The following is a 56060-nucleotide window of genomic DNA, read 5'->3' as shown; positions in this document are numbered from 1 at the left end:
GGGGACGCGAGGAGACAGAGGTGCCCCTCTCAGCACGTCCGCTCCGCCGGATCGATGGCGATCAGCACCTGATGGTCGCTGCGCAGGAGGTGATCGCGTATCTCCAGTGGATTGCCGAGAACTGCCAAGTGGTGCAAGGTCGGTACAACGAGCGGTAGACCATCGGACTCCAGTAGCGAACCCAGGAGGTCGAACACCGCATCCGGCGGGCCGGGGCTCTGGACATACACCTTTCCAAGCCGATATCCGCTGGCAGAGGCACAAGCGATCAGCCTTCGGTGTGTTGCCAAGAGCTCGCCGGTGTTTCTCACGAAGAGCATCGACATGAATCCGAGAGCCGACATCTCTGACCCCTCCTGGAGCCGTTCGAACCGTGAGGTCGTCTGCCGACGACGCTCGCGAGACCGTTCGATTCCAGACGTTCGGCAAGTCCCGCTGCGTCCGCACCCGACCTCGAAATGATCGATGGCGGACGCGACGATCATCGGCTGGTCGTCACCGCTCACGGCGGCCAGCAGGCGTGAAGTGCCTCCGGGGACTCGATCTCTTCGACCTGGATGAAGCCCAGCTGGACACTTCGCAGTCAGGCCCTGGTCGTCACTGGTCCCCGCCACCGAGCTCTCGCAGCACTCGCTCGCCATCGGAATCGTCAGACCTGTGGTGATACACCGGGCGATGAACAAGGCTGCCGTCACAGTTCGTCCTTCCTTCTCCAACGGCATGCCCTGGGCTCTGCCGCTCGCGGGGTCTGCGCCATGCCAGGCGCTCCGGCCGATGGGTCCTAGACTCCGTCAGAGCGACGGTTACGGAGAGGTATTAGCCGCGTCAAAAGCGTCAACTTCTGCGAGAATGTGCAAGGCGAGGTTGGGGAGATGGTGCGCTTGTGAACGAGGTTCTGGACGAGCTTCTGCGGCAGCTGAGCTGGTCACCTCGTATGTTGGCGCGCCGTCTCAACCGAGATTTCGGCGCGGGAACGGTCGCGGAGACAGCGCCCTACCACTGGCGAGACTCGGGCGGCGTGCCTCGGCCGCCTCTGCCCGCTCTCGTAGCGCATCTCTTGTCCTCCGAGCTTGGCCGATTGGTGACGGTCAATGAGCTCTGGCAAAGGCGCGCAGTGGACTCGCCGTTGGTGATCGCAGCAGACGCGGGTATGCGCCAGCCTTGGACTCGAGCTGGCACTCTCAGGGCTATCGACGACTGGGTGGTGACAGGGTTGTTGGACAGACGAACCTTTCTGGCGATTTCCGGCGCTGGCCTTACATCGATTCCAGGCGACTACTTGGGGGCAGGGAAGGCTGCACACGAGTTCGCCCGTGCCGCCACAGATAGTCCGCTGATTGAGCAGATCGAGCAGACAATCCCGTTGCTCCAACGGTTGGACGACGCCAGCGGAGGTGGTGGTCATCTCGAGTACGTGGGCGCACAGTTCCGCTCCGTCGCATTGCTGGTGCGCCAAGGTGGACAGCCACGTTCGATCGAGACTCGCCTGCTTTCCGCACTCAGCGAGATCGGCCAGTTGGCTGGTTGGATGGCCTTCGACGCCGGCCTTCACGGCCCGGCGCAGCGCTACTTCCTCACTGCCCTTCGGGCTGCTCACGAGTGCGGGTACAAGACGATGGCCGCTCACATCGTGGCCGATCTGGCTTTCCAGGCCGCTACCCGCGAGCAGTCGTCAGATGCGGTGGCACTGGGCGAATCTGCAACCAAGATAGCGCGGCGCGCCCCGGCGAGCGTTCAGGCATCAGTCCACACCCGCCTCGCCTACGGATATGCCATCGCGGGTGACATGCCCGCGTTCGAACAAGCCCACAAGAGCGCTCTTGATGTGCTTGCTGAAGCTGACCGGGCCGAGGATCCTGCCTGGATGTACTTCCTGACCCCGAGCCACCTCGATACGCAGGCCGGCTACGCGCTGACGCACGCCGGGATGCTCGCCGCCGACAGCGGCAACGTATCAACGGGCCGTGCTCTGCTGCGCGAGGGTGAGAAGCTCCTCCGCGACGGCGCTTACGACAGTCCGCTCACCACACCTGCGCAACGCCGCGCGCTCTTCCAGGGGGCCTGGCTGGCTACCGCGGCCGCCGGCCGGGGCAACCTGGAGGAGGCCTGCGCTCTTGGACGGACAGCCGTGGCGCGGACCGCGACAGTTCGCTCCGGTCGGAGTATCGAGGTCCTCGGCAGGCTCGCGGCGCGGCTGCGGCGATCCAAGCGCAACGAGTACGTCAGGGACTTTCTGCCTTCGCTCGAAGCTTGTCTCGCTAGGACGTCGGCGTCATGATCCAGCATGTTGTCGTCGTGGGTGCTGGTGTGATTGGGCTGACCACCGCTGTCGGGCTTGCTGAGACAGGTCACCGAGTGGATGTAGTCGCGGCCGAGCCACCACGGGCGACCACCTCGGCCGTGGCCGGTGCACTTTGGGGACCCTGGCTGGTCGAGCCGCGTGAGCGCGTCCTTCCTTGGGCCGCCCACACTCTGAAGATCCTGCGCGAACTCGCCGAACACCCGAATTCAGGCGTCCGGATAGCAACTGGCATCGAGGTGTCCCGAACGAGCTACGCGCCACCTGACTGGGCCGGCCTGCTGCCTGACCGGACGCCGTGCGCGTCAGGGGCCCTTCCGCCTGGCTACCGCCACGGCTTCCGGTACAGCGCGCCGCTGGTTGACATGCCCGTTCACCTGGACTACCTACTGGCCAGACTGCGAGCTGCAGGTGGGACGGTGACCATCCAGCGGTTGACAGCGCTGAACCAGGCAAGCGCGGATCCGCACGCCGTAATCGTGAACTGTTCGGGTATCGGCGCCAGGCGGCTCGTTCCCGACTCGGACCTTTTTCCGATCCGTGGCTACCACGTCGTGGCCACGAATCCCGGTCTGACGGAATTCCTCGAAGCCGACACCGAAGATCCGGTGGACCTGCTCGCCATCTACCCGCACCGCGATCATGTCGTACTTGGCGGAACCGCCGAGCCTGAGGTCTGGGACCGCCGGTCAGATGATGCAATCGCAGCTGCCATCGTCGACAGATGCGCGAGACTCGAACCCCGCCTCGCTGCGGCCACGATCATCGAGCATCGAGTCGGCCTACGCCCGACCAGAGCTGCGATCCGTGTCGAAGCCGAGCGATCAGCGGTCGGACGCCTGATTATCCACAACTATGGGCACGGCGGCGCCGGCGTGAGTCTCAGCTGGGGGTGCGCGCAGGAGGTCGCCTCGCTTCTCGCCAACGTCGCTCGAGCCACAGATGATGGTCGTCCGGCGTAGCACCCCAGGCCGAGCGTGGGGTTGCACTTAATATGACGGGATGTCGATGAGTCTGTCGCCAGGACCCGTTCTACCGGCTCCCGGGCTGCGAATGCCTGGTGACACGCGCGCTGATCTGTCCGAGTTTCGCCTAGGAGGCCGCTGAGTGACTTCAGTTCGTCCTGTTACCGCCGACGCTCTGTACGCCGAGATCGCCGCTGCGCAGAGCGAATGGAAGTTGCCCTCGGTCAACGCGGGGGTGGTGCGTGACGGTTCGCTGGTGTGGACCGGGTCGCGCGGGAAGTTCGCGACGGCGGACGGTGGTGCGCCCGGTCCGGATGTGCAGTATCGGATCGGGTCGATCACGAAGACGCTGACCGCGATGCTGGTGATGCAGTGCCGCGATGACGGGCTGCTCGCGCTGAACGACGCCGTGAGCAAGCATCTGCCGGGGATCGCGTTCGGCGACCGGACCGTGCGGCACCTGCTCGCGCATTCCGGCGGCATGAACGCCGAGCCCGAGGGCCCTTGGTGGGAACGCAATCCGGGCGTCTCGTTCGACGAACTGACGGCGGCGATGGACGAGTCCCAGGCAGCCGGCCCGGCCGACCGCCGGCACCACTACTCGAACCTCGGCTACGCGCTGCTCGGTGAGATCGTGGCCCGGCTGCGGGGCGAGTCCTGGCTTCAGCTGGTGCAGTCCCGCATTCTCGATCCGCTGGAGATGCGGCATACGTCGTACTTCCCGCCGGGCCCCGCCGCCCAGGGTTTCTCCGTGCATCCGTTCAGTGGGCGGCTGTTGGAGGAACCCGCTCACGACTCCGGAGCGATGGCGCCGGCGGGGCAGTTGTGGAGCACGATCGAGGATCTGGCGAAGTACGCGATGTTCTGGATCGACCCCGTGCACGAGATCCTCAGCCGCGACACGGTAGAGGAGATGGCGTCGCCCGCGGCCTCGGACCCACGCGAGAAGCTGAGCGCTTCCTATGGCTTGGGTCTCCGGCTGATCGCCGACGATCCGCAGCTGTTCATCGGGCACACCGGCTCGATGCCCGGCTTCCTCGCCGGGCTGTTCGTCGACCGGACCCGCCGCGTGGGTGCGGTGACGTTGGGCAACGCGACGTACGGCCGGGTCGCATCCCTGCCACCGGACCTCGTGCGCATCCTCGTCACCCACGAACCGTTCCTGCCGCAGGAATGGGTGCCCGAGCCGTCGCTCACCCAGGGCGATGACCTGCTGGGGCACTGGTACTGGGGCAACACCCCACTCACGATCTCCGTCTCGGCAGGCATCCTCACCATGGCCGGAGGCCTGACCACCCGGCTGTCCCCTCTGGGCCGCGACCTCTACCAAGGCCGCGACGGCTACCTGGCCGGCGAAACCCTCCGCGTCCATCGCGACGGCTCCCGCATCACCCACCTCACCGTCGCCACCTTCACCCTCACCCGCAACCCTTACGGCGCCTGAGTTGTCCACAGGCCACGACAAACAGGTCGTCGTACGCCCTGCGCTCTGAGTATTCTGTGCGGCACTGCATGGAGTAGATCAGGGGTAGATCACCCGGCTGCTTACCGGGAAGGCGCAGGTTCGAGTCCTGCCTCCATGTCGAAGGCCGGCCGGCCCTGGTCGGGGCCGGCCGGTACCACCTTGGAGTAGCTCAGTGGTAGAGCACCCGGCTCTGAACCGGGAAGGCGCGAGTTCGAGCCTCGCCTCCAGGTCTGTCAAGACAACGGGGAGGCCTCGTGCCGGAGGAACCACAGGTGACGGCGTCGTCCGCCTACGCGGTCGGCCAGTTGCGGCAGGCTGTCGAGCGTGCGCTGGCAGCCGACGACGCGCGGGTCCGCCGGCGTGCGATCGCCCGGGCCGAGACCTGGCGCTCGGTACTCGACGGGATCGCGACCGGGCGGCTCGAGGTCGGCTCCCGGACTCCGGTGGCGGACACTCCGGCCTGGGTGACGCTGGAAGTCGCGCACGGTGGCTTCGCGACGGGTCGCTTCCTGGCCGAGGCGCCGCTGACCGACGACGAGCTGGAGCGGCTGCGGAACCTCCCGGACGATGCGCCGGGAGAGACCGATCGGGAGCGGCTCAACTTGTGGTACCTCGGCGACGACGGGCTGGCCGAATCGCGTCACGCGCTGCGCACCGGCCGGTACCGGGTCGACGTACCCGAGGAGTCGGCGCTGCTGGTCGTCGGCTGGCTTCTCGATCACGACCACGTGGCACCGGCGCTCGACCTGGTGGCCGAGCTCCGTCCGTTGATGCACCGGCTCCGGTTCACCCCGCGCTTCGAACCGGTCTCGGCCCCGTCCGGTGCGGTGGTCCGGCTGCAGCCGGTCTCCGAGGTCCGAGACTCGTTGCGGCAGGCAACAGTCCGGCCGCCGATCGCCGCCATGCTCGAGACCCTGCGCGTCTGGAACCCGCTGTACGACCGGCTGGTCGAGCTGTGGTGCGACACCGTCGAGGGCGCATTGCCCGCGGTGCACAACAACACAGCCGGTACGTCGATCGCCGGGGACTGGCCGTGCCGGGTCTGGCCCGCGGACTGGGCAGAACGCCGCCTGCAGTGGCTGTCGGACTACCGAGCTGCGGCCGAGGTCCACCGGTTGTCGGACAGCCATCGTCATCCGAAGAGCAACTTCGCCCGGCTCCGGGGTGCGCTCGAGCGATGCCCCGAAGACAGCTCTGCGCTGTCCGGTCGCGACGTCGGCTGGATCCGGCGGGCGCTGGCCAACACCATCTCCGCACACGGTGCGCCTGGATCGGAGGTCCGCGCCGCGCTGCGCACCACGCAGGCCGCGGTCGCCGCGCGGCCGACCCATGCCGCGCTCGCCCAGGTGCTGAGCGCCCGACTGGACAGGTACCCCGGCGACGGCGGACTGCCGTCCCTCGCTCCGATCGAGGCCGATGTCGCGGAGGACGAGGCATCGCTCGCGCCGCCGGGATGGCCGATTCCGACGCAGCTGGTGGCGAAGACGGAGCGCGCACTGGAGGCGCCGGTCGGCGAGCTGGTCGAGCGCGGAGTGATCGGTTCTGGCGAGGTACTGGCCCGCGTGCTGCCGCAGGTCACGTCGCAGTTGCTGGCCGCGAACATCGCCGATGCCGCGCTGGCCTCGGCGTACGCCCGGACCTATGGTGCCTTCCGGCGGCGGCGCAGTCTGCTGCTGCTCAACCTCGAGCATCAGGTGCGGTTCGAGGAACTGCCGTGGATCGCTGCGGTGTCGCCGTTCCGCGAGCGGCGTGCAGAAGCCGCCCGGGCCGCTGAGCAGTCGCTCCGGGAGACGACCGTGCTCGCGCTCGGGTCGTTCCCGCAGGCGATCCTGCCGAATCCGTTGACCCGCGAGCTGGGTGCTCTGGCGACCCAGGCCGGGCTCCGGCTGCCGCTGGTCGAAGAGGTCGCGGCGGACATCTTCATGGGCACGTTCACGACGAAGTGGCGGGATGCCGCGACGATCGCGAGCCGACTGCTCGACGGGACTCTGTACGCCCGGTACTACGACCTGCCGAGAGACTGGCCGGACGTGGAAAGACGATGGAGGAAGCGCTGGGGGAAGGGCACCGCAGACGACTTCGCAGAGCTGTGCGTGCGTCGTTCCCAGGAGGCCACGAGTGAGCAGGCATCGGGCAGCCGCGTCGCCGCGAACGGCGCGGTTCTGGAGCAGAGCCAGATCCTCACGACGCACAACCTCGCCGTCCTGGTCGACGCGCTGGGACTGACGGACCGGGTTCGGGAGGCCGGGCCCGAGCTCGCCGAGCGCGCCCTCGCGTGGTCCGTACGCCGGTTGACCCAGCCCGCACCGACCTGGGTCAGCGGCCTTCAGGCGATCAAGAACGCGGCGTACTGCTGGCGGCAGGGGATCTTCTTCCTGAGTTTCTGCGACCAGGCTGCCCAGCTCGAAGCAGTCGGTCGACTGCGCGATCGTGCGGCCGTCCTCGGTCCGCGCTTCGTTCCGGCGGTCGAGGGCTTGGCCGCGATCGTCGCCGGGGAGCGCTTCGATCAGGCCGGTCGTGTCGCCGTGAACGGGCGCCGCCTGCTCGGCTGGAGTGTCGGCCCACACTGGGCCCAGCGCGACTGACTCCTACCTCGCCTGAGGGATTGTCAGGGTGTAGAGGCCTGGCTTCGGTCGGGTTTGTAGTTCGTCTTCCAGGGGGCGGGCTTCGTCGGGGCGGCCTAGTGCGCGGAGGGTTTGGATCACTGTCTGGAGTGCGGGTGTTGTTCGTCGGACGGTCAGGGCCTCCTGGTACGCCGCCAGTGCGTCCTCGAGTCGGTGGGCCGCTCGGAGGTCGTCACCCAGCAGACCGAGTGCCAGGACGAGCTTCTCGTTGTCGTCGCCGTTGCGCAGGTTGGCTCGCAGGATCGCGACGGCGGCCTCGTCGTTCGGCACGGCTTCCTCGTAGCGCTGGAGCTCGCGGAGACTGCCGGCCAGATTGACCAGGTGGCGGATCTGGGCGGTCGGCGTCGTCTCGTCGAGCGTGCGGGAGACGTCGAGCGCCTCCGCGTACGCCGCCTGCGCGCGCTCGTGCTCGTCCAGATCCGACAGGCAGTGGCCGAGGTCGGTCAAGGCGCCCACGAGTGACGAGCGTCGATCCGGGTGCTCGGCTGCGAGCGGCCGGAGGATGTCGGCCGCCTGTATGAGCAGTGGCAGAGCCGCGTCGTACTCACGCAGCTTCACGTGCCGATCCGCGACGAGACCGAGCGCCCGGGCGTGCTTGCGGTTCGCTTCGTAGGCGAGCTCGGCGCGGGCCATCAGCAGCTCGTCGGCCTCGGCGCCGACCCGGTCGGCCGGGAGCTCGCTGACGCTGGTCTCGAGCCGTTCCATCGAGTCGGCGAGGTAGAAGCGTTCCCAGTAGTTCTCGCCGACGGTCCGGTAGACGGCGACCAGTTCCTCCGCGACGAGGGCGGCATCCGCGTGCCGGTCGAGGTTCTCCAGCGCTGCCCACTGCAGGCTAAGCGCCGGGGCGAGCCGTTTGAGCTCGGCCGGTCGGGCGAAGCCGAGTTTGCGCAAGTTGACGGCCGCTTGGGCCGCCTCGTCGGCAGCGTCCTCGTGCTTCCCGGATCGGAAGCTCTTCGAGGCGTATCTGTACTGGGCGATGGCTTGCCCGAGGTACAACGACCGGACGCTGTCGCCGAACAGCAGGACGACGAACGCACCGATGACCGTGATCGTCTTGCCGGGTCCGATTCCGGCGATCCACAGGACCAGACCGGTAACGGCTGCCAGGCCTCCCAGGACGCGGATCGGGTACCGCCGCAGTTTGTCCATCATCCCCACCCCCTTGGTGGGATCCGACGCGTGGGGAGCCGGTTCGGTTGCCGGTGACCGTGACGATTCCCACTCCTCGGGTGGTGGAGTTGACACGGTGCGTGAGGCGGGAGAAAAGTTAGGCCTGCCTTAGTAAGGCTTGCCTTACTCGACAACTTTCCCGGGAGATCTGGTGCCGCATCCTGCGCGTCTGACCGCGCTGCCCTCGCCTGTGCGCAACCCGTTCGATTCCGCGTGGCCGTTCGCCTCGACTGTGTCCGATCGTGACCGAGGGCCGCTCCCGCACGGATCGCCGGCGGAGGTACTGCGCCGGACCGCCGAGGTGCTGGGCGAGCCGCGGGTGCCGTCGACCGGGGTGGGTGAGTCGGCCGCGTTGGACCTGATCGCGGGGCTGCTCGACGAGCACGGGATCGACCTGAGCCACCCGCACGCGGCCGCGCACCTGCAGCCGCCGGTCCTGCAGGTGGCGGTCGACGCCGACGCGCTGGCGTCCGCGAGCAACGCGTCCATGGACACCTACGACTCGGGTCCGGCGACGCTCGCGATCGAGCAGTGGGTGGTGAAGGCGCTGGCCGGGCTGGCCGGCTTCGGTCCGGAGGCGGACGGTGTACTGACGCCCGGCGGCTCGATCTCGAACCTTCTGGCCGTGCTGATCGCCCGCGACAGCGCTGCCGCCGCAGTCGGGATCGACGTACGGCGGAACGGCGTACATGGGCTCGATCACCCGGTCGTGTTCTGCTCGGAGCTCGCCCACTTCTCGGTCCAGCGAGCCTGCGCCGCCCTCGGGCTCGGTGAGGAGGCGGCGATCACGATCGCCTCCGACGAGGAGTTCCGGATGCGTACCGACGTACTGGCTGACGAGTTGGCCAAGCCGGGTCGTACGCCGGTCGCCGTGATCGCCACGGCCGGTACGACGGACTTCGGCTCGATCGACCCGATCGCGCCGATCGCCGAGCTCGCCCGGCAGTACGGCGCCTGGGTGCACGTGGACGCGGCGTACGGGTTCGGGGCGCTGTTCTCCGACCGGCTCGCCCCACTGCTGGCTGACCTGACCCATGCCGACTCGGTCACGCTCGACCTGCACAAGCTCGGCTGGCAGCCGGCCGCGACCAGCGTGCTGCTGGTGGCCGACCGGAACCGGTTCGCCGCGTTCGGTCGCTCGGTCGACTACCTGAACCCGGCCGACGACATCGACTCCGGACTGGACGGGCTGCTCGGCCGCAGTCTGCAGACCACCCGCCGCCCGGACGCGGTGAAAGTCGCCACCACGCTGACGGCGTACGGGCGGGCCGGACTGGGCACGATGCTCGACACCTGCCACGAGCTCGCGCACGCCGCCGCGGCCCGGGTCGTTGCCGACAGCAACCTCGAGTTGCTGGCGCCGGTGACCCTGACCACGGTCCTGTTCCGGGTCGCCGGGCAGGGCCTGGAGGCGGCCGCGGCGGACGCTCTCCAGGGTGAGGTCCGGCGCCGGTTGCTGACGTCCGGGCGGGTGCTGATCGGCCGGACCAAGCTGCCGGCCCGCGGCGGCCGCCCGGCGGTGGTCGCGTTGAAGCTGACGCTGCTGAACCCGAATGCCACCGCGACGGACATCGAGGACCTCCTCGATCAGGTCGTGGCCACCGGCTACGACGTCCTGGCGGAGAGCGGCGAAGGAGCAGCGTGACCTCATCGAACTCATCCGACCCATCGACCTCGGCGACGTCGTCGCTCGCGACGGCTGTTGCGGCCCATCTGAACGCGATCCTGCGGTGCTACACGCGGGAGACGGCGGTGCCGGTCGTCGTCGGTCCGCTGACCCTGGCGGTCGGCGACTCGACTATGACCGCGCGGGTGGAGCACGCGTCCCGGACCGGGCTGCACCAGTTCACCGACGTGCTGCTCGACGGCGTACCGCCGGCTCCGGAGGACCTGGTCCGGGTGCTGTCGGCCGACGCCGACCCGGCCGAGATCGACCCGGCCGAGATCGACGACCTGGCGGCGCGTACGGCGGAATCGGTCCGCACCGTCGCGCGGTTCGTCGGTGAGGCCGGCGGTGAGCGCGGACCGGGTCGTTTCCTGGAAGTCGAGCAGGCGCTGCTGCTCGGTCACCTGAATCATCCGGCGCCGAAGAGCCGGGACGGATTGAGCGGCGACGAGCTGGCGGCGTACTCGCCGGAGCTCGGCGGCCGCTTCGCGGTGCACTGGTTCGAGGCCGACGCCGAACTGGTGTCGTCGGACCAGGTGGCCGGCGCGCCCTCGCTGCAGGGACTGGACGCTGTGCAGCTGATGGGCGCGCTGGCCGGTATCACTCCGTCGGCCGGCCGAGTGCTGATCCCGGCCCACCCGTGGCAGGCGGCGTCCGTTATGCAGCGGCCGCGGGTGGCTGAGCTGATCGCTGCCGGTCGTGTGAAGGCTCTGGGAGCTCAGGGGGCGGAGTGGTACCCGACCTCGAGCCTGCGGACTGTGTTTCATCCGGACATGTCCGTGATGCTGAAGCTGTCGCTCGGTCTGCGCATCACGAACTCTCGACGCGAATCGACGCCTACTGAGTTGCGCCGCGGGCTGGAGATCAACCGGTTGCTGGATGCGGCCTACAACGCCGGTACGGCGACCGCACACCCGCGGTTCTCCATCGTCCGCGACCCCGCGTGGGTTGCTCTTGACGAGGGTGGACCGACATTGACTGGACTTGACGTTGCTGTACGAGAAGTGCCAAGAGACGTCAATAGTTATCAATGTTTGGCGGGTCTAGTCGCGCCACGGCCAGGCGGAGTGGCGCGGCTGAGCGAGTACGCCGCGGACGATCCACTCGGCTGGACGGCGTCGTACATCGACAACGTGTTGATCCCGATGCTGCACCTGTACGCCGAGACAGGTATCGGCCTGGAGGCGCATCAGCAGAACACTCTGGTGCGCACAGACGGTGCGGGCCGGATCAAGGGTGGTGCGTACCGCGACAACCAGGGTTACTACTTGGCTTCGTCGTACCTGCGTGGACTGCTCGGTGTGACCGGGCTGCGGGACTCCACGCTGGCTGTGATCGAGGACGCCATCGTGGATGACAGGCTGACGTACTACCTGCTGCACAACCAGGCGCTGGCCGTTGTCGGCTGTCTGGCTGTCGATGGAGTCGCGGACGAGAGGGGGCTGCTCGGTGTGGTGCGTGAGCGGCTGACGCTGGCCTTGCCGTTGCTGAGGGCTGCCGGTCCGGATGGCGACCGGCTGGCCCGCCGCTGGCTGGAGGCTGACACGTTGCCGTGCAAGGCCAACATGATGACCAGGCTGCGCGGCATCGACGAAGTGGTCGCGCCGCTGGATGCTCAGTCGGTCTACCTCGACATCCCGAACCCGCTCCGATGAGGAGTGACGTTCGGCCGATGCTCCACCTGGACAACGGCTTCGACCTCCGCCCGGCCGAAGCCACCGACGCCGCCAGGATCGCGCTGTGGATGGCCCAGCCACACATCCAGCAGTGGTGGCAGCAGGACTGGTCGGTGGAGCACTGGGCGCAGGAGCTCAGCCGGCAGACGGCGGGGGAGCACTCCGTCCCGTGCGTGGTCGCGGTCGACGCGGAGGACTTCGGGTACGTCGAGCTCTATCGGGTCCGGCACGACCGCCTGGCCGAGTACTACTCGAGTGACGAGCACGACTGGGGCATCCACGTCGCCATCGGCGACCTGACGCGGGTCGGCCGCGGTCTCGGGCGCCGCCTGCTGCGCGCGCTGGCCGACGCTCTCCTGCACTCAGACCCTGCCTGTCAGCGTGTCGTCGCCGAACCCGACATCGCCAACACTCCCTCCGTCCGCGCGTTCGTCGCGGCCGGCTTCGTCCAGCGTGGCGAGCTACAGCTGCCCGAGAAGACCGCACTACTGATGGTCCGCACCAGGACCATGGAGGTACTGACATGAAGACCGCCCCGGATTTGACGCCGTACGACGTGATCGCGATCGGCTGTGGACCCTTCAACCTCGGGCTGGCCGCGTTGGCCGACGGACTGGACGACGTACGGCTGGCAGTGCTCGACAGCCGGCCGGAGTTCACCTGGCACCGCGGACTGATGTTCGGCGACGCGATGCTGCAGGTGTCGTTCCTGGCCGATCTGGTCAGCCTGGTCGAGCCGGCGCACCGGTTGTCGTTCCTGTCCTTCCTGCGCGACAACGATCGGCTGTACCAGTTCTACGTGCGGGAGAAGTTCCACCCGACCCGCCGCCAGTACGAGACGTACCTGCGGTGGTGTGCGGCGCAGTTGGACTCGCTGCACTTCGGTCACCACGTCAGCGAGGTCTCCTGGACGGGTGAGGTGTTCGAGCTCACGGTGGAGCGTGGTGAGTCCACCGAGACGTTCGCTGCGCGGCATCTGGTGGTTGGCGTGGGTACTGAGCCCGCGGCGCCTGCTGCACTGGCCGGACTGCCCGAGGAGCGGTTCCTGCACTCGGCGGACTACCTCTTCCGCCGCGACGACCTCCTGCGGACAGGGCGGGTGACCGTTGTCGGGTCCGGTCAGTCCGGCGCGGAGTGTGCGCTCGACCTGCTGCGTGCCAATGCCGACGGTGGCCCTGACGTGTCGTGGCTGACCCGGACTCCGTCGTTCGCGCCACTGGACTACTCGAAGCTCGTGCTGGAGATGACCACGCCGTCGTACGTCGACTACTTCCACGCACTGGACGAGACGACCCGCGACAAGCTGGTCAAGGAGCAGTGGCGGCACTACAAGGGCATCTCGTCGGAGACCCTCGACGACATCCACGATGTGCTCTACGCGCGCGACCTAACTGCCGCGCCGGTCGAGCTGCAGTGCGGTGTGGCAGTCGTGTCCGCCGTGGTCCGTGCCGACGGCATCGAGATGACGCTGCAGCACGCGGACAGTGGCAAGACCTTCCAGCACCACTGCGACGCCGTGGTGGCGGCCACCGGCTATCGCAACCGCCCGCTGCCGTTCATGGCCACTCTCGAGGACCAGGTACGCCGCGACACTGCCGGGCGTTGGATGATCAACCGGGACCACAGCGTGGCGACCGACAGCGCACTGGCCGGCCGACTCTTCGTGGCGAACGCGGACCTGCACAGCCATGGTGTCGCGGCGCCGGATCTCGGGATCGGTGCCATCCGCAACGCCACCATCCTCAACAGCGTCGCCGGGCGCGAGGTGTTCCGGCTGCCGAAGTCCACCGCCTTCACGACGTTCGCCATCCCCGGATGAGTGACTGGAATCGCTGTTCGGCAGAGCTGCTGGCGAAGCTGATCTCGCAGTTCTGCACCGAGAACCTGCTCCAACCGGTCGACAACCGGCTGGACCTCGGCGACGTCTCCTACATGTTCACCGCGACGCGAGGCGCCTTCGGAAGCTGGCGGGTCGCGTCGGACTCCATCAGGCGTACGACCGCGGGCATCCTGGGCAACGACGAGAGCGAGGTCGCCATTGACCCGGTTCAGTTCCTCGTCGACGCGGCCGACCTACTCGGACTCGACGGGCCGACGGTGGCCGGGTACGTCGCGGAGTTGGCCAGCACGCTGGCTGCCGACGTATGGATGGCATCGACTGCGGTAGCGCCTGCTGAACTGCTGGAGTTGCACCACAGCCGGAAGGAGGGGCATCTGACCGGGCACCCGTTGCTGGTGGCCAACAAGGGCCGTCTGGGGTTCTCCGCCGAGGACAGCCTGCGGTACGCGCCTGAGGCACGTACTCCGCTGCGTCTGACCTGGCTCGCCGTACGCCGAGGGCTCGCGGAGTTCCGTGGTACGCCGGACCTGTCGGAGCACTCGGTGGTAGGGCGTGAGCTGGGTCCTGACGCGCTGGAGGCGTTCCGCGGCCAGTTGGTCGACCCGGACTCGTACGTGTGGCTCCCGTGCCATCCATGGCAGCTGGACCACGTCGTACGGACGCAGTGGGCGCGTGAGCTGGCCGCCGGGGAGATCGTCGTCCTGGGGGAGGGGCCGGACGAGTACCTGCCGACCCAGTCGATCCGGACGATGGTGAACATCACCCAGCCGCTGCGCTACCAGGTGAAGCTGCCGCTGAAGATCCTGAACACCTCGGTGTATCGCGGCATCCCGGAGCACTGCACGCTGGCCGCGCCGATGGTCACCCAGTGGCTGCGCGGACTCTGGTACCGCGATGAGGTGCTGGGCCGTCTCGGCACCGAACTGCTCGGTGAGGTCGCGTCTGTGACCGTGCGCCATCCGCAACTGTCCAGTGCTCCCGGCATCCCGTACCAGTGGACCGAGACCCTCGGCTGCATCTGGCGAGACCCGGTGGACCCGCGTCTCCAGCCGGGCGAGACTGTCTGGCCGCTGGCCGCAGTACTGCATCCCGGTCTGGTCGAGGAGATGATCGCCCGCTCCGGCACCGACGCCCGCACCTGGATCAGTCACCTCATCGGTACGCTCCTCCGCCCACTGCTCCATCTGATGCACCACTACGGCATCACCGTGAACCCCCATGGCGAGAACCTGGCCATCATCTGCAGCCCCGAAGGCCTCCCCGCTCGCCTGGTGATCAAGGACCTGGTCGACGACATCAACGTCTCCACCGAGCAGGTATTTGCCCGAGGCACCGAGCCGGACTCGCACGACCGCGTCCTGCCCCGCAAACCCTGGCACATCCTCCGCCAGTACCTCATCGACGCCCTACTCCTCGGCGTCCTCAACCCCCTCGCCGACCTCGGGCTCATCCCACCAGAAGAGTTCTGGGGCCTGACCCGCGGCGAGGTCGACCTCTACACCACCACCCATCCCGAGTACGCCGACCGCCTGGCTGCCACCGCCCTCACCGCCGAAACCTTCGCCCGCTACCCCCTCAACGGCTACCGCCTGACCCTCGGCTACACCGACCTCGACACCCGCCCCCCAATCCCCACCACCGGCCGCATCCCCAACCCACTGCACACTGCCGAGCCGCTCCACTAGAAGCGCGTCGGCGGGCCGTGGCGCCAGAGTTGTAGTTCTTCGTCTATTACCAGGGCGAGGCCGAGGAGGTCGGCCTCGCGTTCGGGGAGGGCGGCTAGGGAGAGGCCTACTGGTAGGCCTCGTTTGTCGAAGCCGGCGGGGACGCTGAGGGCAGGGAAGCCGGCGACGGACCAGGGAGTGGAGAGACGGATCTTCGGGCCCTTCGGGGGGCAGTTGGGGTCGATCAGGGGTGGGGCGGCGTCGATGGTGGGGTGGGCGATCGCGTCGAGTCCGTGGGCGGCCATGATGCCTCGCCAGTCGTTGGCCCAGCCGGCTCGGAGGCGGAGGGCTTCGGCGTACCGCTCTGGGCTGACGCGTTCGCCTTTGCGGACTCGTTCGCGGACCTGGGGTGTGTAGAGATGGCTGTGGGGTTCGAGGGCGTCGTGGATCTGGTGCGCCTCGCTCTCGGTGATCGTGTCGAAGACGCCGATGGACTTCTCCAGGACGACCTTGGTGTTCGGCGGGTTCTCGACCTCGACCAATTGGGCGCCGCGGGCTGCCAACAGCCCCAGAGCCTCATGGCAGACGACGGCGATGCGGTCGTCGACCTGCTGCCAGGACATCTCGGTCGGAAGCCCGATGCGGACGCCGCTGAGGTCGTGCGGGGATTCCAAGGGGTACGGCGGGCAGGGTTCGTTGCGAGTCGCGGGGTCGCGGGGGTCGTGGCCGGCCAGGACTGACATCAGGATCGAGATGTCGAGCATGCGGCGGGCCATCGGGCCGGCGACGTCGAAGGACGGGCTGAGCGGGATCACGCCGTACCGGGAGATGCGGCCTGGGGTGCTGCGCAGGGTGCAGACGCCGCAGGCTGCGGCGGGGATGCGGAGCGAGCCGCCAGTGTCGGTGCCGGTGGCGATCGGGGCCATGCGACCGGCGAGCGCGGCCGCCGATCCGCCGGAGGATCCACCCGGCGTACGACGTACGTCCCACGGGTTGGCCGTCGGCGTTGATGCGGTCCCGTAGGCGAACTCGTGGGTCGTGGTCTTCCCGAGCAGGCCTGCACCGGCCGCGGACAGCCGCTCCCACACGGCGGCGTCCTCGGCCGGGACGTAGGTCGCCAGCACCTGGCTGCCCGCGGTGGTGAGGACTCCTTTGGTGAGGAAGACGTCCTTCACCGCCACCGGTACGCCGCCCAGCGGTCCGACCCGATCGCCGGATGCGCGGGCTTCGTCGGCGCGAAATGCGGCGTCGAGGGCGAGATCGGGAGTAAGGGTGACGAATGCCCGGACCGCGGGTTCGGCCAGGTCGATGCGGCGCAGACAATCCTCGACGAGTTCGCGCGCCGAGAGCTTCCGTTGCCCCAGTAATTGGAGCACCTCGGTCAGGCTGAGGTCCGCGGCGGAGTCACTCACGTCTGCGAGCCTACGAAAAAATACCCGCCCGGGGATCCCGGGCGGGTGTCGAGAGGTGCGCGGCAGCGCTGCCGGTCAGCGCCCCATGGCGGTGGCGACGTTGTAGAGGCCGAAGCAGAAGACCATCACGACGCCGAAGAGCAGAATGAACAGGATCTGCTTCCAGAAGGAGATCAGGAGCACCGCACTGGCCAGCACGACGACGGTTGCGACGAATTCGTTGGGAGGCATGGCGTTTCCTCTTTTCCTTCGATTCACTTCCTTTGATGACTTGTCATTTGCCGCTCACCGGTTAGAGTGAGTCGGCGGTTCGGCGTAACTGATTACGCTTTCAGTGAACGTCATGACAAACGGTTGTCAATCCAGATAATTTGGCACGGAATTCTTTGTCCGGACATGATTTTGGCAGCGTCGCGGCGGCGCCCCTGCGGGGTTGGCTGCCAGCAGGCGTACGCTGACGGCGGTTGGCGTATCGATATCGCCAGTTGGCAAACATCGGCTGCCAATTGGCAGCCCGCCTGCCAACACGCCGCCAAAACTTCTCAGGTTGGGAGTTGCGGCGACGCGCCAACCGTCGGATAGCATTCCGGTGTGGTGATCAGCGCCGCCGGCCCGGCGGTCCCCGCGGTCGTCCCACCGCCTCCCGTTCCAGCAGGTCCAGCGTCTCCGGTCGACAGGCTTTCGCTCGATGATTGCCGAAGGCACGCTCCGGTGTTCGCCGACCTGCTGGCCGACGCTGTGCGCAGGCACGACGTTTCGGGCCGCGCGCTGGGTGTCCGCGCCCTGCTCCACCTGCCGCGGCTGGCCAGGTGGGACGGCACGGTCGGGCGGTCGCAGGTCATCGCCGAACTGAACCGGAACGCCGGCCGGCTGCAGCGGGATCAACGCGATATCAGCACGCTCATTCCGAAGGACAAGTATTTGTTGTCCGACCTGCGTTTCGTCCGGCTCCGGAACGCCGAAGCGGATCAAGTCTTCAGTCGGCTGCATTACCTGCGCAGCGCCCGGCCGGGGTCACTGAACTTCGCTTTGATTGATCCCGTGAGTAGTCTTCCGGTAACCCTGTGCAGCCTATCTCCGCTGGAGTGGACGCGGGTCGGACGGCAACTCGAGACCCAATTCGAGGTGCCGCAGGGAGCGACCTGGGACGTGTCCCGGGTGTATTCCTTCGACGTCGCCCCGGCGAATGCCATCTCGTATCTGCTGGCGCGGGTCCGGCAGGTGATCCGGACCGAGATTCCCGGCGCACAACTGCTGACCACGGCGGTCGATCCGAATCTGGGATTCACCGGTGCGAGCTACCGGGCGGCCAACTGGCAGCAATGGATGTCGATCGAGGCGCGGCCCTATTTGTACATCGACGGCGTCTACGTGAGTCCACGTCAGCTCCGCGCCCGCTTCGGTGGGGCGAACCTGGCCGAGCTCAGCCGGGCTTATCCGGACGGCAAGTTCGAGCGGAGCCGGGCCAGACTCCTCGACTCGATGATCTTCTGCTGCCGGCTGCGCGGGGAGACCATCGCGGTCGAGCCCGCCGAGCGGCGCCGCCTGCGCCGATGACTGCTCCCTGAGTCAGTCAGCGGTTGCCGCGGAGCGCTATCTCCCGCTCGACCCGCTCCCGGGTCGGTGTGGTCGGTGCCAACTGCGAACGGTAGTCGTCGGCGAAACAGGTCATCGCCATGCTGGCCCACTCGATCACCTCGTCGGTCAGTGGGCGCCCGTCGGACAGGTTGAGGGCGAGCGCGGCGCAGAACACGTCACGCGTGATCGACCCCTCCTTGAGGCTGACGATCGGCGGCGTGGAAATCGGCCGTACTGATCCGTGCGGATAGATCGCCCCACCGTGATTGTCCAGGATGCACAGTGTCTTCACGCGTTGTTCGAGCAGTTCCTGGCTGAGCAACTGCGCGTCGTAGCGCGCTTCCGGGGACCTGGGGAACTTCTCCAACTCCCACAGGTGCGCGACGAGGTAGTCGATCTCGCTCAAGTGCTCGATCGAGACGGTGCCGTCCGGGTAGGGCTGGCCAGGAGTGACGATGATGAGCGGGGATCGGCCGGCGGATCTCGCGATGTCCAGGGTGCGGTAGAGCACGGGCTTGGGGATCTCGAAGGTGACCATCAGAACGTCGCAGGCCGCGATCGCCTGGGCATGCTTTTCCATGTGGTCGAGGGTGAGGTGCGCGGAGCCTCGCCATGCTGCCGCATTGCTCTCGCCCCGAGGCCGTTCGTGGATGCCGGTCTGCCCGGTTCGCGACCCTGGAATCCGCTGCAGCAATGCGAGGTCGACACCGGCGGTGGTGAGACGGTCGGTGATCTCGCCGGCGTCGGGATCGTCCGTGACGGCCGCGATCAAGGCGACGTCGAGTCCCATCCGGGCTGTCGCGATCGCCTGGGTGAGGCCCTTGCCTCCGGGGGTCCGGACGTAGGTCGACGCGAGCGTCGAGGTTTCGACCTCAGGGATCTGGTCGACCCGCCAGATGTGATCGATGGCGATTCCGCCGACGACGACCACCTTCCTCTGGTGCGGCGGTCGATGACTGTCAGGTTGGCTCGTTGGTGAAGGTTCGGGGGCCGCAGGAGCGATGACGAGTCCCGCGAGCTTCTCGAAGACCTCCGGCTCCAGTTGACCGCGCAGGTAGCGGTCGCTCGGCGCCGCGGACGCGATGGCTCCCAGCGCCAGATGCAAGCTTGACCAGTGTTCCCGCAGCGCCGTACGACGCGTCGTCACCGACGTACTGCGAAGGTTGTCAAGGATCTGCGCGGACACATTGGCGTTCGCATACGCATCAAGGTGGATCCCCAGCCCCAACGCGACAGCGGCGACGACTTGGTCGGTGACGTCAAGACTGCGCACGGCATCCACGACGAGACGGAAGGCTGTGGCGCCCATAGCCTCCTTGTTCGGCGCATCGCGCTGGACTGCCGGCAGGCGGAGCAGTGGGGCTGCCCTCCTGTCACCCACCAGACGGCCGGCGCTCAGCCCCGCACCCTTCCTGAAGTATTCGAAGACCGCCACGAGCAGGGAGGGGTCAGGAACGGTCGGCGGGAACTGTTCGGGCATCGGTCTAGCGGCTCCTGTCGGGCGGTGAGATGCGGGCCACGAGGGCGTCGATGCGTTGGCGGGTGGGCATGGAGTTGGAGAGCGGGAAGTCGGCCGCGGCGCACGACATCGCGGCCGCGGCCCAGACGGCCGTGTCCTGGGAGAACTTGCGGTCGTAATCGATGAGCCACGCGGCCAGAGCGGCGCAGAAGGCGTCGCGTGCGGCGGACGACTCCTTGTAGATGGACGGGATCATCGGCACGCTCATCACATCGTGGGCGGTGCTCGAGTAGACGGTGCAGCCTCCGTTGACCAGCATGCAGAGGGTGTCCACACCGACGGCGAGCAGGTTTCGCGCTACCGGGTCCGGATCGATCGGTCCATAGCCCTGCGGCGCGAAATGACCCAGCTCCCAGGGGTGTGCCACCAGATAGTCGATGCGCGCGAAGGTGTCCCGGGAGATGCGTTCGTCGGCGTACGGCTGGCCCGGAGTGACGATCACCACCGGCCGGTGGCTGGGGTCGCGATGAGCCAGCTCCAGCGTGCGCTGCATCGTCTCGCGGGGCACCTCGAAGGTTGTCAGCAGGGCGTCGCAGCCGGCCAGGCCGTCGTACCGGTCGTCCATATCTTCCGGCGAGAGGAAGACATCCTTTTCGTTCCGCCAGTTCACCGCGATGCTGTCGCCGAGATCTCGCTCGAACACCCCGGTGAACGGCGTCCGGGCTTTCTGCACCCTCTTCACCAGCGAGATGTCGACGCGTTCGTCTTCCAGGGCCTGCAGTATCTCGTCGCCGAACCGGTCATCGGTGACCGCGGCGATCAGTGACGTCTCGAGCCCCAGCCGCGCTGCTGCGACAGCTTGCGTGAAGCCCTTGCCGCCGGGGGACAGGTCGAAGCTGAACGCCTCACTCGAGGTCTCCGGTCCGGGGAGGACCTTCGTGCGGAAGGTGGCGTCCATGACTGCGCCGCCGACGACGATGACGCGGCCGGTGGGGGCGGTGTCCGGTGCCGGGACAGCATCGAGCATGACGACGGTCTTGGATCCGACCGAGTAGATGTCTCGGCGGATGAGCTGGTTTGCGAGTTCGCGCAGTACGGCGGACTCGGTCGTACCGCGGAGGTAGCGGTCGCTCGGGGCCTCGCCGGGCTCGTGACCCAAGGCCCTGTGCAGGGCGTGCCAGTTGTTCAGCAGGGTCTCGCGGCGGGGGCCGACCGACGGGGCGTAGAGCGAGCGGATGACGCGCTCGTTGAGGCCGGCCTCGGTGTACGTCGTGGCATGCACGCCGAGTGCGAGGATCGCGTCGGCGACGATCTGCTGCGTGCCCTTGAGGTCGTCACCGACACAGTTCACGACCAGATCGAAGGCTGCCGACGGCAGGTCGAGGTCGTGGACGGACGCGAACCTGCGGGTTGCCGCGAGTTGCAGCAGAGGCTGGGTGGCGCTCACCTGGCCGGCCTTGAGCCGGGCAACGGTCAGGCCGTCATGGGTTCGGAGTTTCTCGAGCACGCTGGCGATCAGCAGCACGGCGGCTGTCTGCTTGTCGCTGCTGTTCGTCATCCGGCCCCCGGGTCGTGGTCTTCGCTCCAAGTATGCGGACCGGGGGGCCACTGCGGAACCCGGGCCGCGCGTCGGCGGGCCTGGTCGGCACCCGGCACCGGACGGGTGGTCACGAAGAGTGGCCGGGCACCGGCGTCGCCCCAGGTCGACCGAAAGTTGTTGCTGTAAGCAAGTAACGGCGGTCGCTTCGCCGCGGGACTGGGGGCCGGACCTGGTTGTGACGTAGGCTGCTGCGGTCTGCCGGTTGTCCAGACCGGCGAGACGACCACGGGGAGCAAGATGAAGACTGGGCATGTCGAGCTCGCGAGAGCTCAGCAGGAGCGTTGGCAGCGGGCCTACGTGGATCATCCGCAGCTGCACGGTTCGGAGCCGTCTGCGGCGGCGCAGTGGGCCGCGGAGGTGTTCGGTGCCGCAGGCATCGATGACGTGCTGGAGCTCGGCGCCGGGCACGGCCGGGACGCGTTCTTCCTGGCCAGACAGGGATTCAGTGTGCACGCGACGGACTTCAGCGAGTCCGCGCTGGACCAGCTGCGGCTGGAAGCCCAGCGTGAGGGCCTCGACGACCGCGTCACCGCCGCGCTGCACGACGTCCGCGATCCGTTGCCGCCCGCCGACGCCACCGTCAACGCGGTGTTCGCGAACCTGCTGCTGAACATGGCCTTCTCCCGCGCCGAACTGCGCTCCCTGGTGTCCGAGATCTACCGTGTCCTCTGCCCCGGCGGACTCTTCGTGTACGCCGTGTGGTCGGCCGATGACCCGTGTGCGGGCCACTGGCAAGAACTCGAGGAGGGCCTGGCCGTGCACGACGGGTTCGTCGGCCGGTTCTTCGACCAGCCGCTGATCCAGGAACTGGCCGACCGCTGGCGGCTCGACGACGAGACGCCGTACGACGAAGGCCCGCGGCCGCTGCGGATGTGGCGGGTCACGCTGGCCAAGCCCGCAACCTGAAGCCGGCTCTAACTGTTCCGGTTCCGAAAAGGTGAAGTTCGCTCAAGCAGCGGCGTGCCAGGTTGCGGTGTGGTCACCAATCCGAAAAGTTGCATTGACGCAGCAGATCAGTATCCGACAGGCTCTGTCGGCGTCTTACCTTCGACCATCGGAGATCAGCAATGCAGTGGTATATCGACGTCCTCAAGAAGTACGCCGTGTTCAGCGGCCGGGCGCGGCGCAAAGAGTACTGGATGTTCGTCCTGTTCAACGTGATCGCCTCGATCATCCTGGGCATCGTGGACCGGATCATCGGTACGGACTACGGCAACGGTGGCAGTGGAATCCTCTCCTCGATCTACAGCCTCGCGGTGCTGCTGCCCTCGATCGGTGTCGCCATCCGGCGCATGCACGACACGAACCGCAGCGGTTGGTGGATCCTGATCAACCTGATCCCCTGCATCGGCTGGATCTGGTTCATCGTGCTGGCGGCGCAGGAGGGCACGGTGGGTGACAACCAGCATGGTCCGGACCCCAAGGCGGCCGAGCGGTTCGGTCAGCCGGGCGCCGGTCCGGCCGAGCCTGGCTACCCCACGGCCTGACCCGTAGACACGCAGAACGCCCCGTGAACCCGAGAGGGTTCGCGGGGCGTTCCGTGTCCGGAATGGACGTCAGCTGGCCTGGCTGACGCTCGACATGTTGAAGTCGGGCACCAGCAGCGGCGGGGTCGCGGTCCGCGAGAAGTAGTCGCCCCACTCGCGCGAGAACGACGGAACCGTTGCCCCCGCGGCGCTGAACCGGGCGAGCAGGTCGACCGGGCTCTCGTTGAAGCGGAAGTTGTTCACGGCACCGGTCACCTCGCCATTCTCGACCAGGTAGACGCCGTCGCGGGTCAGACCGGTGAGCAGCGACGTCTGCGGATCGACCATCCGGATGTACCACAGGCAGGTGAGCAGCAGGCCGTGCTCGAGCCCGGCGACCAGGTCGTCGGTCGACCCGGATGCTCCGTCTACGGACAGCACATAGTTGTCGACGCCAGGTGTCGCGGCCGGAGCACCGATCAGGTCGGCCGTGTGGCGGCTGGTCATCAAGTGCTCGAGCTTGCCCCCGCGAATCCAGTCGGTCGCGGACAGCGTGAGGCCGTTGTCGAACACGCTGGACGCCCCGCCGGACGAGCGGGCCACCGCGAACGGGAAGGTCTCGAGCCCAGGCAGGTGCGGATCCGACAGCAGGTTGACCGGCTGCGACGACAGCGCGTCGCCGATCCGCGTCCCGCCGGACGGTGTGGAGAAGACGCTGCGGCCCTCGAACGCCTCCCGTCCGTCGAGTTGCCAGAACAGGTACGTCATCAGGTCGGAGACTGCGGCCGGGGGCAGGATCGTCGGGTGCCGGCCGGCGTCGACCGACACGGTCCGCGATGCCCAGCCGAGCCGGCGGTTCAGCTCGGTGTCGAGCGCGAACGGGTCGATGTCGGCGAAGTCGCGGGTGGCCGCACCGACCCAGGCGGACTGGCTGAGGTCGCCGGACTTGCCAGTCTCGGAGACGAACCCGCGGGGCAGTGCCTGCCGCAACCGCAGCCCGGCGGACGAGCCGAGGTAGAGGGTGGTGACCTCGTGGTCGGCGAAGCCGTAGAGCCAGCGGCTTTCCTTGCCGGCCCTCTTCAACGTCTCGCCGAGCGCCGGGGCGAACTTCTCGTAGACGCTGACCGTCGTCTCCTCCGGCTCCGCGGCCCAGTCCGCGCCGATGGTGCCGTCGACGAGCGGTCGGGCATCCTCGGCCGGGCTGGACGCACGCGCAGTGGCGACCGCCGCGGACACGAGGTCGCCGATCGAGGCATCCGTGACCGACGACCGGCCGACGATGCCGGCCGCCGTACCCTCGCCGGCGCCGACCGTCGCGATCACGGTCACGCTGGAGCCGCGCATCGCGCCGTTGGTGGTCAGGGTGTTGTTGGCCCAACGCAGGTTGGCGCTGGAGGTCTCGGTGACGATGACGACACAGCCGTCGGCGCCCTCGGCCGCGGCCAGGTCGAGTCCGCGCTCGATCGTGTCCTGCGGAGTGAGCTGAATGGCGGTCGTCACCGGCCGGCCTCCTGCGTGGTGTTGAGAATGCGGACGCTGCGGAACAGGGCTGAGGGGCACCCGTGGCTGACGGCGCCGCTCTGCCCGGGCTGAGCCTTGCCGCAGTTGAGCGCGCCGCCGAGGACGTACGACTGCGGGCCGCCGACCGCCTCCATCGAGCCCCAGAAGTCGGTGGTGGTCGCCTGGTAGGCGACGTCGCGGAGCTGGCCGTCCAGCTTGCCGTCGGTGATCTTGTAGAACCGCTGACCGGTGAACTGGAAGTTGTACCGCTGCATGTCGATCGACCAGGACTTGTCACCGACGATGTAGATGCCGTTCTTCACCCGGCTGATCAGCTCCTCGGTCGAGGGACCGTCAGGGGCCGGCTGCAACGACACGTTGGCCATCCGCTGGATGGGGATGTGCCCGGACGAGTCGGCGTACGCGCAGCCGTTGGAGCGCGGCGTACCGAGCAGATCCTCGTTGACCTTGGCCATCCGGCGGTCGACCTGGTAGCCGACCAGAGTGCCGTCCTTGACCAGGTCCCACTGCTGGCCGGCCACACCCTCGTCGTCGTACCCGACCGTGGACAGGCCGTGCTCGGCGGTGCGGTCGCCGGTGACCTGCATGACGGGTGAGCCGTACCTCAGCGTGTTCAGCTTGTCGGTGGTGGCGAAGCTGGTGCCCGCGTAGTTCGCCTCGTAGCCGAGGGCGCGGTCCAGCTCGGTGGCGTGGCCGATCGACTCGTGGATGGTGAGCCACAGGTTGGTCGGGTCGATCACCAGGTCGTAGCTGCCCGCCTCGACGGCCGGCGCGGTCATCTTCTCGGCCAGCCAGCCGGGGATCTGGGCGAGCTCCTCGTCCCAGTTCCAGCCGGTGCCGGTCAGGTACTCCCAGCCACGGCCGGCCGGCGGCACGCAGCTCGACATCGAGTCGAACCGGCCGGTCTCGCTGTCCACCGCGTAGGCAGTGATGTCCGGGCCGATCCGGACCCGTTGCTGGGTGTACGACGTTCCCTCGGTGTTGGCGTAGAACTTGCACTCGTGGACCGAGGCGACGTGGACGCTGACGTGAGCGACGCCGTCGGCCTTCATCAGCCGGTCGCTGTAGTCGGTGAGCAGCGCGACCTTCTCGGCCCGCGGCACGCTGAACGGGTCGATCTCGTACGACGACACCCAGCTGACGTCGTCGTACACGGGCTCGTCGGCGAGCTCGATCGGCTCGGCGTTGATCGGCCGGGCGACCTGGGCCATGTTGACGGCCTGCTCGGCGACCTGGACCGCCTCGTCGGTGGTCAGCGCGACGCCGGCGGCGAAGCCCCAGGTGCCGTCGTGGATGACGCGGACCGCGAGGCCGAGGTCCTCGTCGTCGCCGGCGCTCTCCAGCAGGCTGTCGCGTAACGCGATGGACTCGGACCGGATCCGCTCCAGCCGGAACTCGGCGAAGGTGGCGCCGAGGTCTCGGGCGCGCTGCAGCGCGGCCTCGGCGAGCTCGTGACGGGGAAGGGCGAGGAAGGACGCATCGACTTCTGGCACGTTCCGACCTTATACACGGGAACCGCGGAAGGTCCGGTGGTGTAGTCACAATGTCTGAAAACTGACTGGAGGCGTGATCAGCCAGGGCGACGAGGCGGAGCTTCTGGCTCGGGTGCGTGGTGGTGAGTCGGCCGCGTACGGCGAGCTGGTACTGCGGCATGCCCAGGTGGCCCAACGTACGGCGGTCTTCCTCGGCGCCGGTGCGGACGCGGACGACGTGGTCCAGGAGGCGTTCGTGAAGGCGTACCGGGCGCTTGGTGGGTTCCGGGAGGGGTCGGCGTTCCGGCCGTGGCTGCTGCGCATCGTAGCGAACGAGACGCGCAACGTCGTCCGGTCCCGCAGCCGCCGGTCCCGCCGTGAGGAGCTGGCCGCGCCGTTGGACGTCGTACTGGATCCAGCCGAGCACGCGGTCACCCTGGAGCGGCGGCAGGAGCTGCTGACTGCTGTCCGTGCGCTGCCCGACAACATGCGGCAGGTGGTGACCTGTCGCTATCTGTTGGACCTGGACGAGCAGGAGACGGCAGTGGTGCTCGGTTGGCCGCGTGGGACGGTCAAGTCCCGCCTGCACCGCGCACTGAGCCGGCTACGGACCTCACTCCCCGACAAGGAGGTGCAGCGATGAACTTGGACGACGAGCTACGGGTCCTCGGACGTTCTGCCGTCGTACCTCCGGTGGACGAGGGGCTGGCAACCGCAGTGCTGTCCCGGGTGGCCGACGTACCTGTGCGGAGGCGGTTGCGGGACCGGTGGCGTGCGTTCGTGGCCGGCTTCCTCGTGCTGATCGCGGGTGCAGCGCTGACGCCGCCGGTCCGTGCGACGGTGGCGGAGTGGCTGAACATCGGGGGAGTGCAGGCTCGTCCGGTCGGCACCGGCCCGACCAGTGCGCCGCCAGCGCCTGGAGTCAACGGTCAGCTGTCGTTGGAGGAGGCGGAGCGGATCGCCGGGTTCAAGCCGGCGCTGCCGCAACCGCTGGGTGCTCCCAAGGGTGTTGAGGCATCAAAGGGCTTCGTGGCGATCAGCTGGGAGAGTGGGATCCGGCTGGAGCAGTTCCGGGCCGAGGTGTCGCCGCTGTACCTGAAGAAGTACTACGACAGCCTGGAGTACGTGCAGGACATCAACGGCTACTGGTTCAAGACCCCGCATGAGCTCGTGCTGGAGGACGAGCACGGCGTGGAGCAGCGTGTCCGCGTGGCCGGCCCCACTCTGGTCTGGGTCAGCAACGGGGTGACGTTCCGGCTCGAGGGGGCGCCCGACAAGACCAGAGCGGTCGAGTTGGCTCGCGGAACCTCCTAGCGACCGGTGGTGTATCAGCGGTGAGTCCTCGTCTTTCCAGGGAGAGCCGCCATGGTCCGCCGTACGCTCGCACTGCTTGCCGCCGTGATCGCCGTCGCCGCTGTCGGAGCCGCACCCGCGGACGCAGGCGGTCCGACCAGCGTCCTGCTCAGCGCCCCACCACGGGTGGCGGCAGTCGGCTACGACGACCGTGCCTACGAAGAGCTCCAGCGACTGACGCAGGTCGCCGGATCGAAGCCGGCGGTCGGGGATGAGCGGCACGACGCCGGTGCGTTCGTCCGCGCTGCCTGGATGATCCACGACATGTCCGTCTGGCGGCTCGACATCATCTACCCGAACGTCGAGGGCGGCCCGTGGATCGCCACGACCGAGACGCTCGACGGTAAGACGATGCCGGCCCAACCCACGTGGCACACCTCAACCGACCCGGCCGCTCTGCTGAAGCTGCTCGGCTCCCTCAGACTGCTGCCCGGCCAGCAGGAGCAACCAGGGTCGTTCGGCGGCCCGACCAGCATGGACTGGAATCTCGAACCGGCCCCCGCTCCGGCGACCGAGCCCATTCCGACCGCCGCGCCGGCGGCACCCCCACAGGCTCAGACCGCGTCGATGGGCGTCCTCACCGGCTGGCGCTGGATCATCCCCGGCGTCCTGATCGGCGCACTGGTCGCAGTACTCGCTATCCGCCTGCTCCCGAAGCGCCGCGACTGGCAGCTCGTCGACGCCGAGTAGAACTAGTCGACCGGAGTCCCAGCCAGCTCGAAGCCGCTGAACAGCCGCCCGCCATAGGGCTGCAGGATCCGGTCGACCTCCTCGACGAGCCGGTCGTCCTCCGCCCGGACCCCGTCCATCAGCGCAGCCGCGTGGTCAGTGCCCTGCGACTCGTCGTACGCCATCACCTCGCGCAGCAGGCCCTTGCCGGTGCCGGACCACTGACCGGCTCCGGTGAGGAGGAGGCGGGCGGCGTCCTGCCAGAGCATCGAGCAGATGGCAGTGCGGACGTTGCCGGTGGAATCGGCGAGGTCGTCCAGGAGGCCGGTGATCATGTAGCGCAGCAGAGCGAGTTCGTCAGTGCTGAGTGGGGCCGGACCGCCGGCCACCTCGGCGAGGCAGGCTTGCTGCAACCGCGGGCCCGAGCCATCGCTGTCGAGCAGTACGACGGACTCACCGACAAGCCGCGCCATGGTCGGCTGTCTGCGCTGCTGGTCCTTGCCGGAGAAGAACGCGATCGACTTCTCGGTGTGCACGAACAGCTCTACCGGCCAGCCGCCGTACTGCAGGGACTTCCGCAGCGGTGCGGGCGGTCCGTCGAGCAGCACGGTGATGTCCAGGTCGGACGTAGGGGACGCGTCGCCACGTGCCACGCTCCCGCCCAGCCATGCCGCGCGGGCTTCCGGGAACTGCTCCGCCACCAACTGTCGTGCCAGGTCGATCGGTTCCATCAGGACAGTTTCAGCCAGTGCAGCAGGTCGCGGTACGCATTTTCCGGCTGGATGTGGCCACCGGTGTACGGGACGAGCTCCGCGTTCGGGATCTCCGCGACGAGCAGATCGGCGTACCTGCGAGCGCGATCGTCACCGGAGCCGAACCAGATGCTCGTCGGCACGTGGACGTCGGCGAGGCGGAACCCCCAGTCGGCGGCGAACGCGAGGTTGTCGTCGACCCAGCCGTCGTGGCTGGTGACGAAGGTCGCCGTGAGACGAGCCATCGCCTCCGGATCGTCCTTGGCAGGTGGCGCCGGCGGTGCGGGGGAGTGCGGGTCCGGCGGGAACTCCGGGCCGCCGGCCTCGACCGCGGCCATGATGCTCAGTGCGGCCTCCTCGATGGACGGCCGGATGTACTCCTCACCGCGGGCCGCCAGCCACGACGTCCGGTTCCGCCGCGGGTCTTCCTCGTCCCCGGTCGGCTCAGGACCGTCCACGATCGGCGGTGTGATGCCTCCGGACACAGCACACCGGGCGATGCGCTCGGGGAGGAGGGCTGCACAGGCAAGAGCGTGCGGGCCCCCGCCTGATCCGCCAGTGACCGCGAATCGCTCCCACCCGAGTACGTCGGCCAAGGCGGCCACGTCCTCCACCACCTCGGCAACCGTCCGCCCCGGCTTGCGGGTCGACCCGCCGTACCCCGGCCGATCGGGAACGATCAGATGTACGCCGCACTCCTCGGCAGCCCGTACGACGTCCGGCCGCTTCCACCGCGTGCTCGGTGAACCGCCCTGCGACAGCACCGGCACCCCGTCGGTATCGCCGTACACGCTGTACCTGAGTACTCGCCCGCCGACTGTCAGTTCCTTGTCCACGGTGCGGAGAGTAGCCGGTCGGGTGTCGCGCACAGACGTCGAGTAGATCGAGTGGGATTCTCGGGATTCGGGATGGAACTGCGATGGTGGAAGACTTCGGCCTACCGTCTCCCGGCTGGGATTGTTCGACGTTGTCAGGAGTGCTTGTGAGTTCCTCGGTTGCCGCGGCCGTCTCGCCGACCCGGCAAGCCCTGCGCCGCGCCCGGACGGACCGGAGTGCGCGGCTCGGTGCGGTGCTGGTTGTGCTGCTGGTGCTGATCGCAGCCGCGGCGCCGCTGCTGGTGAAGCTGTCCGGGCAGGATCCGTACACCTACCACCTCGATCTGCTCGACCCGGCCCGCGGCAACGCGCCGAAAGGTGCGCTCGGCGGGGTGAGCAGCGAGCACTGGTTCGGCGTCGAACCACTGACCGGCCGGGATCTGTTCTCGATCGTGGTGCTCGGCCTGCGGACCTCGCTGACGATCGCGATCGTGGTCACCCTCGTCACCTCGGTCGTCGGTACCTTGATCGGCATCAGCGCCGCCTATTTCGGCGGCTGGTACGACGGGGTCGCGTCCCGGGTGTTCGACTTCTTGTTCGGCTTCCCACAGCTCGTCTTCATGATTGCCCTGGGCATCATCGTGCCCCCGGGCTTCCCGCGCTGGCTGCTGCTGATCCTGGTGCTCAGCGTGTTCGGCTGGGCCAGCCTGGCCCGGCTGATCCGCAACCAGGCGAGGTCCCTGGTCACCCGAGAGTTCGTCGAGGCGGCCCGCAGCGTCGGCTCGTCCGGCTGGCACGTGATCACGCGCGAACTGCTGCCGAACCTGCTCGGCCCGGTCCTGGTGATCGCGACCCTGGCCATCCCCGGCTACATCGGGGCCGAGGCGGCGCTGTCGTTCCTGGGCGTCGGCGTACCACCGCCGACACCCAGCCTCGGCCGCTCCATCTCCGACTCGATCGCCTGGGTCTACACCGGCGCGGATCCCTGGTTCCTGTTCTTCCCCGGCGTCGCGCTGTTCGTCGCGGTGCTCGGCTTCACGCTGCTCGGCGACGGCGTCCGCGACGCGTTCGACGTCCGCCTGCGGAGGACGAGCTGAGATGCCCGACCTCGTCTGGTTCGTGATCCGCCGCCTGTTCGGGGCCGTGCTGGTCATGCTCGCGCTGAGCCTCGCCGTCTACCTGGTCTTCTACGCGATCCCGGCCGATCCGGCCCATCTCGCCTGTGGCAAGCCGTGTACGCCGGACCGCCTCGAGCAGGCCCGGCACTTCATGCAGCTGGATCAGAGCGCCATCCAGCAGTACGTGAGCTTCCTCAAGGGCATCTTCGCCGGCCGCACCTTCGGCGACGGTGCGGCGGCGGTGCACTGCAACGCCCCGTGCTTCGGCTACTCGTTCCCGCTGGCCCGCCCGGTGACCACGCTGATCCTCGACCGGCTGCCGATCACGGCGTCGATCGCGATCGGCGCGGCCATCCTCTGGCTGCTGTTCGGGGTGTCGCTCGGCGTGGTCGCCGCGCTCAACCGGGGACGCCTGCTCGACCGGTTGTCCATCGGGGTCGCGCTGGTCGGAGTGTCGACGCCGGCGTTCCTGCTCGGACTGCTGGCGATCCTGGTGTTCGGGTTCTGGCTGAACATGGTCCCGGTGAACGGCTACGTCCCGCTGACCGAGAGCCCGGTCGACTGGGCCTGGCACCTGGTCACGCCGTGGCTCGTGCTCGCGGTCGTGCAGGCGGCGGCGTACATCCGCCTGACCCGTTCGCAGATGCTCGAGGAGCTGAACCTCGACTACGTCACCACGGCCCGCGCCAAGGGCGCCGGCGAGACTCGCGTGGTCGTCACCCACGGGCTGCGCGGCGTACTGGTGCCGATCATCACGCTCTTCGGCCTGGACCTCGGTGCTCTGCTCGGTGGCGCGATCCTGACCGAGAAGGTGTTCAGCATGCAGGGGCTGGGCGACCTCCTGATCAGCGCGGTCGCCCAGCTGGACGTGGCCGTGGTCGTCGGCGTGACGCTGTTCTCGGCCTTCCTGATCATCCTGGCGAATCTGGTGGTGGACATAGTGCACGGTGTGCTCGACCCGAGGGTGAGCCATGGCTGAGCCGGTACTGGAAGTGCACGACCTGCACGTGACGTTCACCACCGAGGGCGGTCTCGTCCCGGCCGTCGACGGCATCGACTTCGCGGTCGCGCCCGGCGAAACGCTCGCGATCGTCGGCGAGTCCGGGTCCGGCAAGAGCGTCAGCTCCGCCGCCGTGATGGGTCTGCTGCCGCCGAACGCCGCCATCACCGGTGAGGTGCTGCTGGACGGGCGGGAGCTGATCGGCCTCCCGAACGACGAGCTGCGCAAGATCCGCGGCAACGACATCGCTCTGGTGTTCCAGGACGCGCTGTCCGCGCTGAACCCGTACTACAGCGTCGGCTGGCAGGTCGCCGAGGCGTACCGGCTGCACCACGACGTGTCGAAGAAGGTGGCCCACCGGCGAGCGGTCGAGATGCTGGACAAGGTCGGCATCCCGGACGCGGCGCGGCGGGCGGACAGTTACCCGCACGAGTTCTCCGGGGGAATGCGGCAGCGGGTCGTCATTGCTATGGCTCTGGTGAACGACCCGAGGGTGCTGATCGCGGACGAGCCGACGACCGCACTCGACGTGACCGTGCAGGCACAGATCATGCGCCTCCTGGACGATGTCCAGGAGGAGTTCGGTACTGCGCTCGTCCTGATCTCGCACGACCTCGGTGTGGTCGCGGAGGTCGCCGACGACGTTCTGGTCATGTACGCCGGTCGCGCGGCCGAGCGGGGCACGGTCCGCGATCTGTTCTACCGGGCGGCGCATCCGTACAGCCTGGGTCTGCTCGGTGCGATGCCGCGGGTCGACGTACCCCCGCAGCCGCGGTTGACCACGATCCCCGGCACTCCGCCGTCGCCCGGCTCGATCAAGACCGGGTGCCCGTTCCAGCCGCGGTGCGCGTACACCCACCTGGTCGGCGAACGCTGCATCACCGAGCGCCCCGAGCTCACGCCCCGGCCCGGCGAGGGCGACCACGAGGCCGCCTGCCATCTCGGCCGCCGGCCCGAGGTGATCACATGAGTGACGAACTGCTCCATCTCAAGAACGTCAAGAAGTACTTCGGTCTGCGCGGCGTTCCGTGGCGCGAGGCCCAGGCGGTCAAGGCCGTCGACGGCGTGAACTTCGTCGTCCGCAAGGGTGAGACGGTCGGCCTGGTCGGCGAGTCCGGCTCCGGCAAGTCCACGCTGGCCCGAGTGGCGACCCGGCTCCTGGACCCGACCCAGGGCAGTGTCGAGATCGGCGGTGTGGACGTCACCAGGCTCCGGGGCCGCAGGCTCCGGCCGGTCCGCCGCAAGATCCAGATGGTGTTCCAGGACCCCCAGGCGTCGCTGAACCCGCGGCAGTCGGTCGGCACCATTCTGAGTACACCGTTCCGCGCCCAGGGGATCCGGCCGACCAGAGCCCAGCTTGTCGAGTTGCTGCACCAGGTCGGGCTGTCCGAGGAGCACCTCGAGCGCTACCCGCACGAGTTCTCCGGCGGTCAGCGGCAGCGGATCGGGATCGCGCGGGCGCTGTCGGTGAAGCCCGATCTGCTGGTCTGCGACGAGCCGGTGTCCGCCCTCGACGTGTCGGTGCAGGCCCAGGTGCTGAACCTGCTCGCCGACCTTCGCGACGAGCTCGGCCTGTCCTATGTGCTCGTCGCCCACGACCTGGCCGTCGTACGTCAGGTGGCGAGCCGGCTGGCGGTCATGTACCTCGGCACGATCGTCGAGGAGGGTCCGGCCGACCAGGTGTACGCGGCGCCGGCCCATCCCTACACGAAGGCATTGCTGTCCGCGGTCCCGGTGCCCGAGCCGGGTGTCGAGCGGGACCGGATCGTGCTGACCGGCGACGTCCCGACGCCGATCGCGCCTCCGTCGGGCTGCCCGTTCCGGACCCGTTGCTACAAGGTCCAGGACGTGTGCGCCACCGAACGGCCCGTGCTCGAACCCGTCCAGGGGAGCACGGAACACCGGGCCGCCTGCTACTTCCCTGAGCCCCCCACCTCCTGAGAGGACATGATGAAACACCTAACCCGAGCGGTCGCGGTAGCGGCCGCATTGGCGCTGGCGGCGGCCGCCTGCAACGCCAACGACAAGACCGCCAGTGGCGGCAGCACCGCGGCCGCGGAGCAGGGCGGCACCTGGCACGTGCTCACCACGAGCAAGGAGATCAACCTCGACCCGGCCAAGAGCCAGAACCTGGGGATCAGCACGATCCACCTGGTGTTGCGTGGCCTGACCTCGTGGAAGACCGAGCAGGGCAAGGCAGCGCAGCTGGTTCCCGACCTGGCCACCGACACCGGTCAGGTCTCCGACGGCGGCAAGACCTGGACCTACAAGCTGAAGCCGGGCCTGAAGTACGCCGATGGGTCGCCGATCGTTGCCGCCGACATCAAGTACGGCATCGAGCGGTCGTTCGCCCCGGAGCTGTCCGGTGGCCTCGGCTACCACAAGTCGCTGCTGGTCGGCGGGGACAAGTACACCGGCCCGTACAAGGGTGGCGACCTGGCCTCGGTCCAGACCCCGGACGACACCACGCTCGTCTTCAAGCTGAACAAGCCGTTCGGCGACTGGCCCTGGATCGTGAGCATGCCGGCGTTCTCGCCGGTACCGAAGAAGGCCGACACCGACCCGGCGCACTACGGTGAGAAGCCGGTCGCCAGCGGCCCGTACCAGGTGAAGTCGTTGGCACCGGGCTCGAAGCTCGAGCTGGAGCGCAACCCGGGCTGGGACAAGTCGACCGATCAGGCCCGCACCGGCCTGCCGGACTCCATCGTGTTCGACATGGGCCTGCAGCCCGACGTGGTGAACCAGCGCCTGATCGCCGACGCCGGCGACGACAAGTTCGCGGCCACCACCGGCACCTCGGTTCCGGCCGCGCTGATCCCGACGGTGACCGGCAATCCGGCCGTCAAGGCTCGCGTCGCAACCTCGCCGTCGGGCGCCCTGGAGTACCTGGCGATGAACACCAAGCGTCCCGCGCTCTCGAACCCCGAGGTCCGCAAGGCGATCCAGTTCGCCGTCGACAAGCAGGCCGTCCAGGTCGCCGAGGGTGGTCCGGAGTACGGCGGCGAGCTCGCCACCACCCTGATCACGCCGGGCATCGACGGCTTCACCAAGTTCGACCTGTACCCGGCGCCACCGCAGGGCGACCCGGAAAAGGCCAAGCAGATGCTCGCGGCCGCGGGCGTCAGCAACCTGACCCTGACGATGGTCGCCGACAACACGACCGCGACCGGCCTCCCGGTGGCGCAGGCGATCCAGCAGGGCCTGAAGCGGGCCGGGATCACGGTCAAGCTCCTGCCGCCGCTCGACAGCGAGTCGCTGACCGACCTGATCACCGGGAACAAGCCGGACTTCGACCTGACCGTGTCCAGCTGGCTGCCGGACTTCCCGAGCGCGCTCGGCAACATCCAGCCGCTGTTCGCGTCGTCGGAGATCGGCAACGGCGGGTACAACATCTCCCGCTACTCCAACCCGGCGGTGGACTCCGCGATCGCGGCGGCGACGGCCGAGTCGGACCTGGGCAAGGCCGCCGGAATGTGGGGCGCGGTGGACAAGCAGATCATGCAGGACTCGCCGGTCGTGCCGCTGATCTACGCGCGCAACGCGTTCCTGCACGGGTCGAAGGTGCAGAACTTCTACCTGTCCGCCTACCCGCCGTACCCAAACCAGCTGATCGTTGGTTTGAGCAAGTAGGGCCTCAGGTCCGTCCTTCGGACTCCTGAGCGTCGAAGAGGGTCGGCTGGGTCTCGGCATCGAGTCCCCAGTCGGCCCTCATCACCGTGTAGCCGGCCTTCTCCGCAGCCGCGCACACCTTGACGTCGTCGTCCACCAGGACGGCGACCGGGCGGTCCTCGGCCAGTCGTTGGAGCCGGCCGAGCTTCATCAGCACCGACGGCCGGCGGTCGGTGTTCCCGCGCATGTAGACCTTGCCGTCGGGGAAGCCGTTGTCCTTGAGCCACTTCAGCGTGTCCCGCCGCAGCCGCTCGGGCCGGCCGGTCAGGTAGACGATCTCGTGGTCGGCGGCCAGCGTCGTGGCGACCGCGAGCCCTTCGTCCAGGACCGCGTCCTCCTTCGCATGCGCGAAGAACGAGTCCCAGTCCTTCGGCCGCTTCGCGAGGAAATGGATCCGCTCGCTGGTGTCGGACAGCGTCGCGTCGATGTCGAGTACGGCGTACGGCCGTGGATCGTCAGGCACGTCGTCCAGCTTCCCAGGTACGCCGGTCGACGGCGTACTCGACCTCGCCGAACTCGGTTCCGGGCAGCGGGTCGTCGAAGTGCTCGTGGTAGACCCGGACGAACCGCAGACCGGACCGGCGCATGACCGCCCGGGACCGGTGGTTGACGGCCATCGTGTCGGCGACGACCCGGTCCATCCCGAGCTCACCGAACGCCTTGTCGATCAGCGCCTTCGTTCCCTCGGTCGCGTACCCCTTGCCCCACGCCGTCCGGTTCAGCCGGTAGCCCACGCCCACCACCTTCGGGTCCTTCGTCGGCTGCATCCCGAACCATCCGACGAACGCACCGTCCGCCTTCTGGTACGCCGCGAACGTCCCGAGCTCCCGATGCTCAGCGTAGACGGCCAGGATCGCCGGCAGTACGACGTTCTCGATCTCCTCCCGCGGCGTCACCTGCCCGGTCAGGAACCGCATCACCTCGAGATCGGAGTCCAGCCCGACCAGCAGCTCCACGTCGTCCGCGGTGAACCGCCGCATCACCAGCCGCGCGGTCTCCCGGTACACAATCACGCCCCGACTCTCCCACCCCGCCTTGAGCACCCGCCAACCACTTTGGCGCCTGATCGACGGTCGACCGGTGCTCAAGGCGGGGATTGGCCGTCCGGAGTGTGGGCGGTGTGGGGGTTGGGGTGTGTTGGGTTGCGCGGTTGTCGGCGGGGCAGGTTAGCGTTCTCACCGCAATGGACGACTCGATCACGTTTCTGCACAGCTCGGACTGGCAGCTGGGGATGATGCGCCGGTTCCTGGGGCCGGACGGTCAAGCCCGGTGGGGGCAGGGCCGGCTGGACGCTGTCGCGCGGATCGGCGAGGTCGCCGCGGCCACCGGAGCGGCGTTCGTGGTCGTCACCGGCGATGTGTTCGAGCACAACCAGGTCGAGCGGCAGACCATCTTGCGTGCTTGTGAAGCACTCAAGCGGATCCCGGTCCCGGTCGTCCTCCTGCCGGGCAACCACGACGCGCTCGAGCCCGGCTCGCTGTGGACGTCGGCCCAGTGGCAGGCCCACCAGCCCGAGCACGTGACCGTCCTGACCGGCACCGAGCCGCTGGAGATCGTGCCGGGCGTCGAGATCGTCGGTGCGCCCTGGCGTTCGCGCCGGCCGTTGTCCGATCCGGCGGCCCCCGGGTACGCCGACCTGACCCCGGTCGAGCCCGGTACGACGAGGATCCTGCTGGCGCACGGCCAACTGACCAGTCTCTCGGGTGGCATGTCCGACGTGCCGACCATCGATCAGGCCGCGCTGGAGGCGGCGGTCGCGGACGGACGACTGCAGTACGTCGGCCTCGGAGACCGGCACTCGACGACCCGCGTGACTGACCGCATCTGGTTCTCCGGGACGCAAGAGGTCACCTCGCCCGAGGAGGACGCCCCGGGCAACGTTCTCAAGGTGACCGTCGGCGGCGACGACATCGAGGTCGAGCCGGTGCGCGTCGGCGGCTGGCACATGGTCGACCATCGCGTCGAGCTGTTCGACGAGGAGTCGCTCACGGCTCTCGAGGACTGGTTCGCGGAGCTGCCGGAGAAGGAGCGGACGTACGTCAGGCTCGCAGGTGACGGTTCGCTGACGCTGCCACTGCTCAGCCGGCTGGACGCGATGATCGACGCGCAGGGCGAGGTGTTCGCGAGCGTCGAGCGCTGGGCGAAGTTCTGGACCGTGCGGCCGGCGCCGGACGCGGCGGATCTGGACGCGTTGCAGCTGAGCGGTCCGGCGCGGGCCGCGATGGAGGAGTTGCGCCAGGCTCTGGCCGGTGGCGACGAGGGCGCGGGTGCGGCGCTGTCGTTGATGCACAGATTGGCGCGGGACGCGGGATGAGGCTCCTCAGCTTGGCGCTGCGGGACTTCCGTGGCGTCCGGGACCGCATTGTCCGGTTCCCGGCGCTCGGCACCACCGTGGTGATCGGGGACAACGAGGTCGGCAAGTCCAGTCTGGTCGAGGCGTTCGGGCTGGTCTTCGACCTGCCGGACGACTCCAAGTCGACCCGGATCCGCGACATCCAGCCGGTCGGACAGGACGTCGGCCCGGAGGTGACGGTCGAGCTGACCCTCGGCAACCGCGAGCTGAGCTACACCAAACGCTGGCTGAAGAACCGCTCGACCGAGCTGACTGTGGTCGAGTCCGATGGTCGCCGCCGGTCGTGGACCGGCCGGGAGGCCCACAACGAGGCCGAGCGGCTCTTCCACCAGCACGTCGACCCGGTGCTGTGGCAGACGCTGATGGTCAGCCAGGGGCAGTCGTTGGTGCTGCCAACGCCGGCCGACGCGGAGCCGTTGATCACCGCTGTGACGGCGGAGTCGGGGACACCGGTCGACGGTGCGTCGATGCCGCTGGTGACCGCGGTCGAGCACGAGTACCTCCGCTACTGGACCCGCGGCGGACGGCCGACCGGTGACTTCGCCCGGTCCGAGAAGGCCGTGGCCGCGGCCGAGCTGACCGCGGCCCAGGCGCTGAAGGCGATGGAGGAGGTCCAGCAGGACATCCGCCGCGCCGAGCGGCTGACCCTCGATCTCCAGGACGTGACGGGCCGGCTCACCGACCACCTCACCTCGGTCGAGGAACTGCGCGAACGCAAGAAGGCGACCGACGAGATCCTGCTCCGGCGCGACTCGGTCCGGCACCGCGCCGAGACCGCGCGGGCCCGGCTCGAGAACCACACCCGGACCCGAGTCGAACGCGAGCGGCTGCTCGACGAGGCCGAGCGGTTCACCAAGACCGATGCCGAGCTGGCCGAACGTCGTACCGATGCCGAGACAGTCGCGAGGGCGGCGGTCGAGAGCGTGCATGCGGTCGAGGCGGCGCTGGCCGAGGTGGTCGAGCTCAAGGACGCCCGGCGTACCGATGTCCAGGAGGCGGAGCGGCAGGTCTCCGAGCTGATGGACCGCGCCGAGCTGGACCGGCTGCTGGGTCAGCAGGCGGAGTTGGTCGACGTCCGCGCCCGGATCGCCGCGGCCGGGACGGTCCTGGACCGGATCAAGGTCGACGACGCGCTCGTCGCCGCGTTGGAATCCGCGCGCGCTGAGGTGGTCGAGGCTCGCGCCGCGCTGGCGGCCGGCGTCCCCGAGGTGGTCGTACGTCGCCTCGGCGCGGAGCCGGTCGAGTTGTCCGGGACCGGCTTGGACGGCGGCGCTCGTGAGGTGCCGTCGGAGCTGGGCTTCGACGAGTCGGCCGAGGTCCTGGTCTCCGGTGAGCTTGTCGTCGGCGTACCGGGGCAGGTCGAGGTGACCGTTCGAGCCGGCGGCGAGGCGGCGACGCTGCGGTCGCGCGTTGACGAGGCCGTCCGGCGGGAGAAGGACCTGCTGAAGAAGGCCGGCGTGAAGGACGTCGCGGCCGCGCGGGAGTTGCTGCGGAAGGCGGACACGGCCACCGCCGAGTTGCACGAAGCTCGCCGGACCGAGCGGTCGCTGACGACCGGTGGTGATCCGGGGGAGCGGATCGCGGTGCTGACCGCGCGGCTCGGCGTCGGTGCGGACGACGACGCGGACGCCGAGGAGAGTGGCGGCAAGCAGCCCGCGGTCGAGGGAGTGCCCGGGCAGATGTCGCTGTTCGAGGAGTTCGCGTCGCCGCACGACACGCTCGACTTCGAGGACTTCGAGGTGCCGGTCAGCGCGCCGGATGATCTGGCCGGTGCCCAGCGCGCGCTGGAAGAGGCGCGGGACGCGTTGGCCGAGGTGGAGCGGTTGCTCAGCGATGCAGAGTTCGCGGCGGCACAGGCGCGGAAGGCCGCGGACGAGGACCGGTCGGAGGCGCAGCAGGCTCGGGCTCGGTCGGAGCTCGCGGGGGAGCGGCTTGCGGCCGCAGTCGAGGCGTTGGAGGCTGCCCAGGCTCTTCTCGACGATGACGCCGTTGCTGCGGCTGAGGCCGAGGCGACTGGTGAGGTCGAGGCGGTGCTCGAGGAGTTGACCGCCGTACAGGAGCAGGCGGATGCGGCTGGAGCCGATCAGCTTGCGGGTGAGTTGACCGACGCATTGGCGGTCGCGGCGCGGATGCAGGGCGAGCGAGACACGTTGCGCGACGCGCTGCGGACGACCGAGGGCCGGCTGGAGCAGTCGGGCCGGGACGGGCTGGCGACCCGGCGGGATCTGGCCGAGCTGGAGTTGGCCGGCGTACGGTCCGAGCACGACAGTTTGCGGCGCCGGGCCGAGGCGGCTCGCCGGGTCCACGAGACGCTGAGCCGTCACCGGGCCGAGGCACAGACGAAGTACTCCGAACCACTGCAGAGCCGGATCGAGTCGCTCGGACGGACTGTCTACGGGCCGTCGTTCCGCGTCTGGCTGGACGACGACCTGGCCGTCGCGGAGCGCGAGCTGGACGGCGCGCGGCTGCCGGTCGAGGCGTTGTCGACGGGCGCACAGGAGCAGCTGGCGATCATCACCCGACTCGCGATCAGCCACCTGGTCAGCACCGGCGAGAGCAGCGTCCCCGTCATCTTCGACGACGCCCTCGGCTGGTCCGACAAGGCCCGCCTGCGCGACATGGGCGCCCTCCTGGGCCGCGCCGGCGACCACGGCCAGATCATCATCCTCACCTGCATGCCCGACCGCTACGAATACGTCCCCAAAGCAACCTTCATCAAGCTGGACGCCTGACCTGTCAGGCGCTTGAACGGGTAGCGGCCACCGGTCCACGGGGGGAGACTGTCGCCGTGGGGGATGTCCGGGCACGGCGTCTTCATCGGCTCGCCGGGCGGGGCGCCGAGCGTGATCTCCTGACCCGAGCGCTGGCGGGTTCGGCGCAGCGACAACCCTCAGCGGTGGTCGTCCACGGGGAAGCCGGTGTCGGCAAGACCCGTCTGGTGCAGGAAGTCTGCGATGACCCGGACCTTCTGGTGCTGTGGGGCTCCTGTGTTCACTTCGGCGGCGCGTCGGTCCCGTACGCGCCGATCATCGGTGTACTGCAGGACTGGCTGGCGCAGGCCGATGCGGCAGAGCAAGCCATGGTCCTGGCCGGTGCCGGCGAACTGAGCTCCCTGCTGCCCGCTCTCGGCGGATCGCAGAGCGTGCCCACGGCACGACTGATTCCGCTGATCGATCTGGTGCTCAACCGGATCGCGGACCGCCATCGCACCGTCGTGGTCGTCGACGATCTGCACTGGGCGGACCTGGCCTCGCTGGACGTGCTCGCGTACCTGATCACCGGCTTCCGTGCTCAGCAACTGACCGTGTTCGGGACCTCTCGCGACGAGGACCGTGGCGAGGGGCATCCGCTGCACAGTTGGCTGGCGGACATGCGCCGGATGCCGTCGTTCGACGAACTCCACCTCGAACGGCTCGACGTGGACAGCACCGGACTCCAGCTGGAGTACCTCCTCGGGCAGCTCCCTGACATCGACGTCGTCAACCAGGTGCAGGCGAGGTCGGACGGCAACCCCTACCTCACCGAGCTTCTGGTCGAGGACCTCTCCGGCACCGAGTCTGCCCTGTCGGCCACCGTCCCGGACGCACTCCGCGACGGACTGCTCGCCGCGTGGCACCGCCTTTCGCCGCAGGCACGCCAGTTGGTTCGCGTGCTCGCGGTCGGGGGCCGCCCGACGTCTCTCCCGATCCTGACGGCGGTCGCCGGAGTCCACGGAGTCGAGGTGCGTGGGCTGCCTGGCTGCATCACCGAAGCGCAGGATCGCGGCGTCCTACAGACCGGTCATGGCGCGCCGTGGTTCCGCCATCCGCTGCTCGCCGAGGTGCTGTACGACGGACTGCCGCTCGGCGAAGCCGAACTCGTCCACGCCACCTATCTGGAGGTGCTGGAGTCGCAGTCGGATCCGGTCGAAGCGGTCGCGGCGGATCTGGCCGTCCACAGTCAGCAAGCCGGACGCATCGATGCCACGTACAAGTGGTCGCAGGTGGCGGCCGAGCACGCGGCGATGCTGCGTGCCCCGGCAGAACAGGCCATCCAGCTGGAACGGCTGTGCGACCTGTGGGAGCAGGTCTCCCCGGATCTCCGGGGTACGACGGCCGACCGGGCGGCGCTCATCCTCCGGACCAGTGCGATCTGCTCGCGGGACGGCCGGGACGATCGCGCGATCGAGTTGCTCACTCAGGCCCTGAATCTGGTGGACAGCGCACGCGAGCCACTGCTGGCGGCCGATCTGCTCGTCGACCGGAGCACTTTTCGCTGGCATCGGACCGAGCCGATCGAGGCGGTCCTGACCGACCTGCACGCGGCGCTCGAGCTGACGGCGCCGCAGCCGCAGACCGCTGTGCGGGCGCGGGCGCTGGCCCAGCTCGGCTGGGCAGAGAGCTGGCAACGGAAGCCGGAGGCAGTGACTCACGCGGACGAGGCGGTGCAGCTCGCCCGCGAGGTCGGAGAAGGTCGAGCCCTCGCCACTGCTCTCGCCCTGCGATCGATGGTGCTGTCCAGTGACGCGCCGCAGCAGGCCCTGGCCGACGGGCAGGAAGCCGAGCAGCTCGGCCGCGCGTGCGGGGCGGTGTACGAGTGGATGCTCGGTGTGATCTGGCAGTGCCACGCGTTGTGGAATCTCGGCCGGCGCCAGGAAGCCACCGAGGCGGCCCTGCGCAACTACGCCGATATCGCGGCTCCCGGCCGGGACCTGTTCGCGTACTTCCTCGCGTACCTGGGTGCCGAAGGGCTGCTGGAATCGGGACGGTGGCAGGAGTGCGCCGACCTGTTGCGGTCGGGATTGTCGGCTCGGTGCACGAACATCACCGGCGCGGGCCTCCGCCTCACGGCCGCATCGCTGGCGGTTCGGCGCGGTCGGCTGGTGGAAGCGAGGCAGCATCTCGATCGCGCCCTCGAACTGATCCCGCCGACCTTCGTCGGGATCCGCCGCAGCCTGGCCACCGGAGGCGCCGAGGTACTACTCGCCGAAGGACAGCAGCAGGCCGCGATCGACTGGCTGCGCGCCCGGCTGACGCTGCCTGGTGCCGCCGCCATGGACGAGGACGACGATCTGCTGGTGCTCTATGCCCAGGCGGCTGCCGAGCTCGCTCGGGCGTCCCGGGACGCTGGTGACCTGGCGGGCACCACCAAGGCAGTCCGCATCCTCGAGAAGGTTCTGATCGGCCGGCCATTCACAACCACGGATCCCGGGGACACCGTCGTCCAGTCGATGCATCGAGCGCTCTTCAGCGCCGAACTGGCCCGCTGCCGCGACGACGACGATCAGCCGGATCGCTGGCAGCACGCGGCCGACGCCTGCGGCACGGCGGGAGCGCCCTGGCATCAGGCGGTGGCGTGGTGGCGGTGTGCCGAGGCAGCGATCGCAGCCGGCCTTCCCCCGGTCGGTGTTGGTGATCTGCTGCGGAAAGCCCGTCGCACTGCACTCGAGTTGGGCGCCGAGCCGCTCCGGGTGGATGTCGAGTCACTGGCCCGGCGCTCGCGGATCAGCCTTCGTGAGCCCGTGCAGATCGCCGTACCCGAGGAGCTGGGGACGCCGCTGTCGGCGTTGACATCGCGGGAGCGTGAGGTCCTGGCTTTCCTGGTCGCAGGTCGATCGAACGGCGAGATCGCGAAGGAGCTGTTCATCAGCCACAAGACGGTGAGCGCCCATGTCTCGAACATCCTCCGCAAGACCGGGACTGCCGGCCGGCTCGAGGCTGCGGCGCTAGCTGTGCGGCTGGACGGTCCCGGAGCCTGAGCTGCACCAGGACCGTCTGCCTCAGTGGACTGCGAGTGGATGACGACGGCGGTACGCCCAGAGGCCGGCCATGGCCAGGCCGGCTCCGCCCAGCACTCCGGCTCCCGTCTGCAGAGCCTCGGTGATGTTGTCGTCCACTTGCACTTGTGTGGTCGGCCCGACCCGGTCGACGTAGACGACCGGTGGCCGTTGGTGGCGCTCGTCCGGATCGATCGGGCGCGCCGATGCCTCGGCCGAGCCGGCCACGATCGCCCCGAAGGCGAGCACCGGCAGGGCGAGGATGGTGTAGCGGTGTTTCATGGCTTCCTTCCCAGGCGGTGAGAGTCACCGCCTGGTTCCACCCTCCGGCGCCGGGCTCGGCCACACATTGGGCATGCCCCCTTAGATCCAGGCCTCGACCCCTCAGGCCCGTCAGCGCAGGATGTGCTCCGGGGCGCTGTAGAGGACGCAGCGGTCGCCGCGGGTGAAGCCGGCGAGGGTGATGTTGAAGCGGCGGGCGAGGTCGACGGCGAGGCTGGAGGGGGCGCCTACGGCGACGATCATGCCGATGCCTGCTGCCACTGCTTTCTGGATGATTTCGTAGCCGGCGCGGCCGCTGACGACGAGGACGAGGCCAGTGCGGCTGTGCCGGTTGAGGACGGTCCAGCCGACCACCTTGTCGACGGCGTTATGGCGGCCGATGTCTTCCTTGACCACGATCTTGCGGCCCTCGGTGGTGAACAGACCGGCCGCGTGCAGGCCGCCGGTGCGGCTGAAGGTCGGTTGGGCTTCCCGGAGAAGGTCAGGCAGGCGTCGTACGACGTCCAGCGGGGCCTCCACGGGATCGACCGGGTCGTAGTCCCGCTCGGCCAGTTCGTCGAGGCTCTGCTGGCCGCAGACGCCGCAGGCCGCCGAGGTGACGCCGTACCGCTGGGGTGGTTCGCGGTCCGGTGGGCCGTCGAACGTGACGGTGACGGTGTTGAACTGCTGCTCGGGGGTCAGCTTCACATCGGTGCAGTAGGCAACGGTCCGGATCGCGTCCGGGCGAGCCGCGAAGCCCTCGCCGAGGCAGAACCCGGCCGCCAGTTCGAAGTCGGAGCCAGGGGTGCGCATCGTCACGACGAGAGGCTCGGGTGGCCGGCCGGGCCACTCCAGCCGCAGCTCGAGCGGCTCCTCGGTGGTGACCACGTCCTCACGCCGCGACGTCCGGTCGCCGTCCAGCACCTCGACCTTGAACCTGGTGGTCGGACCTTTGTTCATACCTCCACGGTAGGCCGCTCTCACCACCCGCGCCGTGCGGCCAGCCAGTCGAGGAAGGTCCAGGCGTAGTACCGCTGGTGCTCCCGCAGCGCCGGTGTACAGCCGGGCGGTGGTGGCAGGTCGATGTTCTTCATCATGTACGCCGCGACCGCCGCGATGTAGGAGTCGAGATGGTCACCCGGTACGTCGGCCGTCAGCGGGCTCCGGTGGACCGCGGCGAGGGTGTCGATGCCGTGGTGCTGTGCACCCGGGAGCAGACCGATCCAGTCCATCCAGCGAGGACCGAGCGCGAGCCAGTTCCAATCCACGATCCAGCAGACGCCGTCGCCGTCGATCAGCACGTTGTCCGGTCGCAGATCGCTGTGAGTCGCCGTGTCCCCGGCGAACGCTTCTGGGGCCAGCCGAATCAGGTCGACCAGCTCAGGCAGGATCCTTGGCGCCCAGGGCTGGAGACCGGTCGGCATCGGCAATTCGCCCGCGATGATCCGGTCCGGTGTCTGCAGCGGTGCGCCCTCCTCGAGATCGCTCAGGAGACTCTTCAATCCGTCGAGCGGGCTGGGATCCATCGCGTCCGAGATCGCCTCGCAGGTCGCGGTCACCACGTCGAAGTCCGCCGCGGACCACGGCACGCCAGGCATCCGCGCGTCGACCCACTCGGACACGACAGCGAACCAGTTGCTGTCCCCGTCGGCGGAGCGCGCGGTGGTGACGATCGCCGGGACCCTGATCGCCGCCGGCAACTGCGGCACGACCTCGGCCTCGCGTTGGTAGGCACGGTAGGCGTGCATCGTGTCGGCGGATGCCTTGACGAAGACCCGGCGCCCGTCAGCCAGCCGGAGCGGCGCGGCGAAGCCGCCGGTGAAGCCCGAGCTGACGGAGCGTCCCGCCTCGGCGATCTCGCTGCCCAGGGCAACGGTCAGGGCCTCGCGGAGAGCGTCCGGGAGCGTGTTCCAGTCCGGTCGCAGCGAGGTTGCGGTGTAGTCCACGTCGGGTGCTCCGCTCATGCCCCAAGACCATAGAGTGCGCGGCGACCCATCGCCTGTGGTTTAGCGTGCCGCCTGTGAGTGGATCGTTGGCCTTGCATGTGCCGGACCTGGTCGGCATCTTCGTGTTCGGGATCACCGGCGCGCTGGTCGGCGTACGCAAGAAGCTGGACGTGTTCGGCATTCTGGTGCTTGCCCTGGTCACCGGTCTGGGTGGCGGCTTCCTCCGGGACGTGCTGATCGGCGACACCCCACCGGCCGCGCTGCAGGACTGGCGCTATCTGGTCGTCCCGGTCGTCGCCGGGTTGATCACGTTCTTCCTGCATCCCGGCATCGGGCGGGTCGAGCGGCTGGTGAACATCTTCGACGCCGCCGGCCTTGCGTTGTTCTGCGTGACCGGTGCGCAGAAGGCGATCGAGCACGGCCTGTCGCCACTGTCGGCCGCGCTGCTCGGCATGATCTCCGGGATCGGCGGCGGCGTGATCCGCGACCTGCTCAGCGGCCGCGTCCCCGTCGTACTGCGGTCGGAGATCTACGCCACCCCGGCGTTCCTCGGCGCCGGCATCGTCGTCGTCGCGGCCGCCTTCGAGTACGACGCGACGTGGGTACCGATCGTCGCCGCGGTGACCTGCTTCGGGGTCCGATTGCTCGCCATCCGCCGCGGCTGGAACGCGCCGCTACCCCGCAATCCGTGACGGCGGTACCCACCCGTTGACGACGGCGAGCAGCTCCAAGTATCGATCCCACTGCGGACCTGCCTCGGTACGGCGAAGCGCGATCAGCCGGTCACGGAACTCCGGATCGTGCCACAGCGGGGCGTCCGTCGCGATCGCCCGGTAGCCCGAGGCCATCCGTCGTACCGCGGCCCGGAAGTCGTCGTCCTGGACGAGCGTGGCAAGCTCCAGCCAAGCCTCGACCTGCCCCACGTCGGCGTCGTCCGGAAGCTCGGGGGTCAGGTTCTGCCGGATCGCGGCGAAGCCCGGGTCATCGCCGAGGACCGAGGTCAGGAAGTCCGCGATCAAGGTACGGCGTTCCTGCTCGGACTGAGCGGTCAGGTTGTGCATGCGTTCAAGCTCCTCCGGGGTGGAATGGCGCCGAGCGGCGATCGACAGCACGGCATGGCGCACTCGCAGGCTCTGGATCTCTACAGCCACCGCGGCGGCGTGCGCGGCCAGGACCTCACCCAGCATCCGTTCCCGCTCCAGCACCGCCCTCACTGTCGGCAGATCGATGCCCAATCCCCGCAACGTCCGAATCAACTCCAGCCGTGCCACAGCGCCCGCGTCGTACCGCCGATGCCCGGCAGTGGTCCGATGCGATGCCAGCAGGCCCAACTCGGAGTAGTGGCGCACGGTCTTCACCGACACGCCACCCAGCCGGGCCAGCTCACCGATCGAGTGCTCCATACCCACACCTTCACACCTCCCGCTACGGGAGGTGCAAGCCTAGTTGTGGGCGAAGCGGGTCTTGGGGCGCGCGAAGGTAGTGGCGAGGGCGGCGACCAGTGCGCAGGTGATGCCGATGGAGAAGGGGACCCAGTAGGCGGTGGAGGGGCCCCAAACGTCTACCGCGTGGCCGGAGGCGGCGTTGCCAGGGGCTACGCCCAGGAGTATGCCGGTGACGGTCCAGGTGATCGCCTCGGTCAGGCGCTGGGGCGGGACCCACTCCTCGACGCAAGCGGTGAGGGCGACCATCGTGGGCGCAATGGTGAAGCCGCAGAAGAACAGCACCACACCGACGAGCAGCACGCTGTCGACCCAGGGGAGCGGTGCCAGGCTCACGGCGAGCAGGATCGCGCCGAACAGCAGCCGCCGTTCGACCGGAGCGCGCCAGTGGACCGAGCCGTACCAGAGACCGGCCAGCAGGCTGCCGAACGCCCACACGGCCAGTACGACGCCGGACAGTTCGGCCTGACCCTTCTCGGTGGTGAACGCGATCGTGACCACCTCAACGCCACCGAGAGTCGCGCCCAGCCCGAGACCGACCAGGCTGAGCAGCATCAGCGAGAGCCAGGGGAGTGGCGCCTGCTCGGCGCCGTCGGCCTTGCCGCGGCCGGGCGGGTCGGAGGCACGCAGCGACGCCAGCCAGATGCCGCCGGCCAGTCCCAGTACTCCGGCCGCGGCCAGAGCGGCGTACGGACTGGCCTGGGTGGCGAGCGTGGTGACGAGCACCGGGCCGACGATGAAGACGACCTCGTCGCCGACCGCCTCCAGCGCGAACGCGGTCTGCAGCGCTCGTCCCCGGCCGAGCAGATGGGTCCACCGCGCCCGGACGAACGACCCGACCTGAGGACGGGTGCCACCGGCAACGAACGACAGCAGGTAGAGCACCCAGGTAGCCGAGTCGGCACGGACCGCGACCAGCAGAGCCGCCAGACCGATCGTGCACAGCACGGAGCCGACGATCAGCAGCGTCCGCTGCCCGAACCGGTCGACCAGCCGCCCCTGGATCGGACCGGTCAGCGCACCGGCGATGACCGCGACGCCGGACACCGCTCCGGCCAGGCCGTACGAGCCGCTCTCCTGCGCGATCAGGATGACGATGCCCAGCCCGATCATCGAGATCGGCATACGCCCGAGGATCCCGGCGGTGAAGAACGCACTGGCACCGGGACGGCGCATGAGATGGACATAAGGCTTGAGCATGAGAGACCGGCAACACCCTAGCTGTTGGCGGTCTGAGAAACTCGGAATATGCCGTTGCCCCAGTCGCCTGCTGCTGTCCCGTACGACGCCGTCCTGCTGCTGTCCTTCGGAGGCCCCGAGAAGCCCGAGGACGTACTGCCGTTCCTGCAGAACGTGACCCGCGGCCGGGGCATCCCGGACGAGCGGCTGAAGGAGGTCGGCGAGCACTACTACGCGTTCGGCGGGAAGAGCCCGATCAACGATCAGAACCGGGCCCTGCTCGAGGCGCTGCGGGCGTCGTTCGACGAGATCGGCCTCGATCTGCCGATCTACTGGGGCAACCGCAACTGGGCGCCGTACCTGACCGACACGATGCGGCAGTTGGCCGCTGACGGGATCCGCCGGGCGGTGGTGATCGTCACGTCCGCCTACCCGTCGTACTCCGGCTGCCGGCAGTACCGCGAGAACCTCGAGGACGCGACCAAGGAGGTCCCGGACGCACCGCGGATCGACAAGCTCCGGCACTACGCGAACCACCCCGGCTTCGTCGGATCGTTCGTCGAGTCGACCGCCGAGGCACTGAGCAAGCTCCCCGAGGGCTCGGCGATCGCCTACGTGACCCACTCCATCCCGTCCGCGATGAACGCAACCAGCGGACCGGACGGCAACGGGTACGTCGACTGGCACCTGGACGTGGCCGCGGAGATCAGTGCCGAGCTCGAGCGCCGCACCGGGCAGACCCGGCGGACCGACCTGGTCTACTGCTCGCGCTCCGGGCCGCCGCAGGTGCCGTGGCTCGAGCCGGACGTGAACGACCACCTGAAGACCCTCGCGGACGAGGGTGTGCCGGGCGTGGCCGTCGTACCGATCGGGTTCGTGAGCGACCACATGGAGGTCATCTACGACCTCGACACCGAGGCCGCCAAGACCGCCGAGAAGCTGGGGCTGCCGATGGCCCGGGCCGCGACTCCTGGGACCGACCCTCGGTTCGTCTCGATGCTGCGTGATCTGGTCGTCGAGCGGGCCGCGGCCGAACGCGGCGAGGAGCCGGCCAGACCCTGCGTCGGCAAACTCGGCCCGGCCTGGGACGACTGCCGCCATGACTGCTGCCCACCCCTGCGCCGACCAACTGCCAAGGAAGCCGTATGACGACCGAGAACCCCCAGGACCTCCTCAAGCTCGCGGTGGAGGTGGCGGAGGAAGCGGCGCGGTTGATCGTCGAACGCCGCCGCGGCACCATCACCGTCGCCGACACCAAGAGCACAGTCACCGATGTCGTCACCGCCGTGGACCGCGAATCCGAGGAACTGATCCGGGCGCGGATCCTGCAGGCCCGGCCGGACGACTCGTTCCTCGGCGAGGAGGGCGACGACGTCGCCGGTTCGAGCGGCGTGCGCTGGGTCGTCGACCCGATCGACGGCACGGTCAACTACCTGTACGACCTCCCGACGTACGCCGTCTCGATCGCGGTCGAGTACGACGGGACGACGGTCGCCGGGGTCGTCGTGGACGCCCCGAAGGGTGAGGTGTTCACCGCCACGAAGGGCGGTGGCGCGTTCGCGGACGGCAAGCCGATCCGGGTCTCGGGCTGCACCGACCTGAGTACCGCTCTGGTCGGGACCGGCTTCGGGTACGACGCCGACCGCCGCCAGGTGCAGGCGGAGGTCGTCCAGCATCTGATCACCAAGGTCCGCGACATCCGTCGGATCGGGGTGGGCGCACTCGACCTCTGCTATGTCGCCTGCGGCCGGCTCGACGCGGTCTACGAACGCGGACTGAATCCGTGGGACTACGGAGCGGGTGCGCTGATCGCGGCCGAGGCGGGCGGGACGATCGGCGGACTGCACGGCGCCCCGGTGTCGCCGGAGATGTCGATCGCGGCCAGTCCGGCGCTGTTCGGCCCGTTCCACGACCTGCTGGCCGAAGCGAACCCTCTGCGCGCATAGATGTCAGTTGGTGCGCAAAGTTGCGCAGAAGTGCGCACTAACGAGCAATTCGGTGTTCGGTCCTGACATTTGTGGAGACACGCGGGTCAATACATGGACCCCGACGCGCGCGAAGGGCCCTTCATAGGGCACAATCCCGTCCTCGGGAACGGTAGTTGCCGGTCCCGGCCTGACTGTCAAGGGTTTCGGGGGACGAAGATTCAGCGCGGTGCTTCGGCGCGGAATTTCTCGGCCGCTTTACCCGTTCAAGGGCTCAGCAGGCAACACCACGGGTATGAAGAGGGCAGGGAACACCATGGCGACTGATTACGACGCCCCGCGCAAGACGGACGAGGACGCATCCGAAGAGTCGATCGAGGAACTGAAGACTCGCCGTCACGACAAGAACTCCGGCAAGGTCGACGAGGACGAGGCCGAGGCCGCGGAGAGCTTCGAGCTGCCCGGTGCGGACCTGAGCCACGAAGAGCTGGCGGTGCGGGTGCTCCCGCGCCAGGCCGACGAGTTCACCTGTTCGAGCTGCTTCCTGGTTCACCACCGCAGTCAGCTCGCCGACACGAAGAACGGGCAGCTGATCTGCCGAGACTGCGCAGCCTGACACCAGCGCCCTTCTTCTGCTTGACCCACAGCGGGACCGTTCCCAGACCCCTGGGAACGGTCCCGCTGTTGTGTTCACACCTCACCCAAGGAGCGGCCACACCCACCAACCGAGCGGAGCGACCACACCCACCCGCGGAGCGGAGCGAGGTGTGTTCTTCTGGTGTCTAGTCTTTCTCCAACTGCTTCTCGACGCTCTTGACGAGGCCACCGGGCGCCTTCGCGTCCTGCTCGTAGCCCGGCGGTGCGTACCCGGTCGACTTCAGCCAGTACGACGCCGCCCGCCGCTCCGCGAACAGCTTCGCGGCCGCCGCCGCGGCCCCACTCGCCACCGCCCAGCTGACGACCTCGGCGTACCCGCCCTGGCCGTCCTTCGGCGGCTTCCCACCCGAGCCGATCTTCCAGGCCGTGGTCACCGCCTTGTTCACGACCAGGCCCACCACGATGCTGAACGCGGCCTGCACCAGCTTCCAGCCGATCTTCGCTCCGACCACAGCAGCCTCCCTAACGCAAGTCCCCGACAGTCAGGATCTTGCCACGCTGTGCCCCGTCAGCGCCGCTGCCAACCGGTCCGGATGCCGCGTGGCGATCACCCAGTACGGCGCCGGGTCGCGCGGATCGGTGATCTCGACCCGGACCGCGCCCCGCACGTAGCTGCGCAGCAGCAGGTAGGCCCTCGGATCGCAGTCCCGTCCGAACGCGTGCCGAGCGTCGTCACCGGTGAGCGCCTCGACCTTGCCCAGGTCCGCCCGTCCGATCACGGCCCGCCCGGCCTGCAGCCGCTCACCGTCCACCTGGACCCGCGCGGCGCCGTACTGGACGAACCAGAGGATCAGGACGAGCGCGGCGACACCACCGACGAGGGTGCCGGCGAACATCCCGACCGGCACGGTCACGATGGCGAAGAGCGTGACGACCAAAGCGACGGCGATGATCCACCAGGACACCGGCACGCTCAGGCGTTCGCGATAGAGAGGCACACCACCAGCCTGGCATGTGGGCGGTCCAGTGGCGTCGATAGGGTCTGCTCTCGTGACCGAGGTACTGATCCAGCGACTCGACCCTGACCTGCCTGTTCCGTCGTACGCGCATCCGGGGGACGCCGGCGCGGACCTGGTGGCGGCCGGCGACATCACTCTGAAGCCGGGCGAGCGCGGTCTGGTCGGCACCGGCATCGCCATCGCGCTGCAGGACGGGTACGCCGCCTTCGTGCACCCGCGGTCCGGGCTTGCGGCCAAGCACGGCGTTTCGATCGTCAACGCTCCGGGCACCGTGGACGCGGGGTACCGGGGCGAGATCAAGGTGTGCCTGATCAACCTCGACCCGCACGCGGAACTGACGCTGCGGCGCGGCGACCGGATCGCGCAGCTGGTCATCCAGCGGGTGGAGAAGGCGCGGTTCGTCGAGGTGACGTCGCTGCCGGGTTCCGCCCGCGGTGACGGGGGGTACGGCTCGACCGGCGGTTTCGGTGATGTGACACGCTGAGCCCAGACGCGCGAAACTACGGCGGCTGTACCAAGACGAACCAGGGAAGTAGAGAACAGTGATCTTCCGCCGCAAGGCCAAGAACGAAGACCCCGAGGCGACCGAGCAGGACGCCGCGCCGGAGGAACCGGCCGTCGGGCCGTTCGACTCCACCGAGGTCGACCCCGAGGTGCTCGAGGCGGAGGACCGCATCGACCTGGGCGCGCTGGTGGTCACCGGCATGCCTGGGATGGAACTGCGGCTGCAGGTCGACGAGCAGAGCGGCCAGGTGCAGGCGGTACTGCTGGTGCTGGACGACTCCGCGCTGGAACTGCGCGCGTTCGCGGCACCGAAGACGAGCGGCATCTGGTCCGAGGTACGGCGGGAGATCGCCGCCGAGGCCAGCCGGATGGGCGGTACGGCGACCGAGTCCGAGGGATCGTTCGGCACCGAACTGGTGCTGGTCGTGCCGGTCGAGGACCCGGAAGGCCAGATCTTCAGCCAGACCTCGCGGGTGCTCGGTGTGGACGGCCCGCGCTGGCTGCTGCGGGCTACCGTGCTCGGCCGCGCCGCGGTCGAACCGGACGCCGCGTCGGCGATGGAGGATGCACTGCGCAACGTCGTCGTGGTCCGCGGGAGCGAGCCGATGGCCGTCCGCGAATCGCTGCCGTTGCGGCTCCCGCCGGGCGCTCAGCCCGCGGACGAGGAACAGGGCTGAACGGACTACACTCGACTCATGGGTAGCGACAAACCCGAGGGATTGTTTCGGCGTGCCTTCCGGGGGCTGGCCGGTGACCGGGACCAGCAGGACGCCGAGGTTCTCCAGGACTTCGCGCAGGACTGCGGTGCCCGGTCCATCACCGGCTGCCACGACCGCGAACTGGTCACGCTGTACGGCACGCTGCGCACCATCACGTTCAGCCCACGCGGCGGCGTACCGGCACTGGAGGGCGAGTTGTACGACGGCACCGGCACGGTCAAGCTGATCTGGCTCGGCCGGCGCAAGATCGCCGGGATCCACCCCGGCTCGGAACTGATCGCCTCCGGGCGGATCGGGGTCGTGGACGGTGACCGGGTGATGTTCAACCCGCGCTACGAACTCCGTCCGACGGCCGCGCATGGCTGACCCACAGCCCGGGCCACAGTCGCGTCGCGACCAGGTCGAGGAGAACCTCGAGGAGAAGCTGGTCGAGATCCTGCGCCCCGAACTCGACGCCGCCGAGCACGAACTCACTGCGGACCAGCAGCCCGCTCCGGAGCCGGAGCAGCCGGCTGAGGAGCCCGCGAAGCCGGCCCAGACCACCGACAAGGACTTCTTCCACGCGCTCGGTGGCTGGGGTGCACTGCTCGACATCGGCCTGCCCTGGATCGCGTTCCTGATCGTCTACGGCGCGACCGACCACAACCTGCGGCTCGCGCTGATCGTCGCGATCGGCTCCGGCGCTCTCGTCGCCGTACTCCGCCTGATCCGCAGGCAGCCGCTGCGCAACGTCTTCGGCGGCTTCGTCGGCGTCCTGATCTCCGCCTGGGTCGCCAACCGGACCGGCGACGCGAAGGACGTCTACGTCCCCGGCCTGCTCACGAACCTCGGGTACGGCGCTCTGTACCTGATCACCGTGTTGATCCGCTGGCCCCTGTTCGGCGTCCTGTACGGCGTGATCACCCAGACCGGCACCGCGTGGCGCAAGGACCCGGCAATGCTCAAGGGGTTCTCGCGGGCGACACTGGTGTTCGTCGGCCTGTTCGCGATCCGCCTGATCGTCCAGGTCCCGCTGTACCTGGCCGGCTACCTGAACGCACTCGGTATCGCCAAGGTCGGCCTCGGCCTCCCGTTCTACGCCCTGGCCCTGTGGATGGCGTACGCCGTACTGCGCGGATCGCTGCCGCCGGACAAGTGGGACGAGGCACGCGACCAGGTCACCCACCTGCTCCGGGGCAACAAGAAGTAAGAGGTTCTACTCGCTCTTGCGGTGGTGCGGCGAGAGGATGTCCTCGAGCTGTTCCTCGGTCTCGTCGGCCGCGACGAACAGGAGCTCGTCGTTCAGCTCCAGCGTGCCTTCCGGGTCCGGGCGCAGGACCCGGCCCTCGCGCAGGATCACCACCAGCGCGGTGTCCAGGGGCCAGTCGATGTCGCCGACCCGCTGGCCGATCATGGGGGAGTCCTCGGGCAGGGTCAGCTCGACCAGGTTCGCGTCGCCCTGGCGGAAGGTGAACAGCCGAACCAGGTCGCCGACCGAGACCGCCTCTTCGACGAGCGCGGACATGATCCGCGGCGTCGACACCGAGACGTCGACACCCCAGGCCTCGTTGAACATCCACTCGTTCCGCGGATGGTTGACCCGGGCAACGGTCCGGGGAACGCCGAACTCGGTCTTGGCGAGCAGCGAGACGACCAGGTTGACCTTGTCGTCGCCGGTGCTGGCGATCGCCACCTGGCAGCGCTGCAGCGCGGCCTCCTCCAGCGAGGAGAGCTCGCAGGCGTCGGCGAGCAGCCATTCGGCCTGTGGCACCGACTCGGCCTTGATCGCCCGCGGGTCCTTGTCGATCAGCAGCACCTCGTGGCCGTTCTCCAGCAGCTCGGCGGCGATCGAACGACCGACGTTCCCGGCACCGGCGATGGCTACCCGCATCACAGCTCCTCAGGCTTGGTGCCGAGTTGGGACTCGATCGCGGCGACGTCTCGTTCCAGCATCACGACGTGCACCAGGTCACCCTCCTGGATGACCGTGTCGGCCTTGGGCAGCACGCCTTCGCCGAGCCGGGTCAGGAACGCGACCCGGGCTCCGGTGGCCTTCTCGATGTCGAACGCGAGCCGGCCGACCCATTCGGAGTCCACATGCACCTCGGCCAGCCGGACGGTCCCGGACGGGTCGCGCCACTCCGGCTCTGACCCTTCGGGCAGCAGCCGGCGCATCATCTGGTCGACGGTCCAGCGCACGGTACCGACGGTCGGGATGCCGAGCCGCTGGTACACCTCGGCGCGTCCGGGGTCGTAGATCCGGGCGACCACGTTGCTGATGCCGAACGTCTCCCGGGCCACGCGGGCCGCCAGGATGTTCGAGTTGTCGCCGTTCGAGACCGCCGCGAACGCCTCGGCCTCCTCGATCCCGGCCTCGATCAGGATCTCCCGGTCGAAGCCCATCCCGACGATGGTCCGGCCGGTGAAGTTCGGGCTCAGCCGGCGGAAGGCGTCGGCCGACTGGTCGATGATCGCGACCGTGTGGCTCCGCTTCTCCAGGCCTCGCGCGAGCGTCGACCCGACGCGGCCGCAGCCCATGATGACGACGTGCACTCGGTGATCACTCCCTGCCCCGTCTGGGGCCGCTGGGTCGGACTCGGCAGGGATAGACGCTACACCGCACCGGGGCTCCCTCTGACATCACGGACCGCGCTTCCCTCTAACATCACCGGTGTGACCCCCGCTCTCGGCGATATCGGCAAACGGCTGCTGCTCGGACGCAAACTGCGCAGCACCCAGTTGGGCGAGACGCTGCTGCCCAAGCGCATCGCCCTCCCCGTGTTCGCCAGCGACGCGCTGTCGTCGGTCGCCTATGCCCCGGACGAGATCTTCCTGACCCTGTCCATTGCCGGCTTGGCCGCGCTGACGATCTCGTGGAAGATCGCGCTCGTTGTCGCGGTCGTCCTGGTGATCGTGGTGCTGTCCTACCGGCAGAACGTGCACGCCTACCCGTCCGGCGGCGGTGACTACGAGGTCGCCAACGTGAACCTCGGCCCGACCGCGGGACTCACCGTCGCCAGCGCACTGCTCGTCGACTACGTCCTCACGGTCGCGGTGTCGATCTCGTCCGCCGCACAGTACGCCGCTTCCGCGATCCCGGCGCTGGAAGGGCACCAGGCCACGGCTGC

The 56060-nt window shown here is 68.7% G+C and carries 53 protein-coding genes and 2 tRNA genes (1 of these 55 cut by a window edge); 34 read left to right on the top strand and 21 right to left on the bottom strand.

The genetic code is table 11. From position 1 onward, the window contains the following. Positions 1–29: 29 nt before the first annotated feature. Complete coding sequence (locus tag OG817_RS18240; RefSeq protein WP_406056172.1) at positions 30–506, bottom strand: hypothetical protein; 477 nt, start codon at positions 504–506, stop codon at positions 30–32. Positions 507–883: 377 nt separating this feature from the next. Between OG817_RS18240 and OG817_RS18235 the strand changes: the two genes are divergently transcribed. From OG817_RS18235 to OG817_RS18210, 6 genes are all read left to right on the top strand, one after another. Beyond that, positions 884–2278 (top strand): transcriptional regulator, encoded by a 1395-nt coding sequence (locus OG817_RS18235; protein WP_406056170.1) that lies wholly within the window; start codon positions 884–886, stop codon positions 2276–2278. Continuing rightward, complete coding sequence (locus tag OG817_RS18230; RefSeq protein WP_406056168.1) at positions 2275–3261, top strand: FAD-dependent oxidoreductase; 987 nt, start codon at positions 2275–2277, stop codon at positions 3259–3261. Before OG817_RS18235 ends, OG817_RS18230 begins: the two co-directional genes overlap by 4 nt. Before the next feature lie 145 nt (positions 3262–3406). Further along, positions 3407–4708 (top strand): serine hydrolase domain-containing protein, encoded by a 1302-nt coding sequence (locus OG817_RS18225; RefSeq protein ID WP_406056166.1) that lies wholly within the window; start codon positions 3407–3409, stop codon positions 4706–4708. A 67-nt stretch (positions 4709–4775) separates the two neighbouring features. After that, positions 4776–4847: transfer RNA gene (locus tag OG817_RS18220), tRNA-Ser, on the top strand. A 40-nt stretch (positions 4848–4887) separates the two neighbouring features. After that, a tRNA-Gln gene (locus OG817_RS18215) sits at positions 4888–4959 on the top strand. Between the two features lie 24 nt (positions 4960–4983). After that, on the top strand, positions 4984–7314 hold the full coding sequence (locus tag OG817_RS18210; RefSeq protein ID WP_406056164.1) for a hypothetical protein: 2331 nt from the start codon (positions 4984–4986) through the stop codon (positions 7312–7314). A 3-nt stretch (positions 7315–7317) separates the two neighbouring features. Here the strand turns inward: OG817_RS18210 and OG817_RS18205 are convergent, their stop codons facing one another. Beyond that, positions 7318–8505: a tetratricopeptide repeat protein gene (locus tag OG817_RS18205; RefSeq protein ID WP_406056162.1), complete on the bottom strand. Its 1188-nt coding sequence runs from the start codon at positions 8503–8505 to the stop codon at positions 7318–7320. Positions 8506–8674: 169 nt separating this feature from the next. Here OG817_RS18205 and OG817_RS18200 point away from each other — a divergent pair, with 169 nt between their 5' ends. From OG817_RS18200 to OG817_RS18180, 5 genes are read left to right on the top strand one after another with little or no spacing between them, the layout of a single operon-like run. Further along, on the top strand, positions 8675–10168 hold the full coding sequence (locus tag OG817_RS18200) for a pyridoxal phosphate-dependent decarboxylase family protein (protein WP_406056160.1): 1494 nt from the start codon (positions 8675–8677) through the stop codon (positions 10166–10168). After that, positions 10165–11844, top strand: a complete 1680-nt coding sequence (locus OG817_RS18195) for an IucA/IucC family protein (protein ID WP_406056158.1) — start codon at positions 10165–10167, stop codon at positions 11842–11844. The genes OG817_RS18200 and OG817_RS18195 overlap by 4 nt, the downstream gene beginning before the upstream one ends. Continuing rightward, positions 11841–12392 (top strand): GNAT family N-acetyltransferase, encoded by a 552-nt coding sequence (locus tag OG817_RS18190; RefSeq protein WP_406056156.1) that lies wholly within the window; start codon positions 11841–11843, stop codon positions 12390–12392. Before OG817_RS18195 ends, OG817_RS18190 begins: the two co-directional genes overlap by 4 nt. Next, the gene (locus OG817_RS18185; RefSeq protein ID WP_406056154.1) at positions 12389–13684 is read left to right on the top strand and encodes a lysine N(6)-hydroxylase/L-ornithine N(5)-oxygenase family protein; all 1296 of its coding nucleotides are present in this window, start codon (positions 12389–12391) and stop codon (positions 13682–13684) included. The genes OG817_RS18190 and OG817_RS18185 overlap by 4 nt, the downstream gene beginning before the upstream one ends. After that, the gene (locus tag OG817_RS18180) at positions 13681–15390 is read left to right on the top strand and encodes an IucA/IucC family protein (RefSeq protein ID WP_406056152.1); all 1710 of its coding nucleotides are present in this window, start codon (positions 13681–13683) and stop codon (positions 15388–15390) included. The genes OG817_RS18185 and OG817_RS18180 overlap by 4 nt, the downstream gene beginning before the upstream one ends. On the opposite strand, the gene OG817_RS18175 is transcribed toward OG817_RS18180, so the two are convergent. Both OG817_RS18175 and OG817_RS18170 read right to left on the bottom strand, forming a co-directional pair. Then, a complete protein-coding gene (locus tag OG817_RS18175) occupies positions 15387–16781 on the bottom strand; it encodes an amidase (protein ID WP_406056150.1) in 1395 nt (464 codons plus the stop codon). The genes OG817_RS18180 and OG817_RS18175 overlap by 4 nt on opposite strands. A 75-nt stretch (positions 16782–16856) precedes the next feature. Then, complete coding sequence (locus OG817_RS18170; RefSeq protein WP_165553780.1) at positions 16857–17012, bottom strand: hypothetical protein; 156 nt, start codon at positions 17010–17012, stop codon at positions 16857–16859. A 480-nt stretch (positions 17013–17492) separates the two neighbouring features. Here OG817_RS18170 and OG817_RS18165 point away from each other — a divergent pair, with 480 nt between their 5' ends. Next, on the top strand, positions 17493–18338 hold the full coding sequence (locus OG817_RS18165) for a hypothetical protein (protein WP_406056148.1): 846 nt from the start codon (positions 17493–17495) through the stop codon (positions 18336–18338). A 16-nt stretch (positions 18339–18354) separates the two neighbouring features. Here OG817_RS18165 and OG817_RS18160 read toward each other — a convergent pair whose 3' ends face one another. Both OG817_RS18160 and OG817_RS18155 read right to left on the bottom strand, forming a co-directional pair. Further along, complete coding sequence (locus OG817_RS18160) at positions 18355–19668, bottom strand: PfkB family carbohydrate kinase (RefSeq protein ID WP_406056146.1); 1314 nt, start codon at positions 19666–19668, stop codon at positions 18355–18357. A 175-nt stretch (positions 19669–19843) separates the two neighbouring features. After that, positions 19844–21376: a PfkB family carbohydrate kinase gene (locus OG817_RS18155; RefSeq protein ID WP_406056144.1), complete on the bottom strand. Its 1533-nt coding sequence runs from the start codon at positions 21374–21376 to the stop codon at positions 19844–19846. A gap of 279 nt (positions 21377–21655) precedes the next feature. Between OG817_RS18155 and OG817_RS18150 the strand changes: the two genes are divergently transcribed. Both OG817_RS18150 and OG817_RS18145 read left to right on the top strand, forming a co-directional pair. Continuing rightward, on the top strand, positions 21656–22324 hold the full coding sequence (locus OG817_RS18150; RefSeq protein WP_406056142.1) for a class I SAM-dependent methyltransferase: 669 nt from the start codon (positions 21656–21658) through the stop codon (positions 22322–22324). Positions 22325–22485: 161 nt separating this feature from the next. Then, positions 22486–22905, top strand: coding sequence for a DUF805 domain-containing protein (locus tag OG817_RS18145; RefSeq protein WP_406056140.1), 420 nt, complete (start codon positions 22486–22488; stop codon positions 22903–22905). Positions 22906–22974: 69 nt separating this feature from the next. Here the strand turns inward: OG817_RS18145 and OG817_RS18140 are convergent, their stop codons facing one another. Beyond that, positions 22975–24384: a metallopeptidase TldD-related protein gene (locus OG817_RS18140; protein WP_406056138.1), complete on the bottom strand. Its 1410-nt coding sequence runs from the start codon at positions 24382–24384 to the stop codon at positions 22975–22977. Next, positions 24381–25898 carry a TldD/PmbA family protein gene (locus OG817_RS18135; protein WP_406056136.1) on the bottom strand — a complete coding sequence of 506 codons (1518 nt, stop codon included), beginning with the start codon at positions 25896–25898 and terminating at the stop codon, positions 24381–24383. The genes OG817_RS18140 and OG817_RS18135 overlap by 4 nt, the downstream gene beginning before the upstream one ends. A gap of 73 nt (positions 25899–25971) precedes the next feature. Here OG817_RS18135 and OG817_RS18130 point away from each other — a divergent pair, with 73 nt between their 5' ends. From OG817_RS18130 to OG817_RS18120, 3 genes are read left to right on the top strand one after another with little or no spacing between them, the layout of a single operon-like run. Then, positions 25972–26520 (top strand): RNA polymerase sigma factor, encoded by a 549-nt coding sequence (locus tag OG817_RS18130; RefSeq protein ID WP_406056134.1) that lies wholly within the window; start codon positions 25972–25974, stop codon positions 26518–26520. Continuing rightward, complete coding sequence (locus OG817_RS18125) at positions 26517–27191, top strand: hypothetical protein (protein ID WP_406056132.1); 675 nt, start codon at positions 26517–26519, stop codon at positions 27189–27191. Before OG817_RS18130 ends, OG817_RS18125 begins: the two co-directional genes overlap by 4 nt. Positions 27192–27242: 51 nt before the next feature. Further along, the gene (locus OG817_RS18120) at positions 27243–27920 is read left to right on the top strand and encodes a hypothetical protein (protein ID WP_406056130.1); all 678 of its coding nucleotides are present in this window, start codon (positions 27243–27245) and stop codon (positions 27918–27920) included. A 2-nt stretch (positions 27921–27922) separates the two neighbouring features. On the opposite strand, the gene OG817_RS18115 is transcribed toward OG817_RS18120, so the two are convergent. Further along, positions 27923–28630 carry a nucleotidyltransferase domain-containing protein gene (locus OG817_RS18115; RefSeq protein WP_406056128.1) on the bottom strand — a complete coding sequence of 236 codons (708 nt, stop codon included), beginning with the start codon at positions 28628–28630 and terminating at the stop codon, positions 27923–27925. Further along, positions 28630–29487, bottom strand: a complete 858-nt coding sequence (locus OG817_RS18110) for an alpha/beta fold hydrolase (protein WP_406056126.1) — start codon at positions 29485–29487, stop codon at positions 28630–28632. The genes OG817_RS18115 and OG817_RS18110 overlap by 1 nt, the downstream gene beginning before the upstream one ends. 146 nt (positions 29488–29633) lie before the next feature. Here OG817_RS18110 and OG817_RS18105 point away from each other — a divergent pair, with 146 nt between their 5' ends. Genes OG817_RS18105 through OG817_RS18085 form a run of 5 tightly spaced genes read left to right on the top strand, consistent with a single transcriptional unit; the run spans position 29634 to position 35214 of the window. Next, complete coding sequence (locus OG817_RS18105; RefSeq protein ID WP_406056124.1) at positions 29634–30563, top strand: ABC transporter permease; 930 nt, start codon at positions 29634–29636, stop codon at positions 30561–30563. 1 nt (position 30564) lies between these two features. Beyond that, the gene (locus OG817_RS18100) at positions 30565–31563 is read left to right on the top strand and encodes an ABC transporter permease (RefSeq protein WP_396389854.1); all 999 of its coding nucleotides are present in this window, start codon (positions 30565–30567) and stop codon (positions 31561–31563) included. Then, entirely contained in the window at positions 31556–32554 is a 999-nt protein-coding gene (locus OG817_RS18095; RefSeq protein WP_406056122.1) for an ABC transporter ATP-binding protein, read from the top strand. The genes OG817_RS18100 and OG817_RS18095 overlap by 8 nt, the downstream gene beginning before the upstream one ends. Then, positions 32551–33525 (top strand): ABC transporter ATP-binding protein, encoded by a 975-nt coding sequence (locus OG817_RS18090; RefSeq protein ID WP_406056120.1) that lies wholly within the window; start codon positions 32551–32553, stop codon positions 33523–33525. The genes OG817_RS18095 and OG817_RS18090 overlap by 4 nt, the downstream gene beginning before the upstream one ends. A gap of 6 nt (positions 33526–33531) precedes the next feature. Next, positions 33532–35214: an ABC transporter substrate-binding protein gene (locus OG817_RS18085; protein ID WP_406056118.1), complete on the top strand. Its 1683-nt coding sequence runs from the start codon at positions 33532–33534 to the stop codon at positions 35212–35214. Between the two features lie 4 nt (positions 35215–35218). Here OG817_RS18085 and OG817_RS18080 read toward each other — a convergent pair whose 3' ends face one another. Beyond that, positions 35219–35716, bottom strand: a complete 498-nt coding sequence (locus tag OG817_RS18080) for an HAD family acid phosphatase (RefSeq protein ID WP_396389858.1) — start codon at positions 35714–35716, stop codon at positions 35219–35221. Continuing rightward, the gene (locus OG817_RS18075) at positions 35709–36266 is read right to left on the bottom strand and encodes a GNAT family N-acetyltransferase (protein ID WP_406056116.1); all 558 of its coding nucleotides are present in this window, start codon (positions 36264–36266) and stop codon (positions 35709–35711) included. Before OG817_RS18075 ends, OG817_RS18080 begins: the two co-directional genes overlap by 8 nt. 170 nt (positions 36267–36436) lie before the next feature. Here OG817_RS18075 and OG817_RS18070 point away from each other — a divergent pair, with 170 nt between their 5' ends. From OG817_RS18070 to OG817_RS18060, 3 genes are read left to right on the top strand one after another with little or no spacing between them, the layout of a single operon-like run. After that, complete coding sequence (locus tag OG817_RS18070; protein ID WP_406056114.1) at positions 36437–37567, top strand: exonuclease SbcCD subunit D; 1131 nt, start codon at positions 36437–36439, stop codon at positions 37565–37567. Beyond that, positions 37564–40338 carry an AAA family ATPase gene (locus OG817_RS18065; RefSeq protein WP_406056112.1) on the top strand — a complete coding sequence of 925 codons (2775 nt, stop codon included), beginning with the start codon at positions 37564–37566 and terminating at the stop codon, positions 40336–40338. The genes OG817_RS18070 and OG817_RS18065 overlap by 4 nt, the downstream gene beginning before the upstream one ends. 56 nt (positions 40339–40394) lie before the next feature. Next, positions 40395–43343, top strand: coding sequence for an AAA family ATPase (locus OG817_RS18060; protein ID WP_406056110.1), 2949 nt, complete (start codon positions 40395–40397; stop codon positions 43341–43343). Positions 43344–43364: 21 nt separating this feature from the next. Here the strand turns inward: OG817_RS18060 and OG817_RS18055 are convergent, their stop codons facing one another. The 3 genes from OG817_RS18055 to OG817_RS18045 form a co-directional block, all read right to left on the bottom strand. Further along, entirely contained in the window at positions 43365–43643 is a 279-nt protein-coding gene (locus OG817_RS18055) for a hypothetical protein (RefSeq protein ID WP_396389864.1), read from the bottom strand. 111 nt (positions 43644–43754) lie between these two features. Next, entirely contained in the window at positions 43755–44582 is an 828-nt protein-coding gene (gene fdhD, locus OG817_RS18050; protein WP_406056108.1) for a formate dehydrogenase accessory sulfurtransferase FdhD, read from the bottom strand. 20 nt (positions 44583–44602) lie between these two features. Next, the gene (locus OG817_RS18045; RefSeq protein ID WP_406056106.1) at positions 44603–45586 is read right to left on the bottom strand and encodes a phosphotransferase family protein; all 984 of its coding nucleotides are present in this window, start codon (positions 45584–45586) and stop codon (positions 44603–44605) included. Between the two features lie 56 nt (positions 45587–45642). Here OG817_RS18045 and OG817_RS18040 point away from each other — a divergent pair, with 56 nt between their 5' ends. Further along, positions 45643–46260: a trimeric intracellular cation channel family protein gene (locus OG817_RS18040; protein ID WP_406056104.1), complete on the top strand. Its 618-nt coding sequence runs from the start codon at positions 45643–45645 to the stop codon at positions 46258–46260. Here the strand turns inward: OG817_RS18040 and OG817_RS18035 are convergent. Together OG817_RS18035 and OG817_RS18030 are read right to left on the bottom strand one after the other, a co-directional pair. Next, the gene (locus OG817_RS18035) at positions 46243–46971 is read right to left on the bottom strand and encodes a MerR family transcriptional regulator (protein ID WP_406056102.1); all 729 of its coding nucleotides are present in this window, start codon (positions 46969–46971) and stop codon (positions 46243–46245) included. The two genes, OG817_RS18040 and OG817_RS18035, sit on opposite strands and share 18 nt — an antisense overlap. A 39-nt stretch (positions 46972–47010) precedes the next feature. Continuing rightward, positions 47011–48210, bottom strand: a complete 1200-nt coding sequence (locus tag OG817_RS18030; RefSeq protein WP_406056100.1) for an MFS transporter — start codon at positions 48208–48210, stop codon at positions 47011–47013. 48 nt (positions 48211–48258) lie between these two features. Here OG817_RS18030 and OG817_RS18025 point away from each other — a divergent pair, with 48 nt between their 5' ends. From OG817_RS18025 to OG817_RS18015, 3 genes are all read left to right on the top strand, one after another. Next, positions 48259–49338 carry a ferrochelatase gene (locus tag OG817_RS18025; RefSeq protein WP_406056098.1) on the top strand — a complete coding sequence of 360 codons (1080 nt, stop codon included), beginning with the start codon at positions 48259–48261 and terminating at the stop codon, positions 49336–49338. Then, positions 49335–50135 carry an inositol monophosphatase family protein gene (locus tag OG817_RS18020; RefSeq protein WP_406056096.1) on the top strand — a complete coding sequence of 267 codons (801 nt, stop codon included), beginning with the start codon at positions 49335–49337 and terminating at the stop codon, positions 50133–50135. The genes OG817_RS18025 and OG817_RS18020 overlap by 4 nt, the downstream gene beginning before the upstream one ends. 295 nt (positions 50136–50430) lie before the next feature. Further along, entirely contained in the window at positions 50431–50730 is a 300-nt protein-coding gene (locus OG817_RS18015; protein ID WP_131352267.1) for a DUF4193 domain-containing protein, read from the top strand. Between the two features lie 166 nt (positions 50731–50896). On the opposite strand, the gene OG817_RS18010 is transcribed toward OG817_RS18015, so the two are convergent. Continuing rightward, positions 50897–51223, bottom strand: coding sequence for a DUF4235 domain-containing protein (locus OG817_RS18010; RefSeq protein ID WP_396389873.1), 327 nt, complete (start codon positions 51221–51223; stop codon positions 50897–50899). A 30-nt stretch (positions 51224–51253) separates the two neighbouring features. Beyond that, positions 51254–51709: a DUF3093 domain-containing protein gene (locus OG817_RS18005; RefSeq protein WP_406056094.1), complete on the bottom strand. Its 456-nt coding sequence runs from the start codon at positions 51707–51709 to the stop codon at positions 51254–51256. A 52-nt stretch (positions 51710–51761) separates the two neighbouring features. On the opposite strand from OG817_RS18005, the gene dut reads away from it, so the two are divergent. The 4 genes from dut to OG817_RS17985 are packed head-to-tail and all read left to right on the top strand — an operon-like array spanning position 51762 to position 54142. Beyond that, positions 51762–52214, top strand: coding sequence for a dUTP diphosphatase (dut, locus tag OG817_RS18000; protein WP_406056092.1), 453 nt, complete (start codon positions 51762–51764; stop codon positions 52212–52214). A 58-nt stretch (positions 52215–52272) separates the two neighbouring features. Beyond that, positions 52273–52911 (top strand): DUF3710 domain-containing protein, encoded by a 639-nt coding sequence (locus OG817_RS17995; RefSeq protein WP_396389877.1) that lies wholly within the window; start codon positions 52273–52275, stop codon positions 52909–52911. Positions 52912–52929: 18 nt separating this feature from the next. Continuing rightward, positions 52930–53319, top strand: a complete 390-nt coding sequence (locus tag OG817_RS17990; RefSeq protein ID WP_360439694.1) for an OB-fold nucleic acid binding domain-containing protein — start codon at positions 52930–52932, stop codon at positions 53317–53319. Further along, a complete protein-coding gene (locus tag OG817_RS17985; protein ID WP_406056090.1) occupies positions 53312–54142 on the top strand; it encodes a DUF3159 domain-containing protein in 831 nt (276 codons plus the stop codon). The genes OG817_RS17990 and OG817_RS17985 overlap by 8 nt, the downstream gene beginning before the upstream one ends. 6 nt (positions 54143–54148) lie before the next feature. Here OG817_RS17985 and OG817_RS17980 read toward each other — a convergent pair whose 3' ends face one another. Both OG817_RS17980 and OG817_RS17975 read right to left on the bottom strand, forming a co-directional pair. Beyond that, positions 54149–54823: a TrkA family potassium uptake protein gene (locus tag OG817_RS17980; RefSeq protein WP_131352281.1), complete on the bottom strand. Its 675-nt coding sequence runs from the start codon at positions 54821–54823 to the stop codon at positions 54149–54151. After that, a complete protein-coding gene (locus tag OG817_RS17975; protein ID WP_406056088.1) occupies positions 54823–55485 on the bottom strand; it encodes a potassium channel family protein in 663 nt (220 codons plus the stop codon). The genes OG817_RS17980 and OG817_RS17975 overlap by 1 nt, the downstream gene beginning before the upstream one ends. Positions 55486–55605: 120 nt before the next feature. Between OG817_RS17975 and OG817_RS17970 the strand changes: the two genes are divergently transcribed. Next, a protein-coding gene (locus OG817_RS17970; protein WP_406056086.1) for an APC family permease crosses the window boundary here: on the top strand, positions 55606–56060 show its start. The gene runs 1576 nt beyond the window's last position; the window shows 455 of its 2031 coding nt (coding positions 1–455); its start codon is at positions 55606–55608; the stop codon falls past the right edge of the window.

The sequence above is a fragment of the Kribbella sp. NBC_00889 genome, from assembly GCF_045207705.1.
GTDB lineage: Bacteria > Actinomycetota > Actinomycetes > Propionibacteriales > Kribbellaceae > Kribbella.
The sequence above is the reverse complement of the archived record's forward strand: the minus strand, read 5'-3'. Positions and strand labels throughout refer to the sequence as shown.

What these genes read in the sequence shown, in the direction of transcription:
- OG817_RS18150 (WP_406056142.1), top strand. Translation starts at nt 21,656, where the DNA reads ATGAAGACTGGGCATGTCGAGCTCGCGAGAGCTCAGCAGGAGCGTTGG.
- OG817_RS18170 (WP_165553780.1), bottom strand. Translation starts at nt 17,012, where the DNA reads ATGCCTCCCAACGAATTCGTCGCAACCGTCGTCGTGCTGGCCAGTGCG.
- OG817_RS18070 (WP_406056114.1), top strand. Translation starts at nt 36,437, where the DNA reads ATGGACGACTCGATCACGTTTCTGCACAGCTCGGACTGGCAGCTGGGG.
- OG817_RS18065 (WP_406056112.1), top strand. Translation starts at nt 37,564, where the DNA reads ATGAGGCTCCTCAGCTTGGCGCTGCGGGACTTCCGTGGCGTCCGGGAC.
- OG817_RS18015 (WP_131352267.1), top strand. Translation starts at nt 50,431, where the DNA reads ATGGCGACTGATTACGACGCCCCGCGCAAGACGGACGAGGACGCATCC.
- OG817_RS18020 (WP_406056096.1), top strand. Translation starts at nt 49,335, where the DNA reads ATGACGACCGAGAACCCCCAGGACCTCCTCAAGCTCGCGGTGGAGGTG.
- OG817_RS18205 (WP_406056162.1), bottom strand. Translation starts at nt 8,505, where the DNA reads ATGATGGACAAACTGCGGCGGTACCCGATCCGCGTCCTGGGAGGCCTG.
- OG817_RS18120 (WP_406056130.1), top strand. Translation starts at nt 27,243, where the DNA reads ATGGTCCGCCGTACGCTCGCACTGCTTGCCGCCGTGATCGCCGTCGCC.
- OG817_RS18085 (WP_406056118.1), top strand. Translation starts at nt 33,532, where the DNA reads ATGATGAAACACCTAACCCGAGCGGTCGCGGTAGCGGCCGCATTGGCG.
- fdhD (WP_406056108.1), bottom strand. Translation starts at nt 44,582, where the DNA reads ATGAACAAAGGTCCGACCACCAGGTTCAAGGTCGAGGTGCTGGACGGC.
- OG817_RS18100 (WP_396389854.1), top strand. Translation starts at nt 30,565, where the DNA reads ATGCCCGACCTCGTCTGGTTCGTGATCCGCCGCCTGTTCGGGGCCGTG.
- OG817_RS18095 (WP_406056122.1), top strand. Translation starts at nt 31,556, where the DNA reads ATGGCTGAGCCGGTACTGGAAGTGCACGACCTGCACGTGACGTTCACC.
- OG817_RS17980 (WP_131352281.1), bottom strand. Translation starts at nt 54,823, where the DNA reads ATGCGGGTAGCCATCGCCGGTGCCGGGAACGTCGGTCGTTCGATCGCC.
- OG817_RS18035 (WP_406056102.1), bottom strand. Translation starts at nt 46,971, where the DNA reads ATGGAGCACTCGATCGGTGAGCTGGCCCGGCTGGGTGGCGTGTCGGTG.
- OG817_RS18185 (WP_406056154.1), top strand. Translation starts at nt 12,389, where the DNA reads ATGAAGACCGCCCCGGATTTGACGCCGTACGACGTGATCGCGATCGGC.
- OG817_RS18155 (WP_406056144.1), bottom strand. Translation starts at nt 21,376, where the DNA reads ATGACGAACAGCAGCGACAAGCAGACAGCCGCCGTGCTGCTGATCGCC.
- OG817_RS18125 (WP_406056132.1), top strand. Translation starts at nt 26,517, where the DNA reads ATGAACTTGGACGACGAGCTACGGGTCCTCGGACGTTCTGCCGTCGTA.
- OG817_RS18160 (WP_406056146.1), bottom strand. Translation starts at nt 19,668, where the DNA reads ATGGGCGCCACAGCCTTCCGTCTCGTCGTGGATGCCGTGCGCAGTCTT.
- OG817_RS18055 (WP_396389864.1), bottom strand. Translation starts at nt 43,643, where the DNA reads ATGAAACACCGCTACACCATCCTCGCCCTGCCGGTGCTCGCCTTCGGG.
- OG817_RS18115 (WP_406056128.1), bottom strand. Translation starts at nt 28,630, where the DNA reads ATGGAACCGATCGACCTGGCACGACAGTTGGTGGCGGAGCAGTTCCCG.
- OG817_RS18180 (WP_406056152.1), top strand. Translation starts at nt 13,681, where the DNA reads ATGAGTGACTGGAATCGCTGTTCGGCAGAGCTGCTGGCGAAGCTGATC.
- OG817_RS18045 (WP_406056106.1), bottom strand. Translation starts at nt 45,586, where the DNA reads ATGAGCGGAGCACCCGACGTGGACTACACCGCAACCTCGCTGCGACCG.
- OG817_RS17985 (WP_406056090.1), top strand. Translation starts at nt 53,312, where the DNA reads ATGGCTGACCCACAGCCCGGGCCACAGTCGCGTCGCGACCAGGTCGAG.
- OG817_RS18190 (WP_406056156.1), top strand. Translation starts at nt 11,841, where the DNA reads ATGAGGAGTGACGTTCGGCCGATGCTCCACCTGGACAACGGCTTCGAC.
- OG817_RS18025 (WP_406056098.1), top strand. Translation starts at nt 48,259, where the DNA reads ATGCCGTTGCCCCAGTCGCCTGCTGCTGTCCCGTACGACGCCGTCCTG.
- OG817_RS17990 (WP_360439694.1), top strand. Translation starts at nt 52,930, where the DNA reads ATGGGTAGCGACAAACCCGAGGGATTGTTTCGGCGTGCCTTCCGGGGG.
- OG817_RS18145 (WP_406056140.1), top strand. Translation starts at nt 22,486, where the DNA reads ATGCAGTGGTATATCGACGTCCTCAAGAAGTACGCCGTGTTCAGCGGC.
- OG817_RS18090 (WP_406056120.1), top strand. Translation starts at nt 32,551, where the DNA reads ATGAGTGACGAACTGCTCCATCTCAAGAACGTCAAGAAGTACTTCGGT.
- OG817_RS18030 (WP_406056100.1), bottom strand. Translation starts at nt 48,210, where the DNA reads ATGCTCAAGCCTTATGTCCATCTCATGCGCCGTCCCGGTGCCAGTGCG.
- OG817_RS18230 (WP_406056168.1), top strand. Translation starts at nt 2,275, where the DNA reads ATGATCCAGCATGTTGTCGTCGTGGGTGCTGGTGTGATTGGGCTGACC.